Source organism: Duganella margarita (assembly GCF_009857535.1).
GTDB lineage: Bacteria > Pseudomonadota > Gammaproteobacteria > Burkholderiales > Burkholderiaceae_D > Rugamonas > Rugamonas margarita.
In genome coordinates this window covers 1-56,946 of the sequence record NZ_WWCS01000010.1, presented here as the reverse complement: position 1 = coordinate 56,946, position 56,946 = coordinate 1, and the positions used below count along the sequence as shown (strand labels likewise).

Annotated in this window: 52 protein-coding genes (1 of these 52 only partly in view); 26 read left to right on the top strand and 26 right to left on the bottom strand. The window is 65.4% G+C overall.

From position 1 onward, the window contains the following. The 5 genes from GTP55_RS16530 to GTP55_RS16510 all read right to left on the bottom strand — a co-directional run. Positions 1-136: the 5' portion of a TonB-dependent siderophore receptor gene (locus GTP55_RS16530; protein WP_161045971.1), read on the bottom strand. 2,327 nt of this gene lie to the left of the window's left edge; 136 of the gene's 2,463 nt are visible here — the first part of the coding sequence; its start codon is at positions 134-136; the stop codon falls past the left edge of the window. Between the two features lie 91 nt (positions 137-227). Then, positions 228-1,187, bottom strand: coding sequence for a FecR domain-containing protein (locus tag GTP55_RS16525; RefSeq protein WP_371868368.1), 960 nt, complete (start codon positions 1,185-1,187; stop codon positions 228-230). After that, positions 1,184-1,702, bottom strand: coding sequence for a sigma-70 family RNA polymerase sigma factor (locus GTP55_RS16520; RefSeq protein ID WP_161045969.1), 519 nt, complete (start codon positions 1,700-1,702; stop codon positions 1,184-1,186). The genes GTP55_RS16525 and GTP55_RS16520 overlap by 4 nt, the downstream gene beginning before the upstream one ends. A gap of 58 nt (positions 1,703-1,760) precedes the next feature. Beyond that, positions 1,761-2,561, bottom strand: coding sequence for a beta/gamma crystallin-related protein (locus GTP55_RS30210; protein ID WP_161045968.1), 801 nt, complete (start codon positions 2,559-2,561; stop codon positions 1,761-1,763). A 73-nt stretch (positions 2,562-2,634) separates the two neighbouring features. Then, positions 2,635-3,093: an Lrp/AsnC family transcriptional regulator gene (locus GTP55_RS16510; RefSeq protein ID WP_161045967.1), complete on the bottom strand. Its 459-nt coding sequence runs from the start codon at positions 3,091-3,093 to the stop codon at positions 2,635-2,637. 126 nt (positions 3,094-3,219) lie between these two features. On the opposite strand from GTP55_RS16510, the gene GTP55_RS16505 reads away from it, so the two are divergent. After that, positions 3,220-3,516, top strand: coding sequence for a hypothetical protein (locus GTP55_RS16505; RefSeq protein WP_161045966.1), 297 nt, complete (start codon positions 3,220-3,222; stop codon positions 3,514-3,516). A gap of 55 nt (positions 3,517-3,571) precedes the next feature. Here GTP55_RS16505 and GTP55_RS16500 read toward each other — a convergent pair whose 3' ends face one another. Beyond that, positions 3,572-4,870, bottom strand: coding sequence for an NCS2 family permease (locus tag GTP55_RS16500; RefSeq protein WP_161045965.1), 1,299 nt, complete (start codon positions 4,868-4,870; stop codon positions 3,572-3,574). Positions 4,871-5,013: 143 nt separating this feature from the next. Between GTP55_RS16500 and GTP55_RS16495 the strand changes: the two genes are divergently transcribed. Both GTP55_RS16495 and GTP55_RS16490 read left to right on the top strand, forming a co-directional pair. Then, the gene (locus GTP55_RS16495) at positions 5,014-5,982 is read left to right on the top strand and encodes an MBL fold metallo-hydrolase (protein ID WP_161045964.1); all 969 of its coding nucleotides are present in this window, start codon (positions 5,014-5,016) and stop codon (positions 5,980-5,982) included. Positions 5,983-6,026: 44 nt separating this feature from the next. Beyond that, a complete protein-coding gene (locus tag GTP55_RS16490) occupies positions 6,027-6,665 on the top strand; it encodes an FABP family protein (protein WP_161045963.1) in 639 nt (212 codons plus the stop codon). Here GTP55_RS16490 and GTP55_RS16485 read toward each other — a convergent pair. From GTP55_RS16485 to GTP55_RS16475, 3 genes are all read right to left on the bottom strand, one after another. Further along, entirely contained in the window at positions 6,662-7,498 is an 837-nt protein-coding gene (locus tag GTP55_RS16485; RefSeq protein ID WP_161045962.1) for an EcsC family protein, read from the bottom strand. The genes GTP55_RS16490 and GTP55_RS16485 overlap by 4 nt on opposite strands. Positions 7,499-7,525: 27 nt before the next feature. Further along, positions 7,526-10,201 (bottom strand): sensor domain-containing diguanylate cyclase, encoded by a 2,676-nt coding sequence (locus GTP55_RS16480; RefSeq protein WP_161045961.1) that lies wholly within the window; start codon positions 10,199-10,201, stop codon positions 7,526-7,528. A 165-nt stretch (positions 10,202-10,366) separates the two neighbouring features. After that, positions 10,367-12,070 (bottom strand): methyl-accepting chemotaxis protein, encoded by a 1,704-nt coding sequence (locus GTP55_RS16475; protein ID WP_229257967.1) that lies wholly within the window; start codon positions 12,068-12,070, stop codon positions 10,367-10,369. 292 nt (positions 12,071-12,362) lie between these two features. Here GTP55_RS16475 and GTP55_RS16470 point away from each other — a divergent pair, with 292 nt between their 5' ends. Genes GTP55_RS16470 through GTP55_RS16460 form a run of 3 tightly spaced genes read left to right on the top strand, consistent with a single transcriptional unit; the run spans position 12,363 to position 15,150 of the window. After that, positions 12,363-13,148 (top strand): DNA/RNA non-specific endonuclease, encoded by a 786-nt coding sequence (locus GTP55_RS16470; protein ID WP_161045960.1) that lies wholly within the window; start codon positions 12,363-12,365, stop codon positions 13,146-13,148. Then, positions 13,148-13,396, top strand: coding sequence for a hypothetical protein (locus GTP55_RS16465; RefSeq protein WP_161045959.1), 249 nt, complete (start codon positions 13,148-13,150; stop codon positions 13,394-13,396). The genes GTP55_RS16470 and GTP55_RS16465 overlap by 1 nt, the downstream gene beginning before the upstream one ends. Positions 13,397-13,437: 41 nt before the next feature. Next, a complete protein-coding gene (locus GTP55_RS16460) occupies positions 13,438-15,150 on the top strand; it encodes a DUF4214 domain-containing protein (RefSeq protein ID WP_161045958.1) in 1,713 nt (570 codons plus the stop codon). Here the strand turns inward: GTP55_RS16460 and GTP55_RS16455 are convergent. Beyond that, positions 15,132-16,136, bottom strand: a complete 1,005-nt coding sequence (locus GTP55_RS16455) for a sensor domain-containing diguanylate cyclase (protein ID WP_229257966.1) — start codon at positions 16,134-16,136, stop codon at positions 15,132-15,134. The two genes, GTP55_RS16460 and GTP55_RS16455, sit on opposite strands and share 19 nt — an antisense overlap. Positions 16,137-16,154: 18 nt before the next feature. After that, positions 16,155-16,934 (bottom strand): sensor histidine kinase, encoded by a 780-nt coding sequence (locus tag GTP55_RS16450; protein WP_161045957.1) that lies wholly within the window; start codon positions 16,932-16,934, stop codon positions 16,155-16,157. 142 nt (positions 16,935-17,076) lie between these two features. Here GTP55_RS16450 and queE point away from each other — a divergent pair, with 142 nt between their 5' ends. The 9 genes from queE to GTP55_RS16405 all read left to right on the top strand — a co-directional run bounded on the left by queE (position 17,077) and on the right by GTP55_RS16405 (position 25,120). Then, complete coding sequence (gene queE, locus GTP55_RS16445; protein ID WP_161045956.1) at positions 17,077-17,712, top strand: 7-carboxy-7-deazaguanine synthase; 636 nt, start codon at positions 17,077-17,079, stop codon at positions 17,710-17,712. 3 nt (positions 17,713-17,715) lie between these two features. Beyond that, a complete protein-coding gene (gene queD / locus GTP55_RS16440; protein ID WP_110847917.1) occupies positions 17,716-18,165 on the top strand; it encodes a 6-carboxytetrahydropterin synthase QueD in 450 nt (149 codons plus the stop codon). Next, positions 18,155-18,640 (top strand): tRNA adenosine(34) deaminase TadA, encoded by a 486-nt coding sequence (tadA, locus tag GTP55_RS16435; RefSeq protein ID WP_161045955.1) that lies wholly within the window; start codon positions 18,155-18,157, stop codon positions 18,638-18,640. Before queD ends, tadA begins: the two co-directional genes overlap by 11 nt. A gap of 41 nt (positions 18,641-18,681) precedes the next feature. Then, complete coding sequence (locus tag GTP55_RS16430) at positions 18,682-19,623, top strand: alpha/beta fold hydrolase (RefSeq protein ID WP_161045954.1); 942 nt, start codon at positions 18,682-18,684, stop codon at positions 19,621-19,623. Between the two features lie 10 nt (positions 19,624-19,633). Continuing rightward, positions 19,634-20,554 (top strand): LD-carboxypeptidase, encoded by a 921-nt coding sequence (locus tag GTP55_RS16425; RefSeq protein ID WP_161045953.1) that lies wholly within the window; start codon positions 19,634-19,636, stop codon positions 20,552-20,554. Between the two features lie 105 nt (positions 20,555-20,659). Beyond that, positions 20,660-22,261, top strand: a complete 1,602-nt coding sequence (locus GTP55_RS16420; RefSeq protein WP_161045952.1) for an ABC-F family ATPase — start codon at positions 20,660-20,662, stop codon at positions 22,259-22,261. A gap of 6 nt (positions 22,262-22,267) precedes the next feature. Next, entirely contained in the window at positions 22,268-23,422 is a 1,155-nt protein-coding gene (gene nadA, locus GTP55_RS16415) for a quinolinate synthase NadA (RefSeq protein ID WP_161045951.1), read from the top strand. Further along, a complete protein-coding gene (gene nadC, locus GTP55_RS16410; protein WP_161046087.1) occupies positions 23,422-24,288 on the top strand; it encodes a carboxylating nicotinate-nucleotide diphosphorylase in 867 nt (288 codons plus the stop codon). Before nadA ends, nadC begins: the two co-directional genes overlap by 1 nt. Positions 24,289-24,340: 52 nt before the next feature. Further along, positions 24,341-25,120 carry a substrate-binding periplasmic protein gene (locus GTP55_RS16405; protein ID WP_229257965.1) on the top strand — a complete coding sequence of 260 codons (780 nt, stop codon included), beginning with the start codon at positions 24,341-24,343 and terminating at the stop codon, positions 25,118-25,120. Here GTP55_RS16405 and GTP55_RS16400 read toward each other — a convergent pair. From GTP55_RS16400 to nadB, 6 genes are all read right to left on the bottom strand, one after another. Next, positions 25,107-25,685, bottom strand: coding sequence for a GGDEF domain-containing protein (locus GTP55_RS16400; protein ID WP_161045949.1), 579 nt, complete (start codon positions 25,683-25,685; stop codon positions 25,107-25,109). The genes GTP55_RS16405 and GTP55_RS16400 overlap by 14 nt on opposite strands. Then, positions 25,682-26,065 (bottom strand): response regulator transcription factor, encoded by a 384-nt coding sequence (locus tag GTP55_RS16395; protein ID WP_161045948.1) that lies wholly within the window; start codon positions 26,063-26,065, stop codon positions 25,682-25,684. Before GTP55_RS16395 ends, GTP55_RS16400 begins: the two co-directional genes overlap by 4 nt. 66 nt (positions 26,066-26,131) lie before the next feature. Beyond that, the gene (locus tag GTP55_RS16390; protein WP_161045947.1) at positions 26,132-26,749 is read right to left on the bottom strand and encodes a response regulator transcription factor; all 618 of its coding nucleotides are present in this window, start codon (positions 26,747-26,749) and stop codon (positions 26,132-26,134) included. Next, on the bottom strand, positions 26,746-28,893 hold the full coding sequence (locus GTP55_RS16385) for a sensor histidine kinase (RefSeq protein ID WP_371868367.1): 2,148 nt from the start codon (positions 28,891-28,893) through the stop codon (positions 26,746-26,748). The genes GTP55_RS16390 and GTP55_RS16385 overlap by 4 nt, the downstream gene beginning before the upstream one ends. Before the next feature lie 183 nt (positions 28,894-29,076). Next, positions 29,077-29,610, bottom strand: coding sequence for a GNAT family N-acetyltransferase (locus GTP55_RS16380; protein ID WP_161045945.1), 534 nt, complete (start codon positions 29,608-29,610; stop codon positions 29,077-29,079). Next, positions 29,607-31,217 carry an L-aspartate oxidase gene (gene nadB / locus GTP55_RS16375; RefSeq protein WP_161045944.1) on the bottom strand — a complete coding sequence of 537 codons (1,611 nt, stop codon included), beginning with the start codon at positions 31,215-31,217 and terminating at the stop codon, positions 29,607-29,609. Before nadB ends, GTP55_RS16380 begins: the two co-directional genes overlap by 4 nt. Before the next feature lie 206 nt (positions 31,218-31,423). Here nadB and GTP55_RS16370 point away from each other — a divergent pair, with 206 nt between their 5' ends. The 3 genes from GTP55_RS16370 to prsR are packed head-to-tail and all read left to right on the top strand — an operon-like array spanning position 31,424 to position 36,109. Then, positions 31,424-32,755 carry a TIGR03013 family XrtA/PEP-CTERM system glycosyltransferase gene (locus GTP55_RS16370; RefSeq protein WP_202423737.1) on the top strand — a complete coding sequence of 444 codons (1,332 nt, stop codon included), beginning with the start codon at positions 31,424-31,426 and terminating at the stop codon, positions 32,753-32,755. Further along, the gene (prsK, locus tag GTP55_RS16365) at positions 32,755-34,782 is read left to right on the top strand and encodes an XrtA/PEP-CTERM system histidine kinase PrsK (protein ID WP_161045942.1); all 2,028 of its coding nucleotides are present in this window, start codon (positions 32,755-32,757) and stop codon (positions 34,780-34,782) included. The genes GTP55_RS16370 and prsK overlap by 1 nt, the downstream gene beginning before the upstream one ends. Next, positions 34,769-36,109 carry a PEP-CTERM-box response regulator transcription factor gene (prsR, locus tag GTP55_RS16360; RefSeq protein WP_161045941.1) on the top strand — a complete coding sequence of 447 codons (1,341 nt, stop codon included), beginning with the start codon at positions 34,769-34,771 and terminating at the stop codon, positions 36,107-36,109. Before prsK ends, prsR begins: the two co-directional genes overlap by 14 nt. A gap of 1 nt (position 36,110) precedes the next feature. Here the strand turns inward: prsR and GTP55_RS16355 are convergent, their stop codons facing one another. From GTP55_RS16355 to GTP55_RS16330, 6 genes are read right to left on the bottom strand one after another with little or no spacing between them, the layout of a single operon-like run. Beyond that, positions 36,111-36,731: a tetratricopeptide repeat protein gene (locus GTP55_RS16355; RefSeq protein WP_161045940.1), complete on the bottom strand. Its 621-nt coding sequence runs from the start codon at positions 36,729-36,731 to the stop codon at positions 36,111-36,113. Then, on the bottom strand, positions 36,728-37,978 hold the full coding sequence (locus GTP55_RS16350) for a glycosyltransferase (RefSeq protein ID WP_161045939.1): 1,251 nt from the start codon (positions 37,976-37,978) through the stop codon (positions 36,728-36,730). The genes GTP55_RS16355 and GTP55_RS16350 overlap by 4 nt, the downstream gene beginning before the upstream one ends. Then, on the bottom strand, positions 37,972-38,799 hold the full coding sequence (locus GTP55_RS16345) for a hydrolase 1, exosortase A system-associated (protein ID WP_161045938.1): 828 nt from the start codon (positions 38,797-38,799) through the stop codon (positions 37,972-37,974). Before GTP55_RS16345 ends, GTP55_RS16350 begins: the two co-directional genes overlap by 7 nt. Next, on the bottom strand, positions 38,799-39,638 hold the full coding sequence (locus GTP55_RS16340) for a hydrolase 2, exosortase A system-associated (protein ID WP_371868366.1): 840 nt from the start codon (positions 39,636-39,638) through the stop codon (positions 38,799-38,801). Before GTP55_RS16340 ends, GTP55_RS16345 begins: the two co-directional genes overlap by 1 nt. Positions 39,639-39,640: 2 nt before the next feature. Next, a complete protein-coding gene (locus tag GTP55_RS16335; protein WP_161045936.1) occupies positions 39,641-39,883 on the bottom strand; it encodes an acyl carrier protein in 243 nt (80 codons plus the stop codon). Further along, positions 39,850-40,578, bottom strand: a complete 729-nt coding sequence (locus tag GTP55_RS16330; RefSeq protein WP_161045935.1) for a GNAT family N-acetyltransferase — start codon at positions 40,576-40,578, stop codon at positions 39,850-39,852. Before GTP55_RS16330 ends, GTP55_RS16335 begins: the two co-directional genes overlap by 34 nt. Positions 40,579-40,737: 159 nt before the next feature. Here GTP55_RS16330 and GTP55_RS16325 point away from each other — a divergent pair, with 159 nt between their 5' ends. The 3 genes from GTP55_RS16325 to GTP55_RS16315 are packed head-to-tail and all read left to right on the top strand — an operon-like array spanning position 40,738 to position 45,382. Beyond that, positions 40,738-42,300: an acyl-CoA ligase (AMP-forming), exosortase A system-associated gene (locus GTP55_RS16325; RefSeq protein ID WP_161045934.1), complete on the top strand. Its 1,563-nt coding sequence runs from the start codon at positions 40,738-40,740 to the stop codon at positions 42,298-42,300. Beyond that, the gene (locus tag GTP55_RS16320) at positions 42,300-43,523 is read left to right on the top strand and encodes a pyridoxal-dependent decarboxylase, exosortase A system-associated (protein WP_161046086.1); all 1,224 of its coding nucleotides are present in this window, start codon (positions 42,300-42,302) and stop codon (positions 43,521-43,523) included. The genes GTP55_RS16325 and GTP55_RS16320 overlap by 1 nt, the downstream gene beginning before the upstream one ends. Next, positions 43,520-45,382: an asparagine synthetase B family protein gene (locus tag GTP55_RS16315; protein WP_161045933.1), complete on the top strand. Its 1,863-nt coding sequence runs from the start codon at positions 43,520-43,522 to the stop codon at positions 45,380-45,382. Before GTP55_RS16320 ends, GTP55_RS16315 begins: the two co-directional genes overlap by 4 nt. Here the strand turns inward: GTP55_RS16315 and GTP55_RS16310 are convergent. Together GTP55_RS16310 and GTP55_RS16305 are read right to left on the bottom strand one after the other, a co-directional pair. Further along, positions 45,312-46,151, bottom strand: a complete 840-nt coding sequence (locus tag GTP55_RS16310) for a polysaccharide deacetylase family protein (protein WP_161045932.1) — start codon at positions 46,149-46,151, stop codon at positions 45,312-45,314. The two genes, GTP55_RS16315 and GTP55_RS16310, sit on opposite strands and share 71 nt — an antisense overlap. Next, positions 46,148-47,416, bottom strand: coding sequence for a putative O-glycosylation ligase, exosortase A system-associated (locus tag GTP55_RS16305; protein WP_229257964.1), 1,269 nt, complete (start codon positions 47,414-47,416; stop codon positions 46,148-46,150). Before GTP55_RS16305 ends, GTP55_RS16310 begins: the two co-directional genes overlap by 4 nt. Positions 47,417-47,498: 82 nt before the next feature. Here GTP55_RS16305 and GTP55_RS16300 point away from each other — a divergent pair, with 82 nt between their 5' ends. Genes GTP55_RS16300 through GTP55_RS16280 form a run of 5 tightly spaced genes read left to right on the top strand, consistent with a single transcriptional unit; the run spans position 47,499 to position 54,653 of the window. Next, positions 47,499-49,586: a glycosyltransferase gene (locus GTP55_RS16300; RefSeq protein ID WP_229257963.1), complete on the top strand. Its 2,088-nt coding sequence runs from the start codon at positions 47,499-47,501 to the stop codon at positions 49,584-49,586. Continuing rightward, on the top strand, positions 49,583-51,022 hold the full coding sequence (locus GTP55_RS16295) for a lipopolysaccharide biosynthesis protein (protein ID WP_161045931.1): 1,440 nt from the start codon (positions 49,583-49,585) through the stop codon (positions 51,020-51,022). Before GTP55_RS16300 ends, GTP55_RS16295 begins: the two co-directional genes overlap by 4 nt. 10 nt (positions 51,023-51,032) lie before the next feature. Beyond that, on the top strand, positions 51,033-52,100 hold the full coding sequence (locus GTP55_RS16290; RefSeq protein WP_229257962.1) for a glycosyltransferase family 4 protein: 1,068 nt from the start codon (positions 51,033-51,035) through the stop codon (positions 52,098-52,100). Then, the gene (locus tag GTP55_RS16285; protein ID WP_161045930.1) at positions 52,090-53,493 is read left to right on the top strand and encodes an MBOAT family O-acyltransferase; all 1,404 of its coding nucleotides are present in this window, start codon (positions 52,090-52,092) and stop codon (positions 53,491-53,493) included. The genes GTP55_RS16290 and GTP55_RS16285 overlap by 11 nt, the downstream gene beginning before the upstream one ends. A gap of 2 nt (positions 53,494-53,495) precedes the next feature. Then, positions 53,496-54,653 (top strand): hypothetical protein, encoded by a 1,158-nt coding sequence (locus GTP55_RS16280; protein ID WP_161045929.1) that lies wholly within the window; start codon positions 53,496-53,498, stop codon positions 54,651-54,653. A 12-nt stretch (positions 54,654-54,665) separates the two neighbouring features. On the opposite strand, the gene GTP55_RS16275 is transcribed toward GTP55_RS16280, so the two are convergent. Further along, the coding region (locus GTP55_RS16275; RefSeq protein WP_161045928.1) for a glycosyltransferase at positions 54,666-56,946 on the bottom strand (2,281 nt) is incomplete at its 5' end.

Sequence of the window (56,946 nt, the reverse complement as noted above, 5' to 3'; positions counted from 1 at the left end):
CGGCGGCCGGCGCCTCTGCGGCCATGGCGCTGGCGCCTGTGGCGGCATGGCCGGCGGCCAGCGTCATGCTGAGCAGGGCGATACGGATGGCGCGCGGGAGTCGGCGTTCGGACGAGGCAGGGCGATTGGCTGGCATTGCGGTTACTTCCTTTCGGTGGCAGATAGAGGGTGTCTGTCTGTATGCCAGCCGAGCCGCAAAAAAGTATCAGCCAAATACAAAAATATTTTCAGGTGCGGGGAATCAGCGTAATCCAATAGCCGCGCAGGCGCTGGACGGCATCGACCGGGTAGGTGGAGACCAGCATATCCAACGTGCGTTCGCTGTCGCCGATCGGGAAGGCGCCGGAGACGCGCAGCGCCGCCACCGACGGATCGACGCGCACCAGGCCATTGCGGTAGCGCGACAGTTCGGTCACCAGTGTGTCGAGCCGCATCTGGTCGGCCAGCAGCATGCCACGGGTCCAGGCGCTTAGTGCGGGATCGACGATGCGCAGCGGAGAGATGCGCTGCTGATTGAAGCGGGTCTGGTCGCCGGCGTTGATGGTGTGCGCTGCGCCGCTCGCGGCGGGCGTAACGCGCACCGCGCCTTCCAGCACGGCGAGGCTGGTGCTGCATTCGTAGCGGCGTACATTGAACACGGTGCCGAGCGGCTCCATCACGCCTTCCGGCGTGCGCACGCGCAGCGGGCCGGCAGCCGGCGCATGACCGCTGCGGACCAGGATCTCGCCGCCGCGCAGTACGATCAGGCGCTCCGTGGCGGTGAAGCGGACGTCGATGGCGCTGGCGGTGTTGAGCGTGACGCTGGTGCCGTCGGCCAGTGTCACTGTGCGGCGTTCGCCGACAGCTGTGCGGATATCGGCGGTCCACTGCTGCGATTGGGCGTAACGCCAGCCGCCCCATGCCACCGGCACGGTCAGCATCAGCGCGACGATGCGGGCGGCTGCCGCGCGGCGGCCGGCACGGTGGCCATCATGCACGCGATTCAGCACCGGCATCGCCAGTTCCGGCGGCAGCGTGCCCAGTTTATCCAGCAGGCGTTCGGCGCGTTCCCACGCCAGCGCATGCTGCGGGTCACTGGCGCGCCACTCTTCGCAGGCGGCGTGGTCTTCAGTGGTGGCGCCGTCTTGCAGGCGCACCAGCCATTCGGCCGCCTGTTCCAGCGCCTCGGGTGATACGCGGGCGTTCACGGCGCGTCCTCCATCGCCAGCAGGCATTGCAGGAACGCCTGCTTCATATAGCGCTTGATGGTGATGAGCGACAGGTCGAGATGTGTGGCGATGTCGGCGTAGCCCATGCCGTCCAGTTGCGCCATCAGGAAGGCTTGCTTCACCTTGGGCGGCAGCGCATCCAGCATGGCGTCGATGACGTGCAGCGTTTCGAGGATCAGCAGGCGTTGTTCGGGCGAGATGGCGGTCGGCTCGGGCAGCGCGGCCAATGCCTCCAGATAGGCGCGTTCCAGCGCCTGACGCTGATACCAGTTGACCAGTACACCTTTTGCTACCGTGGTGAGGAAGGCGCGCGGTTCGTGCAGCGCGGCCAGATCGGCGCGGCCGAGAATGCGGGTGAAGGTGTCTTGCGCCAGATCGGCTGCATCGCTGGCGTTACCCAGCTTGACGCACAGCCAGCGCTGTAGCCACGAGTGGTGCTGGCTGTACAGGGCGGTGAAGTGCGGATGCTTGATCGAGGAAGCGGCGACTGTCATAATATGAGAATGGGAATGATTCTCATTCTATATCAGGCGGACAGCCGCCGCAAGCACCTTACATGCGTGGTTCGCCGGTCTTGGCGTTGACGGCGATGGTGTTGCCCGGTGGCGTAGTCATTTGCACGCGATGCTGCACGCCACGGTAGTCATAGGTCACTTCCCAGTATTCCGGCTTTTGGTTGCCGACGTTTTCGCAACGGCGTACGTCGCGGGTGGAGACGTTGTTCTGGTTGGCGACGTTGTTGCCGATGGCTGCGCCGGCAATCGCGCCGCCGGCAGTGGCGACGTCACGGCCGGTGCCGCCGCCGACCTGGTGGCCGAGGATGCCGCCGATCAGCGCGCCGGCGATGACGCCGCCGGCATTAGGACGGGAAGGCTCGTTGACCTGTTGACGCTCGACCCAGCAGCGTTGCTCCGGCGAGCCGACCACTGCGCGCACGTCGCGGATAGGCACGTCGATGACACGCTCGCTAGGGCGGCGGCGCCATTCGTAGCTGGGTTGCGCAACTGGCGGCGGCGCTTCATTTTCATAGCGGTCGCGCATTTTGACCGGGCGCACCGACGAGATGCGGTCGTTCAGGCCCATGCCGCGCAGCGACTCGTAGCTGCCACGGCGCAGCACCATGCATTGGCCGCGGAAGTTTGCGTCTTCGCAGACTTCCCATTGGCCGCGTTCCACCACCACCGACGAGGCGCGGTCGTTGAAGCCGTTGCGCGACAGGTCGCGCACCTGGCCATTGGCGGCGTAGGCGCGGCCACGCAAGCCTTCGCCTTCATAGAATGTGATTTGTGCGAAAGCTTGCGAAGCCATACCCAGCGCGGCGGCGGCCACGGCGATCTTGATTGTGTTGTTCATTATCTTCTCCTGATTGGATGAACTTTAAGCATGAACTTTTTCCGGATATGCATCTGTACGCAAGCGCACACAGTTAGGGCTCGACAGAATGTGCGCGCTTCAGGCAGCGCAGCACGAAGGTGGAGCGGCTGTGCTTGAGGCCCGGCAGCTTGTAGAGCTTCTTGCGCAGGAATTCCTCGTAGCCGGCGGTGCCGGCGACGGCCACCTTGATCAGGTAATCGTAGTCGCCGGTCAGCAGATAGGCTTCCATCACCTCCGGCAGGGTGGCCAGCGCCTGGCCGAATTTTTCGAAGATGTCGTCGTCGTGCCGGTCCAGCGTCACTTCGATGATGACGGTGTCCGGGTACCCGAGCGCCGTCTGGCTGAGCAGGGCGGCGTAGCCTTCGATCATGCCGCCTTCTTCCAGCGCGCGCACGCGGTTCCAGCAGGGCGTGGTGGACAGGCCGACTTTCTCGGCCAGCTTGGTGTTACTCAGGCGGCCGTCCTTGCGCAATTCGCGCAGGATGCGGCGATCGATTTCGTCGATTTCCATGGATTGGCGTAATAGAGGATGAATATTCCAGGCATTTTAATCCAGGTAGGATAATCTGCTGCTATTCGCTGGAATTGGCATAAATCCGAGAAGCCTATTTTTCGCGTTTATGGCTATGCTATCAGCATGGATACCACACAAAAAAGCTACCGTTTCTGCATCGAGCCGGATGCGTCGATCGCCACATTGGAGGCGGCTTTACAGGTCGTGCGGCGATTGGATATTGAGTTGCGCGCGTTGCGCACCACCGCCACGCCATACGGCATGGAGGTGCAAATGCGGCTGGCAGCGCCGCAGGAAGATATTCTGACGTTGTGCCGCATGCGGCTGCATAACCTGATTGGCGTGCTGCCGATCCGCGAAATGCCGACGCTGGTGGTCGACAACGTACACCGTCATTCCCGCGCAGGCGGGAATCCATAGAACCGCGCAGGAACGATTTCAGCATGGGTTCCCGCTTGCGCGGGAACGACGGGGGCTAGGCGGTGACGTAGGTGTATTTGATCAGGAACACCACGGCGATGATCCACACCACCGGCTTGACCTGGCGCGCCTGGCCGGTCAGCAGTTTCAGGCCGGCGTAGGTAATGAAGCCGAAGGCGATGCCGTGTGCGATCGAATAGGTGAACGGAATCACCAGTGCGGTAATTGCTGCCGGCACGCTTTCGGTGGTGTCGCTCCAGTCAACGTCGACCAGGTCGCGCAGCATCAGGCAGGCGACGAACAGCAGCGCCGGAGCGGTGGCGTAGGCCGGCACCACGCCGGCAATCGGCGCGAAGAACAGCGCGGCCAGGAACAGCACGGCGACCACCAGCGCGGTCAGGCCGGTGCGGCCGCCGGCTTGCACGCCCGCCGCGCTTTCCAGATACGCGGTGGTGCTGGAAGTGCCCAGCAGTGAGCCGGCGACGATGGCGGTGCTGTCGGCCAGCAGCGCCTTGTTGAGGCGCTCCATGCGGCCATTGACCAGCAACCCGGCGCGCGAGGCCACGCCCATCAGCGTGCCGGTGGCGTCAAACAGTTCGACCAGAAAAAACACCAGTACAACGTTAAACAGGCCGAGACCCAGCGCGCCTTGCAGATCCAGATGGAACAAGGTCGGTTCGATCGACGGCGGCAGCGACATGAAGCCGTGGAAGGTATTCCCGCCGAAGAAGAAGCTCAGCACCGTTACCGCCACAATGCCGATCAACAGCGCGCCCGGCACCTTCAGGCGGTCCAGCGTAACGATCAGCAGGAAGCCGAAGATCGCCATGATGGTGTGCGGATTGTGGACGTCGCCCACGCGCACCAGCGTTTCCGGATTGGCCACCACTAGGCCGGCGCTCTTCATTGCGATCAGCGCCAGGAATAGTCCCAGGCCGACGGTAATCGCTACCCTCAATGAATGCGGTATGCCGTTGACGATGTGCTCGCGTATTTTGAACAGGCTGACGATGATGAACAGGCAGCCGGAGATGAACACGGCACCCAGCGCGGACTGCCACGGCACGCCCATGCCCAGCACCACGGCGTAGGCGAAATAGGCGTTCAGGCCCATGCCCGGCGCCATGCCGATCGGGTAGTTGGCGTACACGCCCATGATGATGGTGCCGAGCGCGGCGGCCAGGCAGGTGGCGACGAACACCGCGTCCTTGGGCACGCCGGCGTCGCCCAGGATGGCCGGGTTGACGAAGATGATGTAGGCCATCGTCAGGAAGGTGGTAACGCCGGCGACGACTTCGGTGCGGACGCTGGTGCCGTGCTCTGCGAGCTTGAAAAATTGTTGTAGTGACGGCATGCGCGTGCTCCTGCTGGTGACTGTTAAATTCGTCGAGGGCGAAAGAATAGCACGGATGGCAATGGCAGCCGAAGGTGCCAAATATACAAAAGGATGCGATAATGCAAAATTAGTTGTCTATTACACTCTATCATGGGCGCCGCATGAAGGCACGCATCTGGGGCGCGCGCGGTTCGTTGCCGGTCGCCCTGAACCACAAGCAAATCCGCGCCAAGCTGGTGACAGCGCTGGAAGGCGCCATCGGCCGCGGACTCGATACGCCTGAAAAAGTGGCGGACTATGTTGATCATGAGCTGAGCTTCGAGGTGCGCGGCACCTATGGCGGCAATTCCAGCTGCGTGGAAGTCGAAGCCTGGGATGCCGACGCGGTGCATGAACACATCATCCTCGACCTGGGTTCGGGCGTGCGGCCGCTGGCCGGCGCCAAGCTGGCGCGCTACGGCGCGGCGCAACCGCAGACCTATCATGTGTTCCTGTCGCACCTGCACTGGGATCACATCATGGGCTTCCCATTTTTTACGCCAGGTTACATTCCGGGCAACCGTATCATCATCTATGGCTGCCACCAGGAGCTGGAAGCGGCATTGCGCCGCCAGCAGGACCCGATCAGTTTCCCTGTACCGTTCGACCAGCTGGCGGCCGACATCTCGTTCGTGCAGATGACGCCCGGCGTGCCGTTGCAGCTGCGCGACGTGACGGTAACGGCCAAGCTGCAGCTGCACGGCGGCGACTCCTACGGCTACCGGCTGGAGCAGGGCGGCAAGGCGATGATTTACACCACCGACTCGGAACACAAGCTGGATAACGCCGCCGAACTGGCTGGCTTTGTAGAGTTCTTCCGCGATGCCGACCTGGTGATCTTCGACGCCATGTATTCGCTGGAGGAGTCGATTTCGGTGAAGGCCGACTGGGGGCACTCCAGCAATGTGGTAGGGGTCGAACTATGCCAATTGGCAGGCGTGCGCCAGCTTTGCCTGTTCCATCATGAACCGGTGTATGACGATGCCCGCATCTCGCGCGTGCTGGCGGAAACGCGGCGCTATGCCGAGGTTACCTGCGAGGCGCCGCTGGAGATCGTCTCGGCCTACGACGGCATGGAAATCACGCTCTAGGCATCTTACAATAGCGCCTGCATTCATTTACCACAGGACCCAGCATGACCGAGTTTTCCACCGATATCTACACCGAGCCGTCGCCAGTCGATGTCAACACCCTGGCCAACCTCGGCCCGCTGACGCCGATGGCGGGCATCTGGAAAGGGGAGCGCGGCCTGGATACCAAGCCGAAGGCCGACGGCGCGCGCAAGCAGGCGTATGTCGAGCGCATCGAGCTGTATCCGATCGATCCGGTCACCAACGGTCCGCAGCTGTTCTACGGCCTGCGTTACCTGATCATCGTCAACAAGCCGGATAACGTCAAGACCTACCACGAGCAGGTCGGTTACTGGCTGTGGGAACCGAAAACCAAGACCGTGATCCAGACGCTGGGCATCCCGCGCGGCCAGATCGCCATGGCGTCGGCGGTGGTGGAGCCGGACGCCAGGCAGTTCGAGCTGGTGGCGCGGCTGGACTCCGACACCTACGGCATCCGTTCCAATCCGTTCCTGGAATATGGCTTCAAGACCGTCGAGTATCGCATCAAGGTCACCATCAACGACGACGGCACCTGGGGCTACGAGGAAGATACGGTGATGCTGCTGCGCGGCGAGGAGGAATTCCACCACACCGACCGCAATCTGCTGCACCGCGTGGCCGAGCCGCTGCCCAATCCCCTGGCCAGCGGCGTACCGGCTTAACGCGCCGGCGGCGCCATGGCGCGGCGAATTTGTTCGAATTCGCTGCGGATCGCCTCCATGCCGTATTTTTCCTCCAGTCGAAGCACGGTGAAATGGCCGCGCGCCTTGTCCTGATAGAAGTCCATGAACAGGCTGTTGACGGTGGCGCCGGTGAACGCGCCAAGGAAAGGCGCCGCTTGCAGCGCCGCCTTTTCGGTGATCACGATGCCGAAGCGGGTCGCGATCGCATCGATGAGCTGCGCCACCCATTTGCCGGCGGTTTTCGCCGACAGGTTCTTGGCCGCGCGATCGGCGGCGATTTTGCTCAGCGACCTGGCCGCTTCCGTCATCACTTCGGCCAGCGCCGCCCGCGAGGCGTAGTAGCTGGCGTCGGTTTTGTCGTCGGCGTCGCTCGATTCGCTGCCGTGGCTAAAAACGCTCAGACATTCCAGCTGCACCTTTGAATCCGTGATGTCGTGCCCCTCGCTGCGGGCGATGTCGAGGATGGAGCGCATCATCAGCACAGTGGTGGCGGGGATTTCCACCGCCAGTCCGGCAAAGCCGAAGAAGCCACCAATGGCGCCGGTGGTCGCCGCTGCCAGCAGGTGGGTCTTGCTGCTGGCCTGCTGAGTTTTTGCTTCCAGCGTCTTGCCGGCGATTTCTACCGCCTTGTGCAGGCCCTTGTGCGTCGCCGACTGAATCACATCCCGTCCTTTTTGCGGCAGCGCCTTCAATCCCGCCTCGATCGTGGAGCCGACCACGTTGGTAATTTTGATCATCACCGGCGTGTCGGTCAGGAGTTTGACGGCGGTTTCGAGGGCTTGCAGGTCTTGCGTGTGTTCTTTGATACTCATTGTTTAACCTTGTGATGGTGTTTGATGTCAGTCGGAGACGGTGTAACCGTCGCGGCCATTGCGTTTGGCGGCGTACAGCGCACTGTCGGCGCGCGCCACCAGTTCCGCCGGCGTTTCATCGTCACCTTCGTGCACCGCCACGCCGATGCTGGTGGTGACGTGGCGCGGCGCGCCGTTCAGCGTGAAGGGTGCGTGCATGGCGTCGACGATCTTGGCGGCCAGCCGCGCCGCTTCTTCCGCATTGGCCACCAGTTCGAAGACGATGACGAATTCGTCGCCGGCCAGCCGCGCCACCGTATCCGAGGCGCGCACGCTGGCGGTCAGGCGCGCGGCAAACTCCTTCAGCACCTGGTCGCCGGCGCCGTGGCCCAGCGTGTCGTTGATCTCTTTGAAGTAATCGATGTCCAGGTAGGCCAGCGCCAGCGGCTTGCGGGTGCGCCGTACGCGCAGCACGGCCGCATGCAAGATTTCCTCAAACATCAGGCGGTTGGCGATGCCGGTCAGGCTGTCGATGCGCGCCAGCTGCTTGAGGCGCTCCTCGATTTCCTTCATGCGCGTGGTATCGTGCGTCAGCGAGTAGATGCCGAGTACTTCGCCGTCGGCGGACAGCTCGGGCAGGAAGGTGGTTTCCAGCGTGTGCATGCCGTCGCCGATGCGCGTCTGTAGCTCATAGGTCGCGGCCTGGCCCCGATAGGCCTGCTCCAGGTGCGGCTCGGCGGTGCGGTATTGGTCGGCGCCGATGCCTTCGGCCAGATGGCGGCCGATCAGGGTTTGCGGATCGGTGCCGAACCAGTGCTGGAAGGTCGCGTTAAGGAACTGGAATTTGCGCTCGCGGTCCAGGTACGCAATCAGCACCGGCAGGTTATCGGTGAGCAGCTTGAGGCGCTTTTCGCTGGCGGCCTGCTGCAACTCGGCGTTTTTGCGCTCAGTGATATCCAGCGCCATCATGTAGAAGCCCGACACCTTGCCGTCGGCGCCGATGTCCGGCACCAGGTCGCCCATCATCTGGCGCTTGACGCCCCGGTACACGCCTTCGCGCTCGTAGTGCACGCGCTGGCCGCGCAGCGCCGCTTCGCTCAGTTGCAGCAGGCTGCCGGCAAAATCCGCACCCAGCACCTCGTTGACCGGCTTGTCCAGCATGCTACGCGGATCGAGTCCCAGTAGCACGCGAAAATGATCGTTGGTGAAGCGGTAGCGCAAGTCGCGGCCGATGTAGGCGATCAGCGCCGGCATGCTGTCGGCAACGGTGCGCAGGCGTTTTTCGCTGGCGGCGATCTGCTGCTCGTGCGCTACCTGTTCCGTAATATCGTGCAGGAAGGCGGTGGCGTGGTAAGCGCCGTCGTGGCGCAGCGCGCCGATCGACAGTTCCACCGGAATCGCGTGGCCGTCCTTGTGGACGGCGTTGACGCGCACGCGCGCATTGACCATCCGCCCTTTGCCGCCCAGCGCAAAGTACGTCATGCCGGTGTGGTGGGCGTCGCGCTGGTCGGGCGGCACGATCAGTTCCGCGATATCGCGGCCGATGGCTTCTTCGCGGGTCCAGCCGAAGGTGCGTTCGGCGGCGGCATTCCATTTGGTGACGATGCCGGTGTTGTCGCAGCTGACAAAGGCGTCCGGCGCGCGCTCCAGAATATTGCTGATCAGGGACTCGCTGCCACGAATGGCCTTTTGCGCGGCCTCGCGCTCGGCGATCAATTCGTAGAAGGCGGCGCTCAATTCGCCGATTTCGTCGCTGCGCTGGCGTTGCAGCACGCCGATGTCGGCCGCGCCGCTGCGGATCTCGCCGATATTGCGGTGCAGACGGCCGATCGGCTTGAATAGCGTCTGGATCGCCAGCCACGCCATGATGCCGGCGATGGCGGCAAATACGGCGGCGGCCAGCATGGCGTGCTGGCGCATCTGGATCATTGGCGCAAACGCCTCATCGACCGGGAAGCGGGCGCCGATAATCCAGTCGGTCGATTCCAGGTGCTTGTACGAGTAAATGCCTTCGCTGCCGTCCTTGTTGACCGCCTCGGTCCAGCCTTCAAAGCCGCGCAGCGCCATGTCGGTGGCGCGGTTGTAGCCGGGGCGGGCGTTGATGTGTTCCAGCAGCCGCTGGTGATTCGGGTGGTGCAGCAGAATGCCTTCGCGCGTCATGATGAACATGAAGCCGGTCTTGCCCGGCTTCTGCGCCGCGATCTGCTCCAGAAAAGCGGAATTGGTCAGGTCGATACTGCCACCCAGCAGCATGACGGTGCGGCCCTGCGCATCGTGTACCGGTTGCAGCAGCATGATCGACGGCAGGCCGGTTTCCACGCTTTTGTACGGCGGCGAGATCACCGGCTTGCCGCCGGCCAGCGCGTTTTCCAGAAAGGCGCGGCTGCGCGGGTTGAGCGCCCGCGTTGCCTGCGCATGATCGCCCTCCATATGCAGCAGCGTGCCGTCGCGGGTGAAGAGGTGCAGATTGAGGAATTCCTTGCGCGCTGCCGCGTGGCGCGCGACGTAGGCCTGCATCACGGCCGGATCAATGCCGGCGTCCAGCGGCAGGCTATCGGCCAGACTGGCCAGCAGCACTTCGCGGGCCGTCAGTTGCGCGTCCACCTGGGCGGCGGCGGAGGACAGCAGCGCGTACTGCTGGTCGCCGATCACGCTGCGCATGTCACGTTCCGCCAGCAGCAGCGCCACCAGCGTGACGATCAGCGTGGCGCTCAGTACCAGCATGACGACCACCGCCGTCATACGGAATTTGAGGCTACGCGGTAGCGTTGGAAAAACGGCCATGTCACGGGTGGTGGGCTGTGGTGAAACGAGTATGTCACACCCTGACAGGCAAGACCAGCGGGTACAATGCGCGCTGCGGCAACGCCACAGTCGGCGTGCCGTTCTTTACAAGGAATGCGGATTATGCTGCGGGCGATTTTGTGGGATGACGACGGGGTGCTGGTCGACACCGGCAGCTGTTTTACGAGGCGAACCGGGATCTGTTTCGTCCCTTCGGGCTGGAACTGAGCGCGCGCTGGGTGCCGGCAGGGCGCTGCGGCGACCGACGCCATCGAGCTTGAAAACGCTGACCGCGTCTACCAGGTGCGTGGCCTGTTCCTGCATGGTCACGGCGGCAGCGGAAGCCTGTTCGACCAGCGCGGCGTTCTGCTGCGTTGACTGGTCCATCTCAGTGATGGCGCCGTTGATGTGCTCAATGCCGGACAGCTGCTCCTGCGTGGCGAAGGCGATTTCGCCCATGATATCGGTTACGCGGCGCACGCTGGCGACGATTTCCGCCATCGTGGCGCCGGCCTGGTCCACCAGGCGCGCGCCGGCATCGACCTTGTCGACCGAGTCGCCGATCAGTTCCTTGATTTCCTTGGCGGCGGCAGCCGAGCGTTGCGCGAGATTCCGCACTTCGGTCGCCACCACGGCAAAGCCGCGGCCCTGTTCGCCGGCGCGCGCCGCTTCCACTGCTGCGTTCAGCGCCAGGATGTTGGTCTGGAAGGCGATGCCGTCGATGACGGCGATGATGTCGACGATCTTGCGCGACGAGGCGTTGATCGAGGCCATGGTGTCGACCACCTGCGCCACCACCGCGCCGCCTTTGCCCGCGATGTCGGAGGCCGACATGGCCAGCTGGTTGGCCTGGCTAGCGTTGTTGGCGTTCTGCTTGACGGTGGAGGTCAGCTCTTCCATCGATGAAGCGGTCTCTTCCAGCGAGCCAGCCTGACGCTCGGTGCGTTCCGACAGGTCCAGATTGCCTGCGGCGATTTCGGCTGACGCGGTGCCGATCGAATCGGTGCCTTTGCGTACTTCGGAGACGATGGCAATCAGGCTGCTGTTCATGTCCTTCAGCGCGGCCGACAGCTGGCCGACTTCATCGCGGCTGCGGATCTGGATGTCGGAACTGAGGTCGCCGTCGGCCACCGTGCGCGCCACCCGCACCGCGTATCCGATCGGCCGCACGATGCTGCGCGTGACGTACCAGCCGCAGAACAGACCCAGGCCGGCGCCGGCCACGCCCAGGGCGATCATCAGCGCGCTGGCACTGGCGGCGGTGTGCTCGGCGTCCGCGCCGGCGTCGCGCATCAGTTGCACCTGGTACGCGATCAGCTTGTCCAGCGCGCCGATGTAGGCGTTTTGCGCCGGCCGCACTTTCTGCAGCAGCAGCGAAGTGGCGGTTTCTTTGTCGCCGGCCTTGATGGCGCTGACCATCTGGTCGCGCAGCGGCGAGTAGACGGCGCGGGTGTCGTTCAGTTCCTTGAACATGGCCAGCGCCTGTGGCTGGTGCAGGATGCCGCCCAGCTGGTCGAGCAGGGCGCCGATTTCCTTGCTGCGCTGGCCGATGGCAGCATATTCGGCACCGGCCTCGTTGGCGTCGGTCAGCAACAGGTCGCGCAGGCTGCGCGCCTGTTGCGAGACGTGGTCCTTGACCTCGCCGAGCAGGCCGATTTTCATGTAGCGATCCTGAATGGTCAGGCTGATGGCGTCGCTGGTGGCGCGTAAGCCCAGCGCGCCGACCACCACCACCACCGCCATCAGCAGGGTGGTCAGGGAGAAGGCAATCGTCAGCCGGTGACCAATCTTCAGATTAGTGATATTCATGATTTGTTTTATTGTTAGTTGCCAGTGAGAATGTAAAGTGTAGCCTGACAACCCATGGCAACAAAGTAATATTTCTTAATAGAATGAATATATTTTTGACCTACGCAACAGCTTGCGGCACCGGGGGAGTTCGAAGTATAATTAACACCAGTGTTGCTGCATTTGAAATATCAAAACATTGCCTTGGTAGGGCTGGATGTTTGAGAGGGCCGGCGTTCGATTGAACGCCGGCCCTTTTTGTTTCCCGGGGGCTCGGCTAGAATGCGGCCAACTTTTTTACCCTTGGAAATCTATGCATCTGATACAGCGTTCCGTGGCCGCCGCCACGCTGGTGTGCGGCCTGCTGGCGGCCGGACTGGCCGCGGCCGGTAACTGTCCCGCGTTCTACGTCGACGGCCGCCTGCCGGAAATTCGCAACAGTAAAATGGCGGCCGCCACGACCGAACTGTGCTACGGCGTATTCGGCGTGATGCACAGTGGCGTGACGCGGACGCCGCTGTGGTCGGCGGAACACCTGACGGCGGAAAACGTCGATGCCGCCAAGACCTTGTCGCGCGAAAATTCCTTCCATCCTGAATCACGGCTGCCGGCCTCGGCCCGCGCCGAGTTGTCCGATTACGCCCGTAGCGGCTACGACCGCGGCCACATGGCGCCGAACGGCGATATGCCGGACCGCGCCACCCAGCACGAGAGCTTTACGCTGGCCAACATGGTGCCGCAGGATAGCGAGGTCAACCGCCATATCTGGGCCGGCATTGAGGGCGTGGTGCGCAAGATGGCGCAGAAGGAGGGCGATCTGTATGTGGTGACCGGCCCGGCTTTCATTGGCGGCAATCTGCAGAAAGTCGGCAATGTGCTGGTGCCGACGCATTTGTATAAACTGGTGTACAGCCCGCGCCAGCGCGCCGGCGCCGCGTTCTTTATCGAAAATCACGCCGACGCCCAATATGAGCTGCTGAGCATCGCCCAGCTGGAAGACAAGATCGGCATCAATCTGTTGCCATCGCTGACGCCGGCGCAAAAAACCGTGATGCTGCGCGTGGCCAATGTGCGTCAACGCAAGACGGGGAGTAAATAATGAAGAAATTCGTACCGTATCAAAACGAGTCGGACGTGCTGAACATCGGCGGCCTGTGCATCGAGAATCGCCTGGATCGCATCGCCATTCATGGCGATATCGACCTTACCGCAGACCAGGCCGGCCTGGCCGACGCCCGCGCGCTGCAGCAGTTGCTGGCCGATGTGGTGGCGAAGCTTGAGGCGCAGCAATTGCCGGACAAATTGCCGCCGCCGGTCACCACCATCGTCGCCAATCCCTTCGAATGATGCTATTCTGCAAGTAATGTGTAACTGCCTGAGATAGCGTAATGAGTCTGACAACCGGAATTAATGCGATTGATTCGCTGGTCTATAGTAGCTGGAACACCACGGCGGGCCAGCCGGTGTCGTTAACCTATAGCTTTCTGACGAGCGTGCCGGACGGCGCCACCATGGAAGACGCCAACGGTTTCGCGCCGATGGATGCGGTGCAGCAGCAGGGCGTGCGCCAGGCGCTTTCCACCTGGGCGGCGGTAGCCAACATTGCGTTCCAGGAAGTGTCGGCCGGCGGCGATATCGAGCTCGGCACCAATGACCAGGGGCAGTCCAGCAGCGGCTATGCCTACCTGCCGGACGGCCGCAACTACAATACGTCGTTGTACACCAACAACCAGGACCGCTACAATTTCAATTTTGCCGACGGCGATTTCGGCATGTCGGTGCTGATCCATGAGATTGGCCACACGCTAGGCCTCAAGCATCCGGGCAACTACAATTCGACCGGCGGCGAGATCGACGGTCCGTTCCTGCCGGCCGCCACCGACAATATCGATTATTCCCAGATGTCGTATAACGTCGGCGCCGGCTTCAAGCTGAATGGCAATTACGGCATCACGCCGATGCTGTACGACATCCAGGCCATGCAATATTTGTATGGCGCCAACATGAGCTACCACACCGGCGCCGACACGTACAGCTTCAGCAAGGACGCCGCGCTGCAATGCATCTGGGATGCGGGCGGCGCCGATACCTTCGATTTTTCCGCCTGCACCGGCGCCACGCTGATCAACCTGAATGCCGGCACCTTCAGCTCGACGGCGCCGGGCTACTACAATATCTCGATCGCCTATAACGTCACCATCGAGCGGGCGATTGCCGGCAGCGGCGGCTCGACCATCTACGCCAATGCGGCCGGCAATGTGATTATCGGCGGCGCCGGCAACGATGTGATTTACGAAGGCGCCGGCAACGACCAGATCGCCGGCAACGGCGGCAGCGATACGGTGGTATTCAGCAAGTCGCTGGCGTCCTATTCACTGTTCGGCACGCTCGGCGCGCTGAACGTCAGCGGCGACGGCGTCGACACCTTGCAAGGCATTTCCCGCTTGCAGTTCAGCGACACCAGCATTCAGTTGTCCAACTACAGTTCGTTGTTGGTCGGCACGGGTACCAACGATGTGCTGACGGCCGGCGGCGGCAACCAGCTGGTGGTCGGCGGCAGCGGCCTGGACACGCTGCAGCTGACCGGCGGCAGCGCCAACTATTCGCTGTCTGCCAGCGGTTCGACGGTGACCTTGACCGATACCCGCGCCAACGGCGCCACCGATCTGCTGACCGGCGTTGAGCGCCTGGCGTTTGCCGACGGCGGCCTGGCGCTGGACACGGCCGGCACGGCCGGCAGCATCTACCGGCTTTACGTTGCCGCCCTTAACCGCGCGCCGGACGACGCCGGCATGGGCTTCTGGCTTTACCATATTGATCACGGGACGCCGCTGGAGGCGATTGCCAACGGTTTTGCCTACAGCGCCGAATTCTTGCGTACCTACGGCGCCGATGCCAGCGACGCCACCTTTGTCACGCTGCTCTACAATAACGTACTGCACCGCGCGCCGGAAGCCTCCGGCCTGCAGTTCTGGACCGATGCAATGGCCAACCATGTGACGCGCGCGCAGGTGCTGCTGGGATTCTCGGAGTCGGCCGAGGGGATTGCATTGATCGGCCAGAACATGCCGGTGGCGATTGCCTACTCGTCGTATGCCTGATCGGCCCCCGGCAGGCTGATGCGGTTGCGGCCCATGTGCTTGGCGCGGTATAGCGCCGAGTCGGCCGTGGCCACCAGCTGGCTCGGATCGGTCTCGATCGATGCGAGCGCGGTCGCCGCGCCGATGCTGACCGTCACCACATGCTGCTGGCTGCCCAGATTGGGCAGGCGCAGCTGCTCGACCCGGCAGCGGATGCGCTCGGCCACGATGGCCGCGCCCTTGAGCGACTGGTTGGGCAGGATCACGGCGAACTCCTCGCCGCCGTAGCGCGCCACCAGGTCGTTGGCGCGCATCTCGCTCGACACCGCGCTGGCGATGCGTTGCAGGCACTCGTCGCCGCCCAGGTGGCCGTAGGCGTCGTTGTACTGTTTGAAGTTGTCGACGTCGACCATCAGCAGCGACAGCGGCTGCTGGTTGCGCAGCGCGCGTTGCCATTCGGCGGTCAGGGTATCGTCGAAGCAGCGCCGGTTGGCCAGGCCCGTCAGGCCGTCGCGCGTGGCCAGTTGTTCCAGCGCCACCTGCGCGCGCTTTTCGTCGGTGACGTCGCGCAGCGTTTCCACCACCGCCACCAGTTTGCCGTCGGCGTCGAAGATCGGGCTGGCGTCGGCCGCCAGGTAGCGGCGCCGGCCGATGCGCGGCATGTCGCACCAGTTTTCCGCGCACAGATTGTGATCGGTGTCATTGCAGCGTCCATGTTGCCGGTACAGCCGGTGCAGCTCGGCGCTGCGGCCCTGGATCACCAGGTCGGCCAGCGTCGGCCGCTGCTCGCCGTAGAAGCTGCGCCAGTGGTCGGCGGTGCCCAGCACTTCCCACGCCGCCACGCCAGTGAGCCGCTCGCAGGCGCGGTTCCAGATGATGACCTTGCCGTGGATGTCGAGCACGAAGGTGGGGATCACCAGCAGTTCCATCAGCTTGAGCGCGAAGCCGTGCTGCTGGTCGGCCTGTGAAAACTCCATCAGGTGCTGGATTTTTTGTGTTCCGGTCATAACGCGCCTTGGTGGTTTTTATGCAAGAGGGAAGGACATGGTCAGCGCCGTTCCCGCGCCGGGTTCGCTGGCGATGTCAAAGCGGCCGCCGGCTTCGGCCACGCGCTGGGCGATGCCGCGCAGGCCGTGGCTGCGGCGGCCGGCGCCGAGGATCGCCTTGGGCTGCGGCAGGCCGACGCCGTTGTCGCGCACGGTCAGGCTCAGGCTGTGTTCCTGGCGGCGCAGGCGCACGCACACTTCCGACGCCTGGGCGTGGCGCACGATGTTGCTCAGCGATTCTTGCAGCACGCGGTAGACGACGTTGTCCATGCCGTGCCCGGCGCGGCCGGCAAAGGCGTCCGGCGCGGCCTCGAGCCGGCAGCGGATGCCGCTCAGGCGGGCGAACTGGTCGATCTGCTGCTGGACCGCGCCTTCCAGGCCGGATTCCAGCGCCTCGGCCGGCAAGTCGTCGACAATCGCGCGCATGGCCCGCGTGGCGTGCTGGACACGCTGCGCCAGGCGGTCCAGCGGCGCCTGCAGGGCCGGATATTGGCGCGCCAGCGCGGCGGTGTCCAGGCCGAGCGCCAGCAGTTGCTGGCCGAGATCATCATGCAGGTCGCGGGCGATGCGGCGGCGTTCGGCGTCGCGCAGCGACTGCTGGCTGGCGCCCAGGCGCGCCACCTGGCGGCGCGCTTCCTTCAGTGCCCGCAGCGTATGGAGGCGCTGTCGCCACCACAGCCACAAGCAGGTGGCACAAGCCAGCACGCAGACACTGGCGCAGATGACGTCGATTTCCAGCAGGGGCGGCGCATGTCTCATGGTGTATCTTTCCAGAGTGGACCCACATATGACCTTAGTCCCCTTGCCGGCTGGAAGCTTTGTGAAATGTCAAGATCTGGGCATGCTTTCCGGAAATCTGTGGCGTGGGATATAATTGAGGGTTGTCCTATCAGGAATTATCGTGACTTACAGCATCAAAGAGATTTTCTACACGTTGCAGGGTGAGGGCGCCCACGCCGGCCGTCCGGCGGTGTTCTGCCGCTTTTCCGGCTGCAACCTGTGGACCGGCCGCGAAAGCGACCGCGCCAGCGCCATTTGCCAGTTCTGCGATACCGATTTTGTCGGTACCGACGGCGAAGGCGGCGGCAAATTCAAGTCGCCTGAGGAACTGGCCGCGACCATCAATGCGCTGTGGCCGGAAACTTATACCGCCAGCAAGTATGTGGTGTTCACTGGCGGCGAGCCGCTGCTGCAACTGGATAAGCCGCTGATCGACGCCATGCACGCGGTCGGCTTTACCATCGCGATTGAAACCAATGGCACGCTGCCGGTGCCGGACGGCGTCGACTGGATCTGCGTCAGCCCCAAAATGGGCTCGGAACTGGTGGTCAAAAAAGGCAGCGAAATCAAGGTCGTGATCCCGCAGACCAATCAGGATTTGTCGGCCTACGAGCAACTGGACTTCGAGAATTTCTTCGTGCAGGCCATGGATGGCCCGCTGGCCGAGTTCAATACCAAACTCGCGATCGAGACCTGCAAGCGCAACCCGAAATGGAAGCTGAGCTTGCAAACCCATAAACTTTTACAGATACCCTAATCAATGCTGACCATCACCCGCAAGCTGGAATTTGACGCCGGCCACCGTATTCCCGACCACAAGAGCCAGTGCCGCAACCTGCACGGTCACCGCTACACGCTGGAAATCACGCTGACCGGCGCTGTCATCGACGTTGAAGGCAGTTCCGACAACGGCATGATCATGGATTTCTCCGACATCAAGTCGCTGGCCAAGGAACACCTGGTCGATGTCTGGGATCACGCCTTCATCGTCTACGAGAAGGACAACGCGGTGCGCGAGTTCCTGGCGTCGCTGCCGGACCACAAGACCGTGGTGATCGACCGCATTCCGACCGTGGAAAACCTGGCGCGCGTGGCGTTCGACATCCTCAAGGCGGCCTACAAGGACCGCTACGGCACCGGCCTGCACCTGCACAAGCTGGTGCTGCACGAAACCCCTAATTGCTGGGCCGAGATCACCGATGGTGTCTGATACGGCCTTCATGCAGCTGGCGCTGGAACAGGCGCAGCAAGCGTGGGACCTCGGCGAGGTGCCGGTAGGCGCCGTCGTCGTCAAGGACGGCGAGGTGATCGCGGTCGGTTGCAATCAGCCGATCGGCAAGCACGATCCGACCGCGCACGCGGAAATCGTCGCCTTGCGCGCCGCCGCCGAAAAGCTGGGGAACTACCGGCTTCCCGGCTGTGAGTTGTATGTCACGCTGGAGCCATGCGTGATGTGTTCCGGCGCAATGATGCATGCGCGGCTCGCAAAAGTGGTGTTTGGCGCCAGCGATCCCAAGACCGGCGCCTGCGGCTCGGTGCTCAACCTGTTTCAGCAGGAGCAGCTGAATCACCACACCGACATCGTCGGCGGCGTCATGGCCGAGGAGTGCGGCGCCATGCTGAAGAAATTCTTTGCCGCCCGTCGCGCGGCAGCCACCGCTGCCAGGCGCGCCACGGCAGAATAAAAATGGTATGCTGAATCCCGGGTGTTATCTGGGAGATGGTCTTGGCTACCGCACAAGTAAACGGCATCACGATTGCCTACGAAACCAGCGGAAGTCCGCTCGATCCGCCGGTGCTGCTGATCATGGGCCTGGGCATGCAGCTGATCGCCTGGCCGGAGGATCTGGTCGACGGCCTGGTGGAGCAGGGCTACTACGTGATCCGCTTCGACAACCGCGACATCGGTCTGTCCACCAAATTCCACCAGCATAAAAAGCCCAACCTGGTGTGGGCGTATCTGAAATCCCTGTTTGGCCTGAAGCAGACCAGCGGCTACACGCTGCACGACATGGCCGACGATGCGGCCGGCCTGCTCGATGCGCTGGGCATCGCGCAGGCGCACGTGGTCGGCGTGTCCATGGGCGGCATGATCGCCCAGATCTTCGCGGCGCGTTTTGGCGCGCGCACGCTCAGCCTCACTTCCATCATGTCCAGCAGCGGCAGGCGCGGCTTGCCTGGCCCGACGGCGGCGGCGCGCAACGCCATGATGCGGTCGGCCGACCCGTCCGACCGCAAGGCGGTGGTGGAACGGGTGGTCAACGTCTACCGGGTGATCGGCAGTCCATCCTTTCCCACGCCTGAGCGGGTGATGCGCGCCAATATCGAACGCGCGATGGATCGTGGTGCCAATCCGGACGGCGTGGCGCGCCAGCTGGTGGCAATTGTCGCTTCGGGCGACCGCACGCCGCTATTGCGCAAGATACGCTGTCCTTCGCTGGTGATCCACGGCGCGGCCGATCCGCTGGTGCCGGTGGCCTGCGGCGTGGACACCGCGCAGGCCATACCCGGAGCACGGTTGGAGGTAATAGAGGGCATGGGTCACGACCTGCCGGCGCAGCTGATCGAACGCCTGCTAGCCTTGCTCGACCATCATCTGCGCGGTAATATGGCGCCGGAACTTCCTCCGCTGACGCCGCATCGTGCCGGCAGCGGCACCCATCACTGACAGAGACATTTTGAGTACATCCAAAATCGGTATCGCGATTGCCGCACCGAGCGGCCGTCCGCCGGACAACGACGCCTTGCAGCGTGGCGTGCAGCGTCTGGAACAGCAGGGCTTCCTGGTCCATAACTACTACGACGACGACAAACAATTCCAGCGCTTTGGCGGCACCGACGAGTGGCGCCTGGCGCAACTGAACGCCGCCGCCGCCGATCCGGCGGTGCAGATTGTGATGGCAGTGCGCGGCTCGTATGGCATGTCGCGCCTGCTGCCGATGATCGACTTTGGCAAGATGGCCGACAGCGGCAAGCTGTTCGTCGGCTACAGCGATTTCACCGCCTTCCAGATGCCGCTGTTCAGGCAGACCGGCCGCACCAGCTTCGGCGGGCCGATGATGTGCGACGACTTCACCCGCGACGAGCCGGTGGCCTATACCATCAAGCAGTTCTGGGACTGCCTGCGCGGGCCGGTACACGCGGTGCGCGGCGTCGTGGCAGAGGGCGGTTCGGATAATCCGGTGGTGGATGTCAGCGGCAAGCTGTGGGGCGGCAACCTGGCGATGATGGTCAGCCTGCTCGGCACGCCGTATTTCCAGGCGCTGGCGGGTGGAATCTGCTTCATTGAGGACATCAGCGAGCACCCATACCGGGTGGAGCGCATGGTGCTGCAACTGTTCTACGCCGGCGCGCTGGATGACCAGCAGGCACTGGTGCTGGGCGATTTCTCCGGATACAAGCTGAACGCGATGGACAACGGCTACGACTTCGAAGCCATGCTGGCCTACCTGCGCGCCACGCTGCCGATCCCGGTCCTGACCGGGTTGCCATTCGGCCACATCAAGGAACGCGCCACGCTGCCGTACGGCGGCAAGGCACACTTGACTTCGACCACGCGCAGCCTGGAACTGGCGATCAGCGATTACTTGACCTTGTAGCATCGCGTAAGTGCTTGTTTTATATGGGGTAACACGCGATCCGCCTCGATTGCTGTATAATTTCGTCTTTCCGCTCTACCTAAATCTGCAAGGTCCAAATCCACAATGCTTAGCACAGCAAATATCACGATGCAATTCGGCGCCAAGCCGCTGTTTGAAAACATCTCCGTCAAGTTCGGCGATGGCAACCGTTATGGCCTGATCGGCGCCAACGGCTGCGGCAAATCCACGTTCATGAAAATCCTCGGCGGCGATCTGGAACCGTCGGGCGGCAACGTGATGCTGGATCTGAACGAGCGTCTCGGCAAGCTGCGTCAGGACCAGTTTGCATTCGAAGACATGCGCGTGCTGGACGTGGTGATGATGGGCCACACCGAGATGTGGGCCGCGATCTCCGAACGCGATGCGATCTACGCCAATCCGGACGCTACTGACGACGACTACATGAAAGCCGCCGAACTGGAAGGCAAAGTCTCGGAATACGACGGCTACACCGCCGAGTCGCGCGCCGGCGAACTGCTGCTGGGCGTTGGCATCAGCATCGACCAGCACCAGGGCCTGATGAGCGCCGTGTCGCCAGGCTGGAAGCTGCGCGTGCTGCTGGCGCAGGCGCTGTTCTCGAACCCGGACATCCTGCTGCTCGACGAACCAACCAATAACCTGGACATCAACACCATCCGCTGGCTGGAAGATGTGCTCAACGAGCGCAACTCCACCATGATCATCATTTCCCACGATCGCCACTTCCTGAACCAGGTGTGCACCCACGTGGCGGATATGGATTATGGCACGCTGAAGATCTACCCAGGCAATTACGACGACTACATGCTGGCGTCGACGCAAGCGCGCAACCAGCAGCTGGCCAACAACGCCAAGGCGAAAGAGAAAGTCGCCGAGCTGCAGGACTTCGTGCGCCGCTTCTCGGCCAACAAGTCCAAGGCCCGCCAGGCGACGTCGCGCGCCAAGATGATCGACAAGATCAAGGTCGAGGACATCAAGCCGTCGTCGCGCGCCTATCCGTTCGTGCGCTTCGAAGGCGAGAAGAAGCTGCACCGCCTGGCCGTGGAAACCGAAGGCCTGAGCAAGAAATACGACCGCACGCTGTTCAACAACTTCAGCATCATGGTTGAAGCGGGCGAACGCATCGCCATCATCGGCGCCAACGGCGCGGGTAAAACCACCATGCTGCGCTGCATCGGCGGCGACGACATCGCCGGCCTGCATGCCGATCACGGCACGGTCAAGTGGGCGGAAAACGCCAACGTCGGCTACATGCCGCAAGACCCGACCGAAGACTTCGCGACCGACATCACGCTGACCGACTGGATGGGCAAGTGGACCAAGGAAGGCGACGACGACCAGGCCGTGCGCTCGATCCTGGGCCGTCTGCTGTTCGGCGGCGACGAGGTGAAGAAGTCGGTGCGCGTGCTGTCCGGTGGTGAGAAAGGCCGCATGATGTACGGCAAGCTGATGCTGGGCCGTCACAATGTGCTGCTGCTGGACGAGCCGACCAACCACATGGACATGGAATCGATCGAGTCGCTGAACATCGCGCTGGACAAATACGCCGGCACGCTGATCTTCGTCTCGCACGACCGTGAATTCGTGTCGTCGCTGGCGACCCGCATCATCGAAATCAAAGAAAACGAAGTGGTCGACTTCCGTGGCGGCTACGAAGAATATCTGACCAGCCAAGGTATCGACTAAACCATCATGCAAGCCATCGAGATCAAACCCGTCGAGTACGAGCATCCACAAGACGGCGCCAGCTGCGTAGCCCATGCCTGGGCGCGCACGCCAGCGACTCCCAGCGCCGAACAGCGCGTGGAGCTCAAAGAACGCATCAAGCGCCTGCTGAAGGAAAAGCAGGCGGTGTTGGTGTCGCACTATTATGTGGACGCCGACCTGCAGGATCTGGCCGAGGAAACCGGCGGCTGCGTCTCCGATTCGCTGGAGATGGCGCGCTTCGGCCGCGATCATCCGGCCAGGACGCTGGTGGTGGCGGGCGTGCGCTTCATGGGCGAAACGGCCAAGATCCTCAGCCCGGAAAAGCGCATCCTGATGCCGGACCTGGACGCGACCTGTTCGCTGGACCTGGGCTGCCCGGCCGACGAATTTGCCGCTTACTGCGACGCCCATCCGGACCGCACGGTGGTGGTGTATGCCAACACCAGCGCCGCCGTCAAGGCGCGCGCCGACTGGATGGTGACGTCGTCGATCGGCCTGGATATCGTTAAGCACCTGCACGAGCAGGGCAAGAAGATCCTGTGGGCGCCGGACAAGCATCTGGGTTCCTACATCCAGAAGCAGACCGGCGCCGACATGCTGCTGTGGCAGGGCTCCTGCCTGGTGCACGATGAATTCAAGGGCGTGGAACTGGAACTGCTGAAGGCTCAGTACCCGCAGGCGAAGATCCTGGTCCATCCGGAATCGCCGGCCAATGTGGTGGCGCTGGCCGATGTCGTCGGCTCGACCACGCAGATCATCAACGCTGCGGTGGAATCGGACGCCGACACCTTCATCGTCGCCACCGACAACGGCATTCTGCACAAGATGCGTGCCGCCGCACCGGGCAAGCGTTTCATCGAAGCGCCGACCGCCGGCAACAGCGCCACTTGCAAGAGCTGTGCGCACTGCCCATGGATGGCGATGAACGGCCTGCAAAACCTGGCCGACGTACTCGAAAATATGGATGATCCGGTGGCCAGCGCCGCCAACGAAATCCTCGTCGATGCGGAAATCGGCAAGCAGGCGGTGACCTCGATCACGCGCATGCTGGACTTCGCTGCCGCCAAGAAGGCCAAGGTGCAGCCAGGTCCGGATCTGGCGCAAGAAGCAAAACTGTTTTCGGGAATCGGCCCTGCATGATGAGCACTCTGGTCAACAAGTTCGCGCCGTTCGACGACGCGCTGAAATCCGCATTTGAAAACAATCTGCTGGCGGCCTTGCTGGAAGACGTGGGCAGCGGCGACCTGACTGGCTTGCTGGTCCCGGAAGGCGGCCGCGCCAAGGCGCGAGTGATCGTGCGCGAGGACGCGGTGCTGTGCGGCGCGCCGTGGTTTGAAGGCGTGATGAACTGCATGCAGGCCGGGATTGAAATCGACTGGCAGTACGCCGAAGGCGATTTGATGAAGGCCGACAGCGTGGTCTGCACCATCGAAGGTCCGGCGCGCGCGCTGCTGACGGCGGAACGCGGTGCGCTCAACTTCATGCAGCTGCTGTCCGGCGTGGCCACCGCCACCCGCAAGTATGTGGACGTGATCGCGGGCACCCGCGCCGCAATTCTCGACACCCGCAAGACCTTGCCGGGCCTGCGCCTGGCGCAAAAGTACGCGGTGCGCGTGGGCGGCGGCCAGAATCAGCGTCTGGCGCTGTACGACGGTATCCTGATCAAGGAAAACCACATCGCGGCGGCGGGCGGCATCACCCATGCGGTGCTGGCAGCCAAGGCGCTGGACAAGGGCGTGTCGATCCAGGTGGAAGTCGAATCGCTGGATGAGTTGAAGGAAGCACTGGATGCAGGCGCCGTCTCCATCCTGCTGGATAACTTCGACACCGGCATGATGCGCGAAGCGGTGGTGATCAACGCCGGCCGCGCGCTGCTGGAAGCCTCCGGCGGCATCAACTTCGACACCGTGCGCGCGATTGCCGAAACCGGCGTCGACCGCATCTCGATCGGCAGCCTGACCAAGGATATCCGGGCCACCGATTATTCTTTGCGCATCGTCGGCTAACCCGCGTAGAATCACTCGCAGGATGCCGGATTCTCCGGCAGGGGAGACCCGCTTGCGGAAGGCACGTCGGCTGTTGTTGACTGGCTTGGGCGGCATGGCGCTGGGCGCCGTGTCGCTATCTTCTTTTGCCCGTCCGGCGGCAGCGCATGAGCTGCTGGTGGTGGGAACACGCTTCGAAGGTATTTACGAACGCCGCGACGACGGCGAATTCGCCGGCATGGGTGTGGAGTTGCTGCGCCTGTGCGCCAGGCGGCATGGCTATCGTCTGCGCTTCGAGATCTATCCATGGCGGCGCGCGCAGGAGTTGATCAACAACGGCACGGCCGATGTGTTGGTCGGGCCATACAAATCGGCTGCGCGGCAGCGCACCATGCGTTTCAGCACGCAGCCGTTCTTCCGTGATGAAGTGGCGTTTTATGTCCGCGCCGACCGGATGCCGGTCTGGGAGGGCGATTACGGCCTGCTCCAGGGCCGGCGCATTGTCACGCTCAACGGCTGGACTTACGGCCCCGCCTTCACCAGGGCGCAGGCGCAGCTGACCATCAGCGTGGCCAACTCCGTCGAAAGCGGCTTGAAGATGCTGGCCATCGGCCACGTGGAGATGTTTGCCACCAACCGCCGCGATACCGATCCGGTGGTGACTGCACTGGGGATGCAGGACAAGGTGATGGTGCTGGCGCCGCTGATCGACGTGCAGGATGCCTATTTCGCCTATCCGCTGGCGCCGCGCCTGCGTGACCTGCCGCTGCAAATGGACCGGTTGCTGGCGGAACTGAAAAAGAACGGCGAGCTGCAAAGGCTGGCGCGCCGCTTCGGTGTCACCGCGCCTTGAGCGCCGGCGCCATGGACTCGGCGTAGAAGCAGCAGACATCGCGCCCTTGCTGCTTGGCCTGGCGCAGCGCGATGCTGGCGCACTGGATCAGCGAGGCCTCATCAACGCCGTGTGCCGGACAGCTGGCGATGCCGATGCAGGCGCTCAGCGATAGCGCGCCACCAGGCAGGTCGAACGGGATATCGAGCACGCTGCGGATCTGTGTCGCCATCCGCGCCGCGGCGTGCAAGTCGGTGTGGCCCGGCAGCAGTAGTGCGAACTCATCGCTGCCCAGGCGTCCCAGCGGGGCGCGTGGTGGCGCCAGCCGCTGCAGCCGCTGGGCGAACTGGCGCAGTATGGCGTCACCGGCCGCGTGGCCGAGGCTGTTGTTAAGGGCGGTGAATCCATCAAGGTCGATCAGCATCAGCGTGCTGGCGCGCGGCCAGAATGCCACCAGTTGCTGTGCCAGCGTGCGCGCAAAAGGGGTGCGGGTCGGCAAAGTGGTGACATTGTCGTAGCTGGCGACGGCGCTGGCCTTGGCGAGGGGCAGGTTGACTGCGGGGCGTGAGCAGATTGCGAGGTTCATGGCAGGCTCCAGGAAGGGCAGACGGTGCCGATGGCGGTCAGCAGTTGCAGATCGTTCATCGGTTTATGCAGGTACGCCAGCGGCCGGTATTGCTGGGCGCGGGCATATTCTTCCGGCGTGTGGTGGCCGGTCATGATGATGACGCCGGTGCCGGGCGCCTCCCGGGCCAGCAGCGCCAGCAGGTCGAGGCCGGAGCGGCCCGGCATGTGCACGTCCAGCAGGGCGCAGCACGGGGCGCCGTCCGCCAGCGCGGCCAGGAAGCTGTCGGCGCCGTCGAAGGCGCGGGCCGGAATGCCGGCCGAGCGAAGCAAACGCAGCAGGGCGCGACGGATGCTGTCTTCGTCGTCTACCACCGCCACCCAGGGAAGTTTAGTGTCCATGGCTACACGATAGCGCCCCCGGCGCCGGACCGATATTGGACCATGGGCCAATGCCCGGCGGCGGCCTTACGGCGGGGCGCCGGCGCGCAGGCGGTCGACCAGCCGCACCAGCGCGGTGACCGAACGCACTTGCATTTTCGTCATGACGCGGGCGCGGTGCACCTTGACCGTCTTTTCCACCGTGCCGAGGGCGGCGGCGATTTGCTTGTTGAGCAGGCCCTCGATGACCAGGTTCATCACTTCCTCCTCGCGCGGCGTCAGGCTGTGCAGGCGCGCCGCCAGGTCGGCGCGTTCGGTGTGATCGGCGCGCAGCGCGCGGTTGCGCGCCAGCGCCTGCTCGATGGCGGCGATCAGGCGGGCGTCGTCGACCGGCTTGGTGAGGAAGTCGGCGGCGCCCAGCTTCATGGCCTGGATGCCGCTGTCGAGGTTGCCGTGACCGGTGAGGAAGATCACCGGCAGCAGGCTGGCGCGCTGCGCCAGCGCCTGCTGCAGCGCCAGTCCGCTCATGGCCGGCATCGACATGTCGAGCACCAGGCAGCCTTCGGCGCCGGCGTTGCCGCTGTCGAGAAAGGCCTGCGCGGTGTGGTAGGCCTGCACCGTGTAGCCGGCCGCCGTCAGCAGCCGGGTGAGGGCTTTCAGCACGGCCGGCTGGTCGTCGACCAGGAACACGCGCGGCGCGTTCATGCGATCGCGGCTGTGGCCAGCGGCAGGCGCAGGTGGACGCTGGCGCCGCCGCCGGGGTTGTTTTCGGCCCACAGCTGGCCGTGGTGGGCGGCCACGATGTTGCGGCAAATCGACAGGCCCAGTCCCATGCCGCGCTCCTTGGTGGTGTAGAACGGTTCGAAGATATGGGCCAGGGCGGCGGCCGGGATGCCGGCGCCGTGGTCGATGACGCTCAGCTGCACCGCGGCGGCGCCGGCCGGCGCGCTGCGCACCACGATCACCGCTTCGTCCGGCGCGGCGCCGGCCATGGCGTCGCAGGCGTTCATCAGCAGGTTGATCAGCACCTGCTGCAGCTGCACCGCGTCGGCGCTGGCGACCGCGTGCGGGGCCGTCAGCTCGGTGCGCACGGCGATGCCGTGGTTGATCAGGTCGTTGCGCAGCAGGCGGATCACGTCGCGCGTGAGGAAGTTCAGGTCGACCGGGGCGCGCGGCGTCTCGCCCTTGTCGAACAGACGCCGCAGGCGCTGGATGACCTCGCCGGCGCGGCGGTCTTCGTCAATGATGTCGCGCAGGATCTCGTCGACTTCGGCCAGGTCCGGTGGTTGCCGTTCGAGGAAGCGGCGCGCCGCCTGGGCGTTGCTGAGGATGGCCGTCAGCGGCTGGTTGAGTTCGTGCGCGAGGGCGCCGGACAGTTCGCCCAGCACCGCCACGCGCGACAGGTGGGTCACCTCTTTTTGCCGCTGCAGCGCGTCGAGCTCGGCCTGCTTGCGGGCGGTGATATCGAGCGAGACGCCGCGCACCAGCGCCGGCCGGCCGGCGGCGTCGGTTTCCACGCTGCCGTGCGAGCCGATCCAGCGCTGCGCGCCGTCGGGCAAGGTGATGCGGTATTCCATCTCGTAGCGCGGCACGCCGAGTTCGGCGTTGTCGAGCGTGCGCTGGACGGCGGCGCGATCGTCCGCGTGCACCCGCGCCAGCAGGTCGGCCAGCCCGACCGGCTGCCCGGCGGCGAAGCCGAACAGCGCGCGCCACTGGTCGGAGAGCCAGATCTCCTGCCGTTTGAGGTCGCGAATCCAGATGCCGAGATGGGCGGCGTCGGCCGCCAGCAGCAGCCGCTGTTCGCTTTCCTGCGAGGCGGCGCGCGCCTCGCGCACGCTGGCGGCGGCGTTGCGCAGCGCCTGGCCCAGTTCAATCGCCTCCTTGAATTGCAGCGGCGGGATGGCCGGCGCCTGGCCGTGGCCGATCGCCAGCGCCGGCGGAATCAGCAGCTGGACCGAGCGCGTGATGCGGCCGGCCACCAGCCAGGCCAGCGCCAGGCCGGCCGCCAGCGCCGCCAGCGTGGCGCCGATCAGCCACGCCGTGTTGGCGCGCAGGCCGGCGGTCAGCTCGCGCTGTGGGATGCCGAGGAAGACGGTCCAGCCGCTGACCGGCGCGCGGCTGAAGACGACGAAAACCTCGATACCGTCCAGGGTGGTGGTGTTGAAGCCGCCTTCGGATGCAGTGGCCGCATGCCGCAATTGCTCGTCGCTGAGGCGCTGGCCGACATACTTCTCCATCTCGTGAGAACGGGTGACCACGCGGCCGCTGGCGTCCAGCACGCTGGCGCGCCAGCTGGGCGGCAGTTGCTGCTCGACCAGCACATGGGCCAGCTGCGCCGGGGTGGCGGTGGCGTTGAGCGTCATGACGACGCGGCCGTCGCGCCACACCGGCACGCCGACGGTGTAGATCAATTGCTGGTTGAGCGGTCCCTTGAACAGGTCCGAGACGCCCGGCTTGCCGCTGGCCAGGATGCGCCGCAGCAGCGGCGCGCTGTTCAGCGTGGGCAGCGGCTCACCGTAGGGACGGCGGGTACTCATCAGCATCTTGCCGGTCGGATCGAGCACCAGGATGCTGTCGGCATGCAGGCTGCCGAGCACGGTGACGGCGCGCGAATGAAAGCCTTGCAGATCGCCCGCCAGCAACATGCGCGAAGTGGCCAGGGCGCCCAGCGCGGTGGTGGCGGTGCCGAAGTCGTGGTCGACTGCGGTGGCGGCAGCGCGCGCGCGGCCGATGGTGTTGCTGATCAGCTGGGTGCGCTCCTTGTGATAGAAGCTGAGGATGAGGATGGCTGTGACGCCGGACACTGGCAGGATGCAAGCGATGACGAGGACCGCAAGACTGGCTTTCACGCTGGGGGGATGCTTCAAATTCCGCAACAAAGAGAGAGTCATGAGAGCGCGACTGCCGGCGACGGCAACCATGGCGGGCGACGATTTATTGTAACCAACATCGGTTAGCAACAAGACGTCGATCGACCAAAAAGCGCTGAAAAACTCGCGGCAGGCCACACCGTCCGGCGCGGCCCAGGCCGCTCAGATCAGCTTGCGCATGCGGGCCAGCGGCACCCGGACGTCGCCCGGCAAGCTGATCTCGATCGGTTCGATGATCTCGAAGCCGCAGGCCTGGTACAGCGGCACGCCCGGCATGGTGGCGGCCAGCTCCAGGGTGCTGAAGCCACCGGCTGCGGCGGCATCGGTGCAGTGCTGCAGCAGCATGCGGCCCAGGCCTTGGCGCGCCGCCGATGGATCGACAAAGAAGGCGCGGATGCGCGCCGCTTCGGTGGCCGGATCCAGCAGGGGATCGGCGCCTTGCTTGGTGCGGTCGGCGCCGAACAGCGTGCTGCGCTTGCTCCAGCCACCGCATGCCGCCAGCTGGCCACCCTTTTCGATGACGAAATAGGTTTGATCCGCCACCAGTTGCGTGTCGACGCCAAACACATAACGCGTAACGGCTTGCGCCTGCGCGGCCGTGTAAAACCCGGCGCTCAGTTCGATGCCGGAACGGGCAATCAGCGCCTCCATGGCCGGAATGTCGGCCGGGGTGGCGTGGCGGACCAGGATCGTCATTTGCGGCGCGGCGGCGTCAGGATCGACGGCAACGCTTTCGCCAACGTCTCCGGATAGTCGCGGCTGAAGTGCAGGCCGCGGCTTTCGCGGCGCAGCAGGGCGCTGTTGACGATCAGGCTGGCCACTTCGACCAGGTTGCGCAGCTCCAGCAGGTCATGCGTCACGCGGAAATTCTGGTAGTACTCGTCGATTTCTTCCTTCAGCAGCGCGATGCGGTGCTGCGCGCGTTCCAGGCGCTTGCTGGTGCGGACGATGCCGACGTAATTCCACATGAAGCGGCGCAGTTCATCCCAGTTATGCGAGATGACCACTTCCTCATCGGCGTCGCCAACGCGGCTTTCATCCCAATCCGGCAGATACGGTACTTCGCCTTTTTCCTTGGCCGTGATGTCCATCGCGCAGGCGCGGCCGATCACCACGCATTCCAGCAGCGAGTTGCTGGCCAGGCGGTTGGCGCCGTGCAGGCCGGTGCAGGCGGTTTCACCGACCGCGTACAGGCCGGGCAGGTCGGTGCGGCCGTGCATGTCGGTGACCACGCCGCCGCAGGTGTAGTGCGCGGCCGGCACCACCGGAATCGGTTGTTTGGTGATGTCGATGCCCAGTTCCATGCAGCGCGCGTAGATGGTCGGGAAGTGCTCGATCAGGAATTCGGCCGGCTTGTGGCTGATGTCCAGATGGACGTAATCGAGGCCGCGCTTCTTGATCTCGAAGTCGATGGCGCGCGCCACCACGTCGCGCGGCGCCAGTTCGGCGCGCTCGTCGTGGGCCAGCATGAAGCGCTGGCCGGCAGCGGCGCCGGCTTCCGGCGGCAATTTCAGCAAGCCGCCTTCGCCGCGGATCGCTTCGGTAATCAGGAAGGACTTGGCGTATGGGTGATACAGGCAGGTCGGGTGGAACTGGATGAATTCCATGTTCGACACGCGGCAGCCGGCGCGCCAGGCCATGGCGATGCCGTCGCCGCTGGCGGTGTCCGGATTGGTGGTGTACAGGTACACTTTGCCGGCGCCACCGGTACACATCACCGTGTGTTCTGCCGCAAAGGTGTGCACCTGACCGGTGCGCTCGTCCTGCACGTACAGGCCGTAGCACTTGGGCTGTGAACCTTTCTTGTTGGCGTCGACCTTGTCGGAGGTGATCAGGTCAATTGCGCAATGGTGCTCGAACAGCGTGATGTTCGGATGGGCGCGGACTTTTTCTTCCAGCGTGGTCTGCACCGCGTTGCCGGTGGCGTCGGCGGCGTGGATGATGCGGCGCTGGCTGTGGCCGCCTTCGCGGGTCAGGTGAAAGCCCATTTCCGCCGATTCGTCGCGGGTGAACGGCACGCCCTGGTCGATCAGCCATTCGATCGCTTCGCGGCCGTGTTCGACGATGTAGCGCGTGGCGCCCTCGTCGCACAGGCCGCCGCCGGCGATCAGGGTGTCGTCGATGTGCTGGGTGTGGCTGTCGCCGGAGTCCAGTACGGCGGCAATGCCGCCCTGGGCCCAGTTGCTGGCGCCGTCCCGCAGGGCACGTTTGGAAATAATGGCTACAGTCCGTGTTTCGGCCAGGTGCAGGGCGACCGACAGGCCTGCCAATCCGCTACCGACAATGGCAACATCAAATTTCATGGTTACATTATTACGTGAAGGTAAATGAACCATGACTATAGACTATTTGTCATAGGAGCGTCACAAAAGCCCTTTTTGATGAGCGGATTGCGCGCTGATTGTGGGCGCTCAAAACGGCGTTTTGCAGTGTTCCTCATGATGAAAGCTCCGTCGGGGAGTTTATCGTGATCAGGATCTTTCACCATTATGTATCCAGGGTAGCGTTCATGCTGCTGTTGCTGGAGCTGTCGATATTGCTGGCGGCGGGCGTCGCCAGTGCACCGCTTGGGCTGCCCGACCCCGGGCGGCGTTATATGCAGGCGCTGGCGTTTGCGCTGGTGATGGTGTTTAGCATGGGCACGCTGGGCATGTACCAGCACGACCAGTCGCGCGAAGACATCAAGAGCATCCTGTTGCGCATCATGCCGTCGCTGGCGTTGGGGTTTGGCTTGATGCAATTGCTGGCCGTGCTGTTGCCGCAAATGCAGCTAGGGCGGCTGGGCAGCGTGGTGTTTCTGCTGGGCGGCGGCGCGGTGCTGCTGGCCCGGCTGGTGGTGTTCACCTCGGCGCAGTCGAGCATGCTGGAACAGCGGCTGATCATCGTCGGCGATGGCGCCATTGCGCGCGAGTGCCTGGCGCTGGCGGCCAGCAGCGCGGGTTTTCATCCGTTCCGGGTGGTCGGCTTTGTGCCGGTGCAGGGCGAGATGCGCGCGGTGCCGCCGGCGATGCTGCTGCCGGCCGACTTGCCGTTGCTGACGCTGGCGCGGCGCTACGCCGCCGATGAAATCGTGGTGACGGTGGGCGACCGTCGCAACGGCGCCTTCCCGGTGCGCCAGTTGCTGGAGTGCGCGCTGGGCGGCGTGCCGGTGACCGACGCGGCGACGTTCTTCGAGCGCGAGGCATGCCAGATCCGCGTCGATTCGCTGCAACCGAGCTATCTGATTTTCGGCGGCGGCTTCGATCAGGGCCTGCTGCGCGCCATCGTCAAGCGTTTGCTGGATTTATTAGCCAGCACCGCCATCGGCCTGCTGGCGATGCCGCTGATGCTGGCCACGGCGCTGGCCATCAAGATCGAGGACGGCGGTCCGGTGTTTTACCGGCAGGAACGGGTGGGCCGGGGCAACCGCTTGTTTCATGTACTGAAGTTCCGCAGCATGGGGCAGGACGCGGAGCGGGACGGCCAGCCGCAGTGGGCGGAGCAGGACGACCCGCGCGTGACGGCGGTCGGCCGATGGATACGCAAGCTGCGCATCGACGAACTGCCGCAGATGCTGAATGTGTTCCGGGGCGAGATGAGTTTTGTCGGCCCGCGTCCCGAGCGCGCATATTTCGTTGAGCAATTGTGCGAGCAGATCGCCTATTACAATGTGCGGCATGGGATCAAGCCGGGCATCACCGGCCTGGCGCAGGTGCGCTACCGCTACGGCGCGTCGGTGGACGATGCGCTGCGCAAGCTGCAATACGATTTGTATTATGTGAAAAATAATAGCCTGTTCCTCGATCTGCTGATTTTGGTCGACACGGTACAGGTGGTGTTGTTCGGCAAAGGCGGCCGCTGATGCAGTGGGATGGTGCGGTTGCCGTTGCGGCGTTCAGCCATGGCGTGGCGGTGCTGGCGTTTGGCGCGCTGGCAGTGCTGTTGCTGCGGCCAGCATGGCGCCAGCGTCCGCATGCGCGGGCGATGGGCGGTGCTGCCGCGATCACGGCAGCGTGGGCCGGCTGGGCGATGGCCGCAGCGGCAGCAGCGTCCTCGGCACCGGTTCTGCTGGACTTGCAGGGGGTGGCGGATGCGCTGCGCAGCGCAAGCTGGCTGGCCTTGCTGATGCAGCTCTCCAGCGCGGGCTGGCGATTGCTGGCCGGCGCGATGCTGCTGCCGGCCGCGGCGCTGGCGGTGGCGTTGCAGCCGGCTGCGTCGCCGCTGCTGCATGCCGGGCTGCCCTTGGCGTCGTCGGTAATGGGCATGCTACTGGTCGAACATCTGTACCGCAGCGCGCCGCAGAACACGCGCTGGGGCATCAAGTTTGCCTGCCTGGGCATCGGCGCCTTGTTCGCTTTCGACTTTTACCTGTACAGCGACGCCATGCTGCTGCGGCATGTCAATCCGGATATCTGGGCCGCGCGCGGCATCGTCAACGCCTTGAGCGCGCCGCTGCTGGCGATGGCGATGGCGCGCGGTCCGGTGTGGACGCCGGGGCTACGCCTGTCACGCCAGATCATGTTCCATTCCGCCGCGCTGCTGGGTGCGGCGATGTATTTGATCGCAATGGCCGTCAGCGCGTGGTATCTGCGTTATATCGGCGGTGCGTGGGGCGCGCTGATGCAGCTGGCCTGCCTGTGCGGTGCTGCGATGCTACTGGCCGCCGTGCTGTTTTCCGGCGCGATGCGCGCGCGGCTCAAGCTCTTCATCGGCAAGCATTTTTATCAGGGCCGCTACGACTATCGCGAAGAGTGGCAACGCTTTACGCGCGCACTGGCCGATGATGCTGGCGGCCTGTCCGAGCGGGCGATCCAGGCCATGGCGGGACTGGTGGAGAGCCCGGCGGGCATGCTGTGGCTGCGGCGCGAAGATGATCTGTTCCGGCCGGCCACCCGCTGGAACATGCCGCTGCCCGACGCCGACGAACGCGCCGACAGTCCGCTGTGCCGCTTGCTGGCGGTGCGCGGCTGGGTGGTGGATCTACCGGAATGGCGTCGCCAGCCCGGGCGCTACGAAGGGCTGCCGCCGCCGGCATGGAGCGCCGGCGTGTGGCTGATTGTGCCGCTGATGCTGGACCGCAGCCTGTTCGGTTTTATCTGCCTGGCGTTGCCGCGCACCGCTTTGCAGCTCAATTGGGAAGTGCGCGACGTGCTGAAAATCGCCGGCAGCCAGGCCGCCAGCTATCTGGCGCACCGCGCGTCGGCCGACAGTCTGGCGGTGGCGCGGCAGTTCGAGTCGTTCAACCGCATGTCGACCTTCATCGTGCATGACCTGAAAAACCTGGTGTCGCAACTCTCTCTGCTGCTGGTCAACGCGGAAAAGCACAAGGCCAATCCAGCCTTCCAGGACGATATGCTGGAGACCTTGTCCCATTCGCTCGGCAAGATGAAGCACCTGCTGCTCAAACTGCGGCGCGACGATGCGCCGGATGCCGCCGCGCCGCTGCAACTGGATCAACTGCTGATGCGCGTGGTCCAGCTGCACGCCGGCAGCGAACCGCGTCCATCGCTGGAACTGCGCAGCGCCGGACTGACCGTGATGGCCAATGCCCGGCGGCTGGAACGCGTCATCGGCCATCTGATTCAGAACGCCATCGAGGCCACGCCGCGTGCCGGCCAGGTTGCGGTGCGCATGTACGAGAACGATGGCGCGGCGGTGATCGAGCTGTCTGATACCGGCCACGGCATGAGTGAGCAATTTGTGCGAGAGCGTCTGTTCCAGCCGTTTGTCTCGACCAAGGCGGCAGGCATGGGCATCGGCGTGTTCGAGAGCCGCGAATATCTGCGCGAGATCGGCGGCCAGCTGCAGGTCGCCAGTGCGCCATCCCAAGGCACGACGTTCCGCGTGACGCTGCCGCTACATAAGGAGTCCGAGCATGGGCAAGAATAAGCTACTGGTGGTGGAAGACGACGCTGGCCTGCAAAAGCAGCTGCGCTGGAGTCTGGACGCCTATGATGTCGTCACTGCAGACGACCGCGAATCCGCGCTGGCGCAACTGCGCCGACACCAGCCGGCGGTGGTCACCATGGACCTCGGCCTGCCGCCCGATCCCGACGGCGCCAGCGAGGGCCTGGCGCTGCTGGCGCAGATACTGGCGGCCGCACCGGACACCAAGGTGATCATCCTGTCCGGTAACCAGGATCGCGCCAACGCGCTCAAGGCGATCGGCATGGGTGCGTATGATTTTCACCAGAAGCCGCTGGACGCCGACACGCTGTCGCTGGTGATTGCGCGCGCTTTCTACCTGCATGCCATGCAGCAGGAAAACCGGCGCATGCTACAGATTCAATCCGACTCGCCGCTGGCCGGCATCATCAGCCGCGACCCGGCCATGTTGAAGCTATGCCGCAGCGTCGAGAAGGTGGCGCCGTCGTCTGCCACGGTCATGCTATTGGGTGACTCCGGTAGCGGCAAGGAGCTGATTGCGCGCGGCCTGCATAATCTGAGTACGCGCCACGACAAGCGCTTCGTCGCCATCAATTGCGCGGCGATCCCGGAGCACCTGCTGGAGAGCGAGTTATTCGGCTATGAGAAAGGCGCCTTTACCGGCGCCCAGCGGCAGACGCCTGGCAAGCTGGAACTGGCGCACGGCGGCACATTCTTCTTCGATGAAATCGGCGACATGGCGCTGTCGTTACAGGCCAAGCTGCTGCGCTTTCTGCAGGAACGCGTGATCGAGCGGGTGGGCGGACGCAGCGAGATCAACATCGACGTGCGCGTGGTCTGCGCCACGCATCGCAATCTGAAGACGCTGTCGGCGGAAGGAGGCTTTCGCGAAGACCTGTACTATCGCCTGAGCGAGATCGTGCTGACCATACCACCGTTGCGCGAGCGGGTCGGCGACTGCGCGCTGTTGGCGCATCATTTCCGCAACAAGTTCTGCGCCGGCGAATCGCGTTCGCTGCTGGCCTTCAGCATGGAGGCGCTGGCCGCCATTGAGGCCTACGCGTGGCCCGGCAATGTGCGCGAGATGGAAAACTGTATCCGCCGCGCGGTGATCATGGCCGATGGCCCGCAGATTACCCCCGCCGATCTGGGGCTGCCGGACGGACAGGAGGAATCGGTGAATCTGCGCCAGGTGCGCGAGAGCGCCGAGTACCAGGTGATGGTCAAGGCGCTGTCGCGGGCGGATGGCAATATCGTCAAGGCGGCGGAACTGCTGGGCGTAAGCCGCCCCACCTTGTACGATTTAATGAATCACCACGGCTTGAAATAGCTCAGTCGCGCCATTCACCGGCGGCGGCCAGCTTGTTTTTCAGGCCTGGCAACGGAAACCCCATGCCGTAGGCCTTCTGGGCACTGGCGCGGGCCTTGTCATAGTCCTTCTTCTTCAGATACAGCAGACCGAGGTTGTAGTGGGCAGTGGCGTTGTCCGGGGCCAGCCGCGCCGATTGCTCCAGCTGTTCCAGCGCGGTGTCGGTCTGGCCGATTGCCAGCAGGTAGGCGCCGAACAGCGAATGGACGCGGGCGTCGTCGGGCGTGTAGCGCAGCGCGCGGTCGAAGTAGCATTCGATGGTGAAGTGGGCGCCGTGCGGTTTGCGGTTCTTGTCGCGCAGCGACAGGCGCGACATGGCCGCCAGGGCGCGCGGATGGTTGGGAAAGTGTTCCAGCGTGTAGCCGATGTCGGCGGCCAGCGGACCGCTGGCGCCGCGGATCAGTTGCTCGACGTTGGATGTGAAGTGGTAATGCTCGACGATGGTCAGGCCCTGGCGGTCGTCGGGGTTGTTGTAGTCGCCGCCGGGATTGTGCTTGACGTAGGGGGGGCAGTCGTCGGCCGCTGCGGCATTGGCGCAGGCGAGGATCAGGGCGAGGATCAGGGCGGGGGCGAGCGTTTTCATAGGCGGTCCTTGTGGTGGAGGCGGTCGAGCAGGGCGGCCAACTCGCGGGTGCGGGCGGCGCGCGAGTGGCGCGCGATCAGGGCCGGCGGTGCGGTCGGCGCTTGCCGTTGACGGCACAGGCGCAGGAAATGGCGCAGCGCGGTGGCGATGTCGTCGGCGCAGTCCAGCCGCGCCGTGGTGTGGATGCCGGCACGGCGCAGCAGGCCGGCGGTGTCGCCGTCAGGGTGCGTCAGTCCGAGCAGCGGCCGGCGCGCGCGCAGGTACTCGTACAATTTGGCCGGAATCTGGCCGTTGCAGTTTTCCGCCTGCAGCAGCAGCAGGCCGTCGGCGGTCAGCATTTCGGCCAGCGCCTCGTGGTATGGCAAAGGCGGCGCCAGTTCGATGATCTGCGCCAGATGCGGGTGGCGCGCGATCAGGGTTTGCAGGTAGGTGTCGTGGCCGGTGGCGCGCAGCACCAGGCGGAACGTGGCTGGCTGGATGTCGCCCAGCGCCAGCAGGCGCGCCAATGCGGCAAATAGCGCGCCGGGATCCCGCTCCGACGGGTAGATGACGCCACTATGCAGCAGCCGGAACGGGGCGGGCGACGATGCGGCCCGCAGTGCGGCGATTTCCGCGCCAATGAAACTCACTTCGTCGTACCCGTTTTCGATCAGGACGATGCGACGGGTATCGGCGTGCGGAAAACGGTGACTGAGGTCGCGCACGGCGCCGGGCGTGGTGCAAATGACGGCGGCGCCGCGTTGCATGGCCTGTTGCTCGATCCAGCGGTGGATGCGGCGGCGTCGTGGGTCGGGCGGATAGCCGGTATCGATCATCGGATCGCGCTGGTCGGCGATCCACGGAATGCCGGTCAGCCGATGCAGCGTGAGGCCAATCAGGTGCGCGGTGGCGATCGGGTAGCTGGACCAGATGAACTGCGGCTGATATCGGCGTATCAGCCGCAACCCGGTGGGCACGGCGCTGAGCCACCAGGAGATCCAGCGGTCCGGCTGCGCCAGCAGCGACGGATAGCGGCCGGCGATGGCCAGCTGGCGTGCCGTGTCGAGCGCAAAGCTGCGGTGCACCGCCACTTGCTGCACGGCGTCTGCGCGGCTGTAGTCCGGGTAGGCGTTGGGGCTGACCGACAGCACCAGCGGTTGCCAGCCCAATTGCGGCAAGTACTGCGTAAAAGCCAGCGTGCGATGGATGCCGCTGCCGCCGCGCATGGGCGGATAGTGATAGGCGATCATCAGCACGCGCTTTACCATGCTTGTATCCATTTGGTGCAGAGGTCGGCCACCTCGTCGCGCCAGACCTGGCGGGCGAAGGTGTGGTTGGCGTCCGGGATGATGGTCTGGCGCACGCGCGGGGAAGCCAGCAAGCTGCGCCAGTGGGCGTGCTGGCGCGGCAGCGCCATGAATTCGCGCGCGCCCAGGTCGGCGCCGCTGAGGATGATGAGGATCTGGCCGCGGAAGCGGCACAGGGCTTGATGCAGCCGCTCGGGCAGTGATTCGATCTGCGCCGACGGCCGGTTGGCGGCGGTCGCCACCTGGCGGAACGAGGCCAGCGCGCGCCGCACGCCAAAGCGCCCGTGCGCCAGCTTGCGCCAGAATTCCGGGTCGCGGATCCGCTGCAGATAGTAGTGGCGCAGCGTGGTGCGGGCCGCGCCTTGCGTGGTGCGCACCCAGGGGTTCAGCATGATCAGGCCCGCGATGCGGGGATCGTCCGGGGCATGGAACGCGGCGGCGGTGGCGCCGTCGCACAGCCCCCACAGCACCAGTTCCTTCAACACAGGCATGGCGCTGAAAAATTCGCCGATGGCAGCTTCCAGATCGTCCTGTATTGATTCAAAGTCGCGCATGTCGCCTTCGCTGTCGCCCATGCCGCGATAGTCGAAGCGCATTACCGGCACATTGTGGGCGGACAGATGCCGTGCCAGCAGCACGAACTGGCGGTGGCTGCCGATGCGGTATTGCGGTCCGCCGGTGACGATCAGCACGCCGCGCGTGGACGGCTGGTCCGGCACATGGAGGATGCCGAACAGCCAGCAGTCCTGGCAGGTGAAGTGGAGTACGCGCTGCTGCGGCATTATGTCGGCTCCCGCGGTGCGGCGGCGGTGGTAGCGGCCAGCAGTTCGGGGGCGACGCCAATTTCGCTGCTGCTCCAGAAAGCCTCGCCGTGGACGGGATAGGCCTGCACCCTGGCGCCGCCCTGGCGCCAGCGTTCGATCAGCAGTTCGGAGGCCGGCTGCAATGCCGCCTGGTGGTTGCCTGCCGAGCTAGCGTATTCGGCAGCCGCGCCCTGCGGCGCGGGACTCAGCTCCATCCACTGCACCGGGCAGCGCGGCGCCAGTGTTGCCGCCTCCAGTTGGCCGATGGTGGCCGACAACGCCGGCGACATCAGGTAGCCGGCGATTTCGGCGCTTTGCTCGACCGCCGGTGTGCCGGAGAACAGGCGCGCCGCGCTTTGCAGGCGGGCGAACTGGTGCAAGTGCGCCCGTCCGCTCAGGGCGGGCTGCCACAGGATTACGCCATCCGGGTGCGCCTGCGTGGCAAAGTCCAGCGCCAGCAGGGCGCCCAGGCGCAGTCCCCACAGGTAGCGCGGACCGGCATGGCGCGCCTGCAGCCATTGCCACGCGCGTGCCAGGTCGCTCAGCCAGGTATCCCAACCGGCTTGCGGCAGTTCGCCGCTGCTGTCGCCGCAGCCGAACAAGTCGATTTGCAGCACGCCGAAGCCTGCCTGGGCGTAGGCGCGCGCCTGCAAGGCCACCATGCGCCGGCTCTTGTTCAACTCTTCCGCAAAAGGATGGACGTAGAGGATGGCGCCGCGCGACGGCGTACCCATTTCCGGTGCGTGGTACAGGCAAAAGCGTTCGCCCTCATCGGCATTGAGGAAGAACGGCAGGGCGGCGAGGGCGGGCGCGTCCACGGTCACGCCGTTTTGCTGGCGACGAAGCTGGCCAGGGAGCCAACCGTGGCGAAGTGGCGGGCGCTGATTTCGTCGTCCTGTACCTCGAAACCGAAAGACTGTTCCAGCGCCAGGATCAGATTGGCTACCGCCATCGAGTCCAGCTCCGGCAGGCTGCCCAGCAGCGGCGTGTCTGCGGTCAGCGGCATCTGGCCGAGCGAGAGAGTGCTTCTCAGGATGTGGCAGACTTGCGAAAATTGCGGCATGGCGGCTCCTGTAGCTGGCTGGTGTCGAACATCAATTGGGGAAAAGACGCTGGGTGGCGCGATAAATGGAAGTACGGCCGCAGGCTGCTGAACATCCACTGCCACTGGCCGCAGCGCAGGAATAAGGCGTGGCCCAGGCGCACCACGCCGATCTGCGCGTGGGCGCGCAGCGATGCGGGATTGAAGGCGGAGATGCGGCTGCAGGTCCAGCGCACGCCGCGCCCGCGCAGTTGCTGACGGGCGCTGTCCCACAGGCGGCGGAAGACCCAGCCCAGACGCTCGTCGGGCCTGACCCACACATCGAAATCCCAGTTTTCCCGTGGTGACGACAGCCGGTAGCGGACGCGCACTTCGTCTTCCTGGTAGGCGTTTGAGATCAGCCAGAGAAAGCCCGCCAAGCGGCCGTTGCGCCAGGCGGTCAGCGTGCTGGCGCCCTGGGCGTAGCGGTCGCTTACCACATGGGCGGGACGCGGGTAGCCGTCCGGCAGCGGCGCGCTGGCGTCGGGGGTTTGAATGTCGATGTCGGCGCCGCGCAGCGGAGTCAGTGGCGAATCGCTGACATATTGGGCGACGAACAGGTAGCGGAACAGCGTCCAGCGGCCGTCGCTGGCCCGCTCCAGCGCGCGCGCCAGCAGATACAGGGCCGTGTTCAGCCAGCCCAGTTGTGCGAGAGTGAGACGCAGGCGCTTGCTCATGGCAGTCAGTCCGATCGGGAGCGGGGTTCTGATTAAACTATGGGCGCGGCGCGCACGGTTTGCGCCAGCACAAGCGCGCGTGGCATTTGATGCGCATCAAGAACGGCTCAGCGGTTTGTCCCGATCATGGAGAACCGTTCATTGCCAGGGCTAACCGTCATGCCGCAGCTTATCCACGAATGTATCTTCGAGTCGGCGCGCCGGGTGCCGGAGCGGCAGGCACTGTGCTACCAGGGCGTTGGACTCAATTATGGCGCGTTGGCGCAGATGGTGCGGCAGGCCGCGTATGCCTGGCTGAATCACGGCCTGGGGCGCGGCGAGCGGCTGGCCGTCTATCTGGAGAAGCGCGAGGAGGCGGTGGCGGCCATGTTTGGCGCGGCGGCGGCGGGGGCGGTATTTGTGCCGGTCAACCCGGTGCTGAAGGCGGAGCAGGTGGCGTACATACTGGCCGACTGCAATGTGCGCATACTCGTGACCTCGCGTGAGCGGTTCAATCAGCTGGCCGCTGCGCTGGCCGGGTGTCCGGATCTGCACACGGTGATTATCATCGGCTCGATGGAGGCGCTGCAACCGCCCGGCGGCATCAAACTGCATTCATGGCGCGAGGCGATGCTGGCGGCGGCGCAGCAGCTGTCGCATCCGTGCATCGACAGCGATATGGCCGCCATCCTGTACACCTCCGGCAGCACGGGCAAGCCCAAGGGCGTGGTGCTGTCGCACCGCAATCTGGTGGCCGGCGCGCTTAGCGTATCGAGCTACCTGGATAACACCGAGGAAGACCGCTTGCTGTGCGTGTTGCCGCTCAGTTTCGATTACGGCCTGAGCCAGCTGACCACCGCGTTCGCCGTCGGCGCCTGCGCGGTGCTGCTCAATCACCTGTTGTTGCGCGATGTGATCGACGCGGTGGACCGCGACCGCATTACCGGTCTGGCGGGCGTACCGCCGCTGTGGATCCAGCTGTCGGAACTGAACTGGCACCATGCGCGGCGCCTGCGCTACATCACCAATTCCGGCGGCGTCATGCCGCAGCCCACCATCAAGGCGCTGCGCAAGGCCTTGCCGCATGTCGAAATCTATCTGATGTATGGACTGACCGAAGCGTTCCGCTCAACGTACCTGGCGCCGGAACAACTGGCGATCCGGCCGGAATCGATCGGCAAAGCGATTCCCAATGCGGAAATCCTGGTGCTGCGCAGCGACGGTTCGCCGTGCGGCCCCCATGAGCCGGGTGAGCTGGTGCATCGTGGCGCGCTGGTGGCGATGGGTTACTGGAACGATGCAGCGCGCACGGCGGAACGCTTCCGGCCCTTGCCCGACCGCAGCGGCGGGTTGACGATACCGGAACTGGCCGTCTGGTCCGGTGACACCGTGCGCGCCGATGACGAAGGCTACCTGTATTTCATCGGGCGCACGGATGACATGATTAAAACCTCCGGCTACCGCGTCAGCCCGGCCGAAGTTGAGGAGGTGGTGTATGCCAGCGGGCTGGTGTCGGAGGCCGCCGCACTTGGCGTCGCGCATCCGACGCTGGGCCAGGCGATCGCGCTGGTGGCGGTGGGGGACGAATTGAACACTCCGGCGCTGCTGGCCGCCTGCAAACGTTGCCTGCCAGCCTATATGGTGCCGACGCGGATTGATATGCGGAGTCAACCGCTGCCGCGCAATCCCAACGGCAAGATCGACCGGCCGTTGCTGGCGCAGCAACTGGGAGCGAGTCAATGATGATTTCGCATGCGGAGTTGCGCCAATTTCCTGTGCTGGATGATTGTCTGCAACTGGGCGGCATCACGCTGACGCGGCTGGCGGAGCGGGTCGGCCGCACGCCGTTCTACGCCTACGAACGCAACCATATCCAGTTGCGCGTCGGCTTGCTGCGGCGGGTATTGCCGTCCAGCGTGCATGTGCACTACGCCATCAAGGCCAATCCGATGCCGGCGCTGGTGCAGATGATGGCGTCGCTGGTGGATGGCTTTGACGTGGCCTCCGCCGCCGAAATGAAAACCGCGCTGGACGCCGGCATGCCGCCGGCGCGCGTCAGCTTCGCCGGCCCGGGCAAAAGCAATGCCGAGTTGCGCAGCGCGGTGGCGGCCGGCGTGGTGTTGCATCTGGAGTCCGAAGATGAGATGGAGCGCGCGGCCCGCAGCGGTGAGTTACTGGGAATAACGCCACGGGTCGCGGTGCGCGTCAATCCCGAGTTTGAATTGAAGTATGCCGGCATGAAGATGGCCGGCGGCGCGCGGCAGTTCGGGGTCGACGCCGAGCGGGTGCCGGCGATGCTGCGCAAGCTCGGCAGGCTGGCGCTCGATTTCCAGGGTTTTCACCTGTTTTGCGGCGCGCAGAATTTGTCCGCCAAGGCGATCTGCGAGGCGCAGCGCCTGAGCGTGGAGTTGGCGCTGCGGCTGGCGCAACACGCGCCGGCGCCGCTGCGCCTGCTCAATATCGGCGGCGGCTTCGGCGTGCCGTACTTTCCGGGCGAACGTGCGCTCGATCTCACTGCAGTGGCCGAAGGCCTGCATGACACCGTGCAAGCACTGGCCGCGGCGTCGCCGGAGACGCAGTTGATCCTGGAACTGGGCCGCTATCTGGTGGCCGAAGGTGGCGTCTACGTCTGCCGCGTGCTGGAGCGCAAGTTGTCGCACGGTCGGGTGTTTGTGATTACCGATGGCGGCCTGCATCATCACCTGGCTGCGTCCGGCAATTTTGGGCAGGTGATCCGCAAGAATTATCCGGTGGCGGTCGGCAACCGCATGCATGCCGCGCCGCGCGAAGTGGTCACCGTGGTCGGCCCGCTGTGCACGCCGCTCGATATGCTGGCCGACAGCATGGAGCTGGCGCGCGTGGAGCCTGGCGACTACGTGGTGGTGTTCCAGTCCGGCGCCTATGGCCTGACGGCCAGCCCGACCGCGTTTCTCGGTCATCCGCCGCCGCTGGAGGTACTGGTATGAGCGGACTGTGCGGTTATCTGAATCTGCGCCGGGATGCCGAATTCGGCGCGCGGCCGCTGTCCGCCCGCACCGCCAGCATGGCGCGCTTTGACGGCAGCCCGGTCAGCATTGTGACGGAGGAGCCGTGCGGAATCGGCGTAGCGGCCGCTGCGGCTGCGGTCAGCCTGTATCAGGAGCCGGGGCTCATGGCCGCCGTCTGGGGACACGCCAGCCTGGATGGCAGCGCGGACCAGCTCGCCAACCGGCTGGTGGCCAAGTGGCGCGCGCGCGGAGCGCAGGCCTGCGCCGACCTGAGCGGACATTTCGCGCTGTGCATCGTCGATGGCAGCACGGGTAGCGTGCTGCTGGCCGTGGACCGCAGCGGCGTGCACACCATGCATTATCAGAGCGACCAGCGCGGTCTGCTGTTCGCGACCTCGCCGGCGGCCTTGCCGGCGGGCGAGCTGGACCCGCAATCGCTGTTCGATTACCTGTATTTCCACATGATTCCGGCGCCGCGCGGCGTCTACCGCCACCAGCACCGCTTGCAGCCGGGCGAATACCTGCTGTATCGGCGCGGGCGCTTGGAGCGGAGCGTCTATTGGCGCATGCGCTTCCGCGAAGAGCGCAGCGTACCGTTTGTCGCGCTGAAAAGCCAGTTTTTGGGCGCGCTGCGCGCGTCGGTGCGGCAAGCCGCCAGCGGAAACGACCACATCGGCGCCTTCCTCAGCGGCGGCACCGACAGTTCGACGCTGGCCGGTTTGCTGGAACGGCCGGCGCGCACCTATTCCATCGGCTTCGATGTCGATGGCTATGATGAAATGGCCTATGCGCGCATCGCCGCCCGCCACTTCGGCACCGACCATCACGAATATTACCTGACCGCCGGCGATGTGGCCGACGCGATTCCGCAGATTGCAGCGGCCAGCGCGCAGCCGTTCGGCAATTCGTCCGTGGTGCCGGCGTATTTCTGCGCGCAGATGGCACGTGCGGATGGCGTCACGCGCTTGCTGGGCGGCGACGGCGGCGATGAACTGTTCGGCGGCAACGAGCGTTACGCGCGCCAGGCGCTGTTTGCACGTTATGAGCAATGGCCGTCTTCGGTGCGCCAATTGCTGCTCGAGCCGCTATTGTTCGGGCTGGCCGGCGGCTGGCAGGCGCCGCTGCTGCGCAAGGCGCGCAGCTACGTCGAGCAGGCGCTGCTGCCGATGCCGGCGCGGCTGGAAAGCTACAATCTGCTGCAACGCTACGGCGCGGCGCGGGTACTGGACGGCGAGTTCCTGGCGTCCGTCGACGAAGCCGCGCCGCTGGGGCAGCTGCATGCCTGCTATTGGGAAGCGCACGGCCTCAGCCAGATCAACCGCATGCAGGCGCTGGATCTGCGCTACACGCTGGCCGACAACGATCTGCGCAAGGTCAGCCTGGCCTGCGAGCTGGCCGGCGTGGAGCCCGCATTTCCCTTCCTCAGCGACGCGCTGCTGACCTTCTCTGCCTGCCTGCCGCCCAGCGACAAGCTGAACGGCACGCGACTGCGCTACTTCTTCAAACATGCCCTGCGCGAGCACCTGCCGCGCGCCATCCTGCGCAAGAAAAAGCACGGCTTTGGCATGCCGTTCGGTCACTGGCTGCTGACCGACGTCCGCTTACGCGAGCTGGCCTTCGACAGCCTGGCCGATTTGAAAGCGCGCCGTATCGTGCGCCCGGACTTCATCGACCGCTTGACACAGACGCTGGTGCACGAGCATGCCGCCTATCACGGCACCATGGTGTGGGTGCTGATGATGCTGGAACAGTGGCTGCAGCAGCACGCTATACCGCCACGCGCCGCTGCGCCAGCAGACGCAGCAGAAATCGCAGCCGGTCCGGCTCCCACGGCGTAAAACGCGGCAATTGCAGCAGGTCGCTGCCTTCGTAGGCGGCGCCGGCGACGGTGCTGAAGGCGGCGTCGAAGCCGATCTTCTGCACCATGTGTACATGGCGCTGGCAATAATCCGCCCCGGGTTTGCCGTTGGGATAGGCGAACAGTGTGACCGGCGCCTGGATGATGTCCTCCAGCATGGCCTTGCCCTGGGCGATGTCGGCGCGCGCGTCGGCGTCCGGCACGGCGGCCAGGATCGGGTGGCGGTGGGTGTGGGCGCCGATTTCCATGCCGGCCGCGTGCAGCGCCCGCAGCTGGTCGGAGCGTAGCATCAGTGGCCGGCGGCGCGGCGGCGCCAGCGCGCTGGCGGTGCGCTGGCGGTGCTCGAACGGCAGGTACTTGAGTTCCATGAGCAGCTGGTCGAGCGTCTGCGGGCCGCCGCCGGCCTGGCGGACGTAGTCGATGATGTCGTCGTTCCACATCTGGCCGCCGTCCAGATAGCCGCTGGCGATGAAAAAAGTGGCGTTCAGGCCGTACTTTTGCAGGACCGGCAGCGCGTGCTCGGCGTTGTCGGCGTAGCCGTCGTCGAAGGTGATGCAGGCCGCGCGCGGCGGCAGCGTCTGATCTTGCAGGCGACGCACCGCCTGGCTCACCGGCAGCACCGTGAAGTGACGCCGGAGCAGCGCCATCTGGCGGTCGAAGCGCTGCACGTCGGGCAGGCTGGGCAGCAAGGGGTCCGGCGCCGCCAGCACCCGGTGGTAGATCAGCACCGACAGCCGGGAGGCGCTCATGCCGCCACCCCGGCCTGGCGTTCGGCCAGCCGTTGCGCGGTCAGCGCGCGCAGCGCCACCACGGCCGCCATCAGGTAATACGGCACGTCGAAATACAGCAGGCTGAGGAAGGCGCCACCCACCGCAAAGCCGATCAGGCTCGATTGGATCATCTTGGCCAGGTTGCTGGCCCACTGCCATTCGGGGTCGTGCTGGCTGTTGCGCACCACCCACGACGCCGACCGCCAGGTCAACGTACCCAGCAGCAAATACAGCCCCAGTCCAATAAAGCCGTGTTCGCCCAGCGCCTGGAAGTAAATGCTGTGGGCGGCGTGCACCGCGGTCGGGTCCGGCGCGTACAGGTAGAATACGGACGGATCGGCGATTTCGAAGCCGCCGCCGAAGAAGCGGTCCTTGGCCAGGTTGTACGCCATGTGCCAGGCATTGATGCGGCCCATGGCGGAGCTGTCGGCTTCATAGCTGGCAATGCTGTCCATGCGCTCGGTCCAGCGTTCCGGCATGTACAGCAGCGCCAGCGGTGTGCACAGCACCAGAATGAAGGCGCCCAGCAGCTTTTGCTGGCTTTTCAGCCACATCAGCACCAGCATGGCGCCGATCGCCAGCAGCGCGCCGCGCGAGTAGCTGCCCAGCGCCGCCATGGCCGACAGCAGCATGGCTGCCGTCAGGGCATGCCGGACCCAGCGCCGGTTGGTGCTCAGCTGCAGGTAGCGCATCAGCGGAATGGCGATGATCAGCGCCAACGCGATTTCGTTGTTGCCGCCGATGAAGGTGCCGATCGGCCCCCAGACCAGATAATTGCCGCCTTCGCGCACCGTGAAAATGCCGCCCTTGACGCCGTAGTAGCCGAGCGAAATCACCAATACCCAGATCATGCGATGGACGTCCTCGCGGCGGCGGATCACCACCATTGTTACCAGACTCATCAGCATGATTTTCATCACCTTGACCAGCTGCGCCTGCGACGCCGCCGGGAACAGCGCGAACAGCGTGGTGACATTCATCCACAGCACCATGGCCAGCAGCACGAAGGTGATGCCGCTGGCCGGCAAGGTCTTGGGCGTGCGCGACGTGGCCAGGCTGAACAGCGTGATGACGGCGACGATCTGGGCGAACGGGAAGGTGGCGGCGAAGCCCCAGCTCTGGGTGTGCGGATTCATGACGCTGATCCAGATCCACATCAATACGCCATTGACGGGATGCTTGATGATCAGCGGCAGGCTGGCAAATACAATAATGGTAACGAAGATGTCGCGCATGGCAGTCATTGATTTGGCTCAACGTTGCGATTGAGCCTGTCGCTACACTGGCTTTTTGATCTAGCCATCATAGGACAGGGGAGACCGGGCCTTGTTGACCGTACTCATGGCAAGCCGCAATGGCGCGGCGACGTTGCCGAAAGTGCTGGACGCGTATTGCCGTCTGCAGGTGCCGGACGGCGGCTGGCGCCTGCTGATTGTCGACAACGGCAGCAGCGACGGCACCGGCGCGCTGCTCGCCAGTTACGCCGGGCGGCTGCCGCTGCGCTGTCTGCAGGAACCGGTGGCCGGCAAGAACCGGGCGCTGAACCGGGCGCTGGAGGCGGCGCTGGCCACGCCGGAACCCGACGACGCGCTGTATATTTTCACCGATGACGACGCCACGCCGGAGCCGGACTGGCTGCTGCAATGGCAGGCCTGCGCGCAGGCATATCCGGCCGACAGCGTGTTCGGCGGCGCCATTTTGCCGGACTGGGCGGCGCCGCCGCCGGCCTGGCTGCTGCCGCTGATTCCCACCGGACTGACGTATGGACTGACCTCGCCCGCGCTGCCGGACGGGCCGGTGTTTCCCGGACTGGTGTGGGGCGCCAACATGGCGGTGCGGCGCGCGCCGTTTGCGGCGGGGCACCGCTTCGAGGTCGGCGTCGGTCCCAATGGCGCCGACTACGCGATGGGCAGCGAGACCGAATTGACGCGCCGGCTGGCGATGGCCGGCTACCGCGCCAGCTTCTACCATGGAGCGCGGGTGGCGCACCATATCCGCCGCCATCAGGTCGAGATCGACTACATCCTGCAGAAGGCCTGGCGTTTCGGGCGTGGCCAATTCCGCCAGCAGCAACGCGGCCGGTTTGCCGAGCTGGCGCGCGTGCCGCGCTGGATGTGGCCGCGCTACGCGCTGGAAGCGCTGGCCTGGCTGCGCGCCGTGGTGAGCGGCGACGCCGGCCGCCGCTTCAGCCATCGCTGGGAAATGGCCTATCTGCGCGGCTATTTTTACGAAGCCTGGCACGGCGTGCCGCCGGCACGCAACACGGTGCTGCTGACCAGCTATTCCGGCGAGCTGGGTGGCATGGAATTGCGCATGGCGCAGGAGGCGCGCTATCTGCAGGCGGCCGGCTACCAGGCGGTGCTGGGGCTGCGGCCCTTCGCCGGCCTGACCGCGTGGACGCAGCGCCTGGCGCGCGAACAGGTGACCGTGGCCGCATTCGATCCGCCGGTGTTCTTCGAGGGAAACTGGCGCTGGCGTGAAGTGCGCCGCTGGCGCACGCGCTGGTTCGGCGCCCCCCGGTTGCGGGCATTCAAAGCCGATCTGGTGCATGTGGCGTTTTGCTGGACCACGTACGGCGCATCGGTGCTGTGGCTGGCGCAGCAATGCCGGCTGCCGGCGGTCATCAGTGTCCACAATGCGTTTCCCCCGACCAGCTTCAGCGCGTGGCATGCGCGGCTGCTGCGTCAGGCGTTCGCCGGCGTGCGCGGGGTCTATGCGGTGTCGGACTCGGCGCTGGCGCATTTCCTGGCGCTGTACCGGGACTACCTGTCGCCGACGGCGCGGCTGGCGGTGATCCCGAATCCGGTCGACGTCGCGCGCTTCCGGCCGTCGCTGGCGACGCGCCTGCAGGCGCGCCAGCGTTGGCAGCTGCCGCAGCAGGCGTTGGCGATCGGCACGGTGGCGCGGTTGGCGGAGCAAAAGCGGCCGGCGCTGGCGATCGGGCTGCTGGCGGCGCTGCGGGTGCGGTTTCCCGACCTGTACCTGGTGCTGGCCGGCGACGGGCCGCTGGAGGCGGCGTTGCGCGAGCAGGCCGAGCGGCTGGGCCTGACGCCATGGGTGATCTTTACCGGCTTCGTGGCCGAGGTGCAGACGCTGATGCCAGCGCTCGACGTCCACCTGCTGATGAGCCGCAACGAAGGCTTCGGGATCGCCACCATCGAGGCGATGGCGTGCGGGGTGCCGGCGGTGGCGACGGACGTGCCCGGCAGCGCCGACATCCTGACTGACTGTCCGGGCGGACTATTGATTCCAGCGCATGACCTGGCGGCGGCGGCGCTGGCGATCGGGGACTTGCTGGCCGATCCGGCGCGGCGCGCAGCCATGGGGGCCGCCGGACGCGAGGTGGCGATCAGCCGCTACAGCAACGAGGTGGTCGGCCAGCAAGTGGCAGCGTTCTACGACGGCCTGTTATGAAACCCCATCGTTCTTTCCTGTTCTCGTTTTCGGAGAAATATACGCTGCTGGTGCTCAACACCATCGGCACGATGGTGCTGGCGCGGCTGCTGACACCGGACGATGTCGGCGTGTACGCGGTCGGCGCGGTGCTGATCGGACTGGCGCAGGTGGTGCGCGACTTCGGCGTCGGCGCCTACCTGATCCACGCGCCGGAGCTGGACCGGCAACAACTGCGCGCCGCGCTCAGCGTCAGCCTGCTGGTGGCGTGGACGCTGGCGGCGCTGGTGCTGGCCGCCAGCGCACCGGCCGCATGGTTTTATCACGAGCCGCGGCTGCGCACCACTTTGCAACTGCTGTCGATCAATTTCCTGCTGATTCCGTTCAGCGCGCTGGCCTTGCCGTACCTGCGGCGGCAGATGCGGTTCGCGGCGATCTTCGCCATCAACACCAGCCAGTGCGCGGCGCAGATGGGGTGTTCGATCGGGCTGGCGTTGCTCGGCTGGGGCTACCTGAGCCTGGTGTGCGGCGCGGTCGCCAGCGCGCTGGCGACGCTGCTGGCGACCTTGTGCTGCCGCCCGTCCGAGCTGCCGTGGCTGCCGGGATGGCGCGGCATGCGCACCATCCTGTCGTTCGGCACGGTGTCGACGGCCGGCACGGTGATCGACGAGATGGGCGTGGCGGCGCCGGATCTGATCATCGGCAAGCTGATCGGGCTGGCCGAGGTCGGCATTTACAGCAAGGCGATGGGCGTGATCAACGTCTTTAATCAACTGGTGACGGCGGCGGTCTCGCCGGTGATCTTCCCGTTGTTTTCATTGCAGGCGCGCGAGGGGCGTGACTTGCGGCAAGCGTATCTGACCACCGTCGGCTACATCAGCGCGCTGGCGTGGCCGTTCTTCGGCTTCGTCGCGCTGATGGCGCCGGCGCTGGTGCGGGTGTTGTACGGCGACCAGTGGGATGCCGCCGTGCCGCTGATCCGCGTGATTTGCCTGGCGTCGGCGCTGTTCAGCACGTTCAACATGGCGCGCTACCTGTTTGTGGCGATGGGCGAGGTCGGGGCGCAGGCGCGGCTGGATGCGATGACGGTGCCGCTACGGGTGCTGGCCCTGCTGGTCGCGGCGCCGTTCGGCCTGTACTGGGTGGGCTGGGCGGCGGTGGCGGGCGCGCTATTGCGCTGCGGGCTGACGTATTGGTATCTGCGCCGCCTGGTCGCGCTGCGCTGCGCACCATTGCTGGCGGCCACCCGGCGCAGCGGCGCGGTGGCGGCCTTGTGCCTGTCCGGTGTGGCGCTCTTGCAGCAGTGGCGGCCGCAAGGACAGGCGTTGCCGCAGCTGCTGGCGGCGGCTGTGCTGTGCGCGCTGGTCTGGCTGGCGGCGGTTCACTATGTGCGCCATCCGCTGGCGAACGAATGCTCGCTGGCGGCACGCAAGGCGCTGGCGTTGCTGCATCGATAAGGAGCGAGTCATGCGGGTGGGTATTTTGTCGTATGCCATGTTGTTTCAGCGGGACAGCGGCTTGCAGCTGCAAGTGCGGTCCACCATTGCCGCCCTGCGCCAGCTGGCCGTGCCGGGACTGGAGATCGAGCTGGTCGATACCAACCGTCAGCGCCTCGACCGTTACGATGTCCTTCATGTGTTTTCGGCAATCAACGGCAATGTCCGGGTGGTGGAGCTGGCGCACGAGCTGGGCGTGCCGGTGGTGCTGTCGGCCTTGCTGGCGCCGGGATGGAGCCGCAGTGCGGGCTGGCGCGCCGGCGTCGCCGAGCAGTTGACCGGACGGCTGACCCGGTGGAACGTGCAAACCAGCTACGCCCAGACCAAGCGCGCTTTGCAGCTGGCGCAACTGGTGATCGCAGCGGACGAGGCGGAGCAAGACGCGCTGATTGATGGCTTCAAGGTCGCCCCCGCCCGGATTCACTTGCTGCCCAATGGTGTGGCCGAACGGTTTTTCGCCGCCGATGCGCAGGCGTTTCGCCGCCATACCGGCCTGGACGGCCCGTTTGTGCTGATGGCCGGCAGCATCGCGCCGTACAAGCATCAACAGGACCTGACGCGCATGCTGGCGACTCCGGAGCTGCCGGTGGTATTGCTCGGCCACGCGCGGCGGCAACATCAGGCCTACCTGCAGGGCCTGGTGGCGGCGCCCAACGTCCGCTGGCTGGGCCAGCTGGCGCACCAGGATCCCTTGCTGGCCAGTGCGTATGCGGCGGCGTCGGTGCTGGTCCTGCCCAGCCAGGGCGAAGCGTTTCCATTGCCGGTACTGGAGGCGTTGGCGACCGGCACGCCGGTGGTGATGGCCGATGACAGTCCACTTCATCTGCCAGGCAGCGGGTTTGCGCTCAAGCAGTTGCGCTGGAGCGACACCGATGCGCTGCGGCTGGCGATCCAGGCGCTGGTCGCGACGCCGCCGCCGCGCGCTGCGGTCAGCGCGCTGGTGCAGGACTTCGCCTGGCGGCGCGCGGCGCTGAAAATCGCCGACTGTTACCAGCTGCTGTACCAGCGTCGCCAACACGGAGCGGGCCATGCTGTTTAATTCGTTCAGCTTCCTGTTTCTGTACCTGCCGGCGGTGCTGGCGGGCTACTTCGTGCTGTTGCGCTGGCGTCCGCACTGGATTGCCGGCTGGCTGGCGCTGGCGTCGCTGTTCTTCTACGGCTATTGGGATACGCGCTACCTGCCGCTGCTGCTCGGTTCCATCCTGTTCAACTACTGGTGCGCGCAGCACCGCCGCATGTTGCTGTTCGGCGTGGCGGCCAATCTGGCCGTGCTGGCCTACTATAAATACGCCAATTTCTTCCTGCCGGGTCATGGCTGGGAGATTATTTTGCCGGTCGGTATCTCGTTCTTTACGTTCACCCAGATCGCGTATCTGGTCGATTGCTACCGTGGCGGCAACGGCGAGTACCGGCTGGTGCATTACACGCTGTTTGTCAGTTATTTTCCGCACCTGATTGCCGGTCCGGTGCTGCACCACAAGGAGATGATGCCGCAATTCGATCGGCTGCCTCGCTTCGACATGGCCGACGTGGCCATCGGGCTGTCGATATTCGTGGTGGGCCTGGCCAAGAAGGTGCTGCTGGCCGATCCGATCTCGGTGCTGGCGGCGCCGGTGTTCGCGCCCGGCGCCCAGCCGCAGCTGGTGGAAGCGTGGATCGGCACGCTGGCGTACACCTGCCAGCTGTACTTTGATTTTTCCGGCTACTCGGACATGGCGATCGGCCTGTCGCGGCTGTTTGGCGTGCGGCTGCCGCTGAATTTCAATTCGCCGTACAAGGCGGCCAATATCAGCGAGTTCTGGCGGCGCTGGCACATGACCTTGTCGCGTTTCCTGCGCGATTATCTGTACGTGCCGCTGGGCGGCAACCGCCACGGCGCTGTCAGCCGCTACCGCAACCTGATGCTGACCATGCTGCTGGGCGGGCTGTGGCACGGCGCCGGCTGGACCTTCGTGGTGTGGGGCGCGCTGCACGGGGGCTACCTGGTGATCCAGCACGGCTGGCAGGCGCTGACGCGGTCGGCGACGCCGCGCTGTTGGGGCCGCTGGCTGACGCTGCTGGCGGTGATGGCGGCCTGGGTGGTGTTCCGCGCACCGGACCTGGCCACCGCCGGCGAAGTGTTGCAGGGATTGGCCGGCGCCAACGGCATCGCACTGCCGCGTCCGCTGGCCGGCTGGGCGGGCCCGCTGGCCGCGCTGGGCCTGCATCCGGTGTTTGACGGCATCCGCTGGATCGACATGCGCGGGGCGGCGCTGCCGACCCTGGCGGTGGCGATGGGGCTGGCGTTATTTGCGCCGAATACGCAGCAGCTGTTCGGCGCGCCGGGGCAATGGACGCCGGCCACCTGGCGCAGCACGCTGATCGCGATGGTGTTTCTGTGCTGCCTGTTCAATATGAACAAGGTCACCGAGTTTCTCTACTTCCAATTCTGATCATGAACACACAAGCCGATTGGCGTCGCTATGTCGCCATCTTTTGCGCGCTGAGCCTGGGGCTGACGGGCGCGGTGGCCGCGCTGAACTACCAGGTCGATCCCTACCTGACGCACCAGTGGCAGACGCCGCACCTGCAACGGCTGTTGCCGGGGCGGGAGAAACTCAGTCCTTGGGGCAAGACTTACGCGCTGGCGCGGTTTCAGCCGCAGGTGCTGTATCTCGGCAATTCCCGCACCGAGCTGGGCTTGCCGGTGCAGACGCCGGAGTTCGCGGGGCAGCGGGTGTTCAACGGCGCGCTGTCCGGCGCCTCGCTGGGCGACGCGGCGGCGATGCTGCGCCACGCGGCCGCCGTCAGCCGGCTCGAGACCGTGGTGTGGGGCATCGACGCGCCATCGTTTTCCATGGAAATCGGCAATTCCGACTTTGACCGGGCGCTGGTGGCGGCCGACCGCTGGTATTTTCTGCGGCGGGCGCTGATCAATCTGAAACGGGCGATCAGCATCGACATGACGCTCGATTCGATCCGCGTGCTGCGCGGCACGTTTGGCGACATCTGTCAGTCCAGCCTGGCGCTGTATGGGCAGCGTGACGGCCGCTGCGTGCGCGATCGCATCGCCAGCCTCGGCGGCACCGGCGCCGCCATCCTGCCGCGGGTACGGGAATTCGCGCGCGGCGGCGGGCCGACGACGGACGCCATGCAGGAACTGGCGGCCAGCATGGACCGGCTGTGCCGCGCCGGCACCCGGCTGCGACTGTACCTTAATCCGACCCATGCGATGACCAGCGACGCCCTGTACTGGGCCGGCAAGTGGCCGGCGCTGGAACGCTGGCAGGGGCAACTGGCGGCGCTGGCCGACCAGCAGCGGCGGCAGGGCTGCGATGTGCGGGTGTTTGATTTTGCCGGCTTTAACGAGGTGACCACCGAGCCGCCGCCGCAGGTCAGCGGCCAGCCCGAGATGCGCAATTATTGGGAAACCTCGCATTACCGGACGCGGGTCGGGGCGATGGTGCTGGCGCGCCTGTTTGGCGCCGACAGCGACTTTGGCGTCGAGCTGACACCGGCCACGGTGGCCGCGCACCAGGCGGCGCAACGGCAGGCGCTGGCGCGCTATCACCGGCAGCATCCGGTTGAGACGGCCATGGTCAGGCAACCTTGACCGGACGTGGGCTCAATGGCTGGCGACCTTGCTGATGACGTAGCGATGCTTGCCGGACGCCTCGGCCGGTATCGCCGTCACTTCCTCGATAACAATCTCCACCGTCGCTCCCAGCCGGGCGCGGAATTGCGTCACGATGCTGAGCCGCAGCGACGGCGGCAGGCCGTCGACGCTGACCAGCAGCACCCGGGTGCAGTCCAGCGTTTCCTGGATGATCTTGAAGGCGCGCACCTGCGGCAGGTCGCGCAGGATGTAGACCAGCGCCAGGCCATGCATCACCGTGCCGTCGCGGGCCACCACGAAATCGGTGACCCGGCCTTCGACCCGTTGCAGCAGCGGCAGGCCGCGGCCGCAGCGGCACGGCGCCGGATCGAGCGCGCCGATGTCGCCGGTGGCGTAGCGGATGAACGGAAACTCGCGGCTGGCCAGGTGGGTGATGACGATGGCGCCGCTGTCGCCCGGCGGCACCGGCTCGCCATGCGCATCGAGGATCTCGACGATGACGTCCTCGGCGGTGATGTGCATGCCGCCTTCCGGGCACTCGTGGGCGATGAAGCCGGCGTCGCGGCCGCCGTAGCCGTTGGCGACCGGGGCGGCGAAGGCGCGCGCCAGCAGGGCGCGCTGGTCGTCATACAGGCGCTCGGCGGTGACGAACACCACCCATACGCCGAGCCGGTCCAGGCGGACGCCGCGCGCCTGCGCATGCTGCGCCAGCAGGCACATCACCGACGGGTAGCCGAACAGCATGGCCGGGCGCTGCCGCTGCAGGTGGGCCAGGTAGGCGTCGAGGCGGGCGGGGGCCAGGTCGAAGGCTGGCAACAGGTCGCTGCGCATGACGCGGTCGCGGCGCGCGCGCCACACGTCCTGGGCGCTCAGCTCGATCGGCGAGCCCCACAGCACCGCCTCGCGGTCGCCGATGTCCACGCCCCACCAGCGCGTGGCACGCCATTTGGCGGCGACGTCATGGCTGACGCGTCGCTTGCCCAGGTAGAAAATCAGCGGTTCGCCGCTGGAGCCGCCGGTGGTGAAGCGCTGCAGGCGCCCGGCGTCATCGGCCCGGAAGTCATCGCGGTGGTCGTTGATATGCGATTTGCGCAGGATCGGCAGCAGGCGCAGGTCGCGCACGTGCTGGACCCGGTTGGCGTCAAAACCGATGCGGGCGTATTGCTGGCGGTAATAGGGCACGTGCTCCGATGCGTGCAGCAGCAACGCGCGCAGGCGCTGCAGCTGCAGGCTTTCGATCTGGTCGCGCCGCCACCACTGGCTGACTTCCATCTGGCGCCGCAATGGCGCGCTGTTGTGGCGCTTGAACCATTCATGCAATGGAAACAGCACGGCCGACACCAGGGCGGTGTAGCCGGCACCGCGCGGACGGTCGAGCAGCCGCCGGTATTGCGCGAACAGCAGCGGGGCCACTTGCTGCCAGCTGAAGCGCTGGACGGCGGCCAGGCCGGCGCCGGCGAGGCGTTGCGCGGTGGCGCGGTCGGCCAGCAGGGCCGCCATGGCGCGCGCCATCGCGGCGGGATCGCCCGGCGGCACCAGCAGGCCGTCGACGTCGTGCCGGATCAGGTCGGGCACGCCGCCGACCGCCGTGCTGACCACCGGCACGCCGCTGGCCCAGGCCTCCAGCACCGACACCGGCAGGTTGTCGGCCCGGCTGGGATTGAGCATCAGGTCGGCCTGCTGATAATAAGCGGGCATGGCGGCGTTGTCGGTCTTGCCGGCGAAGTGGACGGCGTGCTGTAGCTGTAGCGCCGCCGCCAGTTGTTGCAGCCGCGCCAGTTCCGGGCCGTCGCCGCAGATGGTCAGGCGCGCCTGCGGCAGCTGCCGGCGCAGCAGCGCGAACGCATGCAGCGCGGTGGCGTGGTCGTACAGCGGTTCGAGATGGCGGGCGATCAGGACCTGCGCCTGCGCCGGGCGCGCCGGCGGTGGCCGGAAGCGCGCCAGGTCGACGACGTTGGGCACGATGCGCACCGCGACGCCGGAGGCGCCAAAGACCCGGGCCAGATAGGCCGACGGCACGATGACGGCGTGGGCACGGCGCAGGCTGAAGCCGACCAGGCGCGGACTGCGCGCCAGGAACGCCGGCGCTTCGCCGCCGTGGTAATGCAGCACGACCCCGGCGCCGCGCAGCCGGCCGATCCAGATCGCGGGCGCGGCGTGCAGATGCCAGGACCAGCCGGACGTCGCCATCACGTGCAGCAGCTGGGCGCGCCCGGCGGCGCGCCATAGCCGCCGCAGGTAGGGCGCCAGCCGCAGCGCGGCCCGCACGCCGCGCCGCTGCGCCACCAGA

Coding starts and splice junctions, on each gene's coding strand:
- GTP55_RS16520 (WP_161045969.1), bottom strand. CDS start 1,702: ATGACAGTCGCCGCTTCCTCGATCAAGCATCCGCACTTCACCGCCCTG.
- GTP55_RS30210 (WP_161045968.1), bottom strand. CDS start 2,561: ATGAACAACACAATCAAGATCGCCGTGGCCGCCGCCGCGCTGGGTATG.
- GTP55_RS16510 (WP_161045967.1), bottom strand. CDS start 3,093: ATGGAAATCGACGAAATCGATCGCCGCATCCTGCGCGAATTGCGCAAG.
- GTP55_RS16505 (WP_161045966.1), top strand. CDS start 3,220: ATGGATACCACACAAAAAAGCTACCGTTTCTGCATCGAGCCGGATGCG.
- GTP55_RS16500 (WP_161045965.1), bottom strand. CDS start 4,870: ATGCCGTCACTACAACAATTTTTCAAGCTCGCAGAGCACGGCACCAGC.
- GTP55_RS16495 (WP_161045964.1), top strand. CDS start 5,014: ATGAAGGCACGCATCTGGGGCGCGCGCGGTTCGTTGCCGGTCGCCCTG.
- GTP55_RS16490 (WP_161045963.1), top strand. CDS start 6,027: ATGACCGAGTTTTCCACCGATATCTACACCGAGCCGTCGCCAGTCGAT.
- GTP55_RS16485 (WP_161045962.1), bottom strand. CDS start 7,498: ATGAGTATCAAAGAACACACGCAAGACCTGCAAGCCCTCGAAACCGCC.
- GTP55_RS16480 (WP_161045961.1), bottom strand. CDS start 10,201: ATGCTGGTACTGAGCGCCACGCTGATCGTCACGCTGGTGGCGCTGCTG.
- GTP55_RS16475 (WP_229257967.1), bottom strand. CDS start 12,070: ATGAATATCACTAATCTGAAGATTGGTCACCGGCTGACGATTGCCTTC.
- GTP55_RS16470 (WP_161045960.1), top strand. CDS start 12,363: ATGCATCTGATACAGCGTTCCGTGGCCGCCGCCACGCTGGTGTGCGGC.
- GTP55_RS16465 (WP_161045959.1), top strand. CDS start 13,148: ATGAAGAAATTCGTACCGTATCAAAACGAGTCGGACGTGCTGAACATC.
- GTP55_RS16460 (WP_161045958.1), top strand. CDS start 13,438: ATGAGTCTGACAACCGGAATTAATGCGATTGATTCGCTGGTCTATAGT.
- GTP55_RS16455 (WP_229257966.1), bottom strand. CDS start 16,136: ATGACCGGAACACAAAAAATCCAGCACCTGATGGAGTTTTCACAGGCC.
- GTP55_RS16450 (WP_161045957.1), bottom strand. CDS start 16,934: ATGAGACATGCGCCGCCCCTGCTGGAAATCGACGTCATCTGCGCCAGT.
- queD (WP_110847917.1), top strand. CDS start 17,716: ATGCTGACCATCACCCGCAAGCTGGAATTTGACGCCGGCCACCGTATT.
- tadA (WP_161045955.1), top strand. CDS start 18,155: ATGGTGTCTGATACGGCCTTCATGCAGCTGGCGCTGGAACAGGCGCAG.
- GTP55_RS16420 (WP_161045952.1), top strand. CDS start 20,660: ATGCTTAGCACAGCAAATATCACGATGCAATTCGGCGCCAAGCCGCTG.
- nadA (WP_161045951.1), top strand. CDS start 22,268: ATGCAAGCCATCGAGATCAAACCCGTCGAGTACGAGCATCCACAAGAC.
- nadC (WP_161046087.1), top strand. CDS start 23,422: ATGAGCACTCTGGTCAACAAGTTCGCGCCGTTCGACGACGCGCTGAAA.
- GTP55_RS16400 (WP_161045949.1), bottom strand. CDS start 25,685: ATGAACCTCGCAATCTGCTCACGCCCCGCAGTCAACCTGCCCCTCGCC.
- GTP55_RS16395 (WP_161045948.1), bottom strand. CDS start 26,065: ATGGACACTAAACTTCCCTGGGTGGCGGTGGTAGACGACGAAGACAGC.
- GTP55_RS16390 (WP_161045947.1), bottom strand. CDS start 26,749: ATGAACGCGCCGCGCGTGTTCCTGGTCGACGACCAGCCGGCCGTGCTG.
- GTP55_RS16380 (WP_161045945.1), bottom strand. CDS start 29,610: ATGACGATCCTGGTCCGCCACGCCACCCCGGCCGACATTCCGGCCATG.
- nadB (WP_161045944.1), bottom strand. CDS start 31,217: ATGAAATTTGATGTTGCCATTGTCGGTAGCGGATTGGCAGGCCTGTCG.
- GTP55_RS16370 (WP_202423737.1), top strand. CDS start 31,424: ATGCTGCTGTTGCTGGAGCTGTCGATATTGCTGGCGGCGGGCGTCGCC.
- prsK (WP_161045942.1), top strand. CDS start 32,755: ATGCAGTGGGATGGTGCGGTTGCCGTTGCGGCGTTCAGCCATGGCGTG.
- prsR (WP_161045941.1), top strand. CDS start 34,769: ATGGGCAAGAATAAGCTACTGGTGGTGGAAGACGACGCTGGCCTGCAA.
- GTP55_RS16355 (WP_161045940.1), bottom strand. CDS start 36,731: ATGAAAACGCTCGCCCCCGCCCTGATCCTCGCCCTGATCCTCGCCTGC.
- GTP55_RS16350 (WP_161045939.1), bottom strand. CDS start 37,978: ATGGTAAAGCGCGTGCTGATGATCGCCTATCACTATCCGCCCATGCGC.
- GTP55_RS16345 (WP_161045938.1), bottom strand. CDS start 38,799: ATGCCGCAGCAGCGCGTACTCCACTTCACCTGCCAGGACTGCTGGCTG.
- GTP55_RS16335 (WP_161045936.1), bottom strand. CDS start 39,883: ATGCCGCAATTTTCGCAAGTCTGCCACATCCTGAGAAGCACTCTCTCG.
- GTP55_RS16330 (WP_161045935.1), bottom strand. CDS start 40,578: ATGAGCAAGCGCCTGCGTCTCACTCTCGCACAACTGGGCTGGCTGAAC.
- GTP55_RS16325 (WP_161045934.1), top strand. CDS start 40,738: ATGCCGCAGCTTATCCACGAATGTATCTTCGAGTCGGCGCGCCGGGTG.
- GTP55_RS16320 (WP_161046086.1), top strand. CDS start 42,300: ATGATTTCGCATGCGGAGTTGCGCCAATTTCCTGTGCTGGATGATTGT.
- GTP55_RS16315 (WP_161045933.1), top strand. CDS start 43,520: ATGAGCGGACTGTGCGGTTATCTGAATCTGCGCCGGGATGCCGAATTC.
- GTP55_RS16310 (WP_161045932.1), bottom strand. CDS start 46,151: ATGAGCGCCTCCCGGCTGTCGGTGCTGATCTACCACCGGGTGCTGGCG.
- GTP55_RS16305 (WP_229257964.1), bottom strand. CDS start 47,416: ATGACTGCCATGCGCGACATCTTCGTTACCATTATTGTATTTGCCAGC.
- GTP55_RS16295 (WP_161045931.1), top strand. CDS start 49,583: ATGAAACCCCATCGTTCTTTCCTGTTCTCGTTTTCGGAGAAATATACG.
- GTP55_RS16290 (WP_229257962.1), top strand. CDS start 51,033: ATGCGGGTGGGTATTTTGTCGTATGCCATGTTGTTTCAGCGGGACAGC.
- GTP55_RS16285 (WP_161045930.1), top strand. CDS start 52,090: ATGCTGTTTAATTCGTTCAGCTTCCTGTTTCTGTACCTGCCGGCGGTG.
- GTP55_RS16280 (WP_161045929.1), top strand. CDS start 53,496: ATGAACACACAAGCCGATTGGCGTCGCTATGTCGCCATCTTTTGCGCG.